Annotated in this window: 44 protein-coding genes (2 of these 44 cut by a window edge); 30 read left to right on the top strand and 14 right to left on the bottom strand. The window is 47.3% G+C overall.

Annotated elements, in window-relative coordinates:
* Window positions 1–1,305, top strand: the 3' portion of a protein-coding gene (lpdA, locus tag AC4BAP_RS15535; protein WP_490583596.1) for a dihydrolipoyl dehydrogenase. The gene continues 96 nt to the left of window position 1, outside the view; the window shows 1,305 of its 1,401 coding nt (coding positions 97–1,401); its start codon lies off the left edge, out of view; its stop codon occupies window positions 1,303–1,305.
* A 218-nt stretch (window positions 1,306–1,523) separates the two neighbouring features.
* Window positions 1,524–2,333: a pentapeptide repeat-containing protein gene (locus tag AC4BAP_RS15530; protein WP_490583586.1), complete on the top strand. Its 810-nt coding sequence runs from the start codon at window positions 1,524–1,526 to the stop codon at window positions 2,331–2,333.
* A 49-nt stretch (window positions 2,334–2,382) separates the two neighbouring features.
* Here the strand turns inward: AC4BAP_RS15530 and AC4BAP_RS15525 are convergent, their stop codons facing one another.
* Window positions 2,383–2,958 (bottom strand): hypothetical protein, encoded by a 576-nt coding sequence (locus AC4BAP_RS15525; RefSeq protein ID WP_490583585.1) that lies wholly within the window; start codon window positions 2,956–2,958, stop codon window positions 2,383–2,385.
* Window positions 2,959–3,255: 297 nt separating this feature from the next.
* Here AC4BAP_RS15525 and AC4BAP_RS15520 point away from each other — a divergent pair, with 297 nt between their 5' ends.
* The 4 genes from AC4BAP_RS15520 (at window position 3,256) to AC4BAP_RS15505 (ending at window position 7,883) form a co-directional block, all read left to right on the top strand.
* Complete coding sequence (locus tag AC4BAP_RS15520; protein WP_490583584.1) at window positions 3,256–3,975, top strand: ABC transporter ATP-binding protein; 720 nt, start codon at window positions 3,256–3,258, stop codon at window positions 3,973–3,975.
* A gap of 103 nt (window positions 3,976–4,078) precedes the next feature.
* Window positions 4,079–5,323, top strand: coding sequence for an ABC transporter permease (locus tag AC4BAP_RS15515; RefSeq protein WP_490583583.1), 1,245 nt, complete (start codon window positions 4,079–4,081; stop codon window positions 5,321–5,323).
* Window positions 5,324–5,500: 177 nt separating this feature from the next.
* Window positions 5,501–6,748 (top strand): ABC transporter permease, encoded by a 1,248-nt coding sequence (locus AC4BAP_RS15510; protein ID WP_490583582.1) that lies wholly within the window; start codon window positions 5,501–5,503, stop codon window positions 6,746–6,748.
* Window positions 6,749–6,788: 40 nt separating this feature from the next.
* Window positions 6,789–7,883: an efflux RND transporter periplasmic adaptor subunit gene (locus AC4BAP_RS15505; RefSeq protein ID WP_490583581.1), complete on the top strand. Its 1,095-nt coding sequence runs from the start codon at window positions 6,789–6,791 to the stop codon at window positions 7,881–7,883.
* A gap of 56 nt (window positions 7,884–7,939) precedes the next feature.
* Here the strand turns inward: AC4BAP_RS15505 and AC4BAP_RS15500 are convergent, their stop codons facing one another.
* On the bottom strand, window positions 7,940–8,545 hold the full coding sequence (locus AC4BAP_RS15500; protein ID WP_490583580.1) for a membrane-associated protein: 606 nt from the start codon (window positions 8,543–8,545) through the stop codon (window positions 7,940–7,942).
* Between the two features lie 346 nt (window positions 8,546–8,891).
* Between AC4BAP_RS15500 and AC4BAP_RS15495 the strand changes: the two genes are divergently transcribed.
* On the top strand, window positions 8,892–9,368 hold the full coding sequence (locus AC4BAP_RS15495; RefSeq protein ID WP_490583579.1) for a CHRD domain-containing protein: 477 nt from the start codon (window positions 8,892–8,894) through the stop codon (window positions 9,366–9,368).
* Window positions 9,369–9,479: 111 nt separating this feature from the next.
* Window positions 9,480–9,962: a GNAT family N-acetyltransferase gene (locus AC4BAP_RS15490; protein ID WP_490583578.1), complete on the top strand. Its 483-nt coding sequence runs from the start codon at window positions 9,480–9,482 to the stop codon at window positions 9,960–9,962.
* A 7-nt stretch (window positions 9,963–9,969) separates the two neighbouring features.
* On the opposite strand, the gene AC4BAP_RS15485 is transcribed toward AC4BAP_RS15490, so the two are convergent.
* Complete coding sequence (locus AC4BAP_RS15485; protein ID WP_490583577.1) at window positions 9,970–10,530, bottom strand: DUF4864 domain-containing protein; 561 nt, start codon at window positions 10,528–10,530, stop codon at window positions 9,970–9,972.
* A 144-nt stretch (window positions 10,531–10,674) separates the two neighbouring features.
* Between AC4BAP_RS15485 and AC4BAP_RS15480 the strand changes: the two genes are divergently transcribed.
* From AC4BAP_RS15480 to AC4BAP_RS15460, 5 genes are all read left to right on the top strand, one after another.
* Window positions 10,675–11,466, top strand: coding sequence for a phosphatase PAP2 family protein (locus tag AC4BAP_RS15480; protein ID WP_490583576.1), 792 nt, complete (start codon window positions 10,675–10,677; stop codon window positions 11,464–11,466).
* Window positions 11,467–11,504: 38 nt separating this feature from the next.
* The gene (locus AC4BAP_RS15475) at window positions 11,505–12,767 is read left to right on the top strand and encodes a zinc dependent phospholipase C family protein (protein WP_490583575.1); all 1,263 of its coding nucleotides are present in this window, start codon (window positions 11,505–11,507) and stop codon (window positions 12,765–12,767) included.
* Window positions 12,768–13,005: 238 nt separating this feature from the next.
* Window positions 13,006–13,494: a hypothetical protein gene (locus tag AC4BAP_RS15470; protein WP_490583574.1), complete on the top strand. Its 489-nt coding sequence runs from the start codon at window positions 13,006–13,008 to the stop codon at window positions 13,492–13,494.
* Between the two features lie 148 nt (window positions 13,495–13,642).
* Window positions 13,643–14,728: a DUF3616 domain-containing protein gene (locus tag AC4BAP_RS15465; RefSeq protein ID WP_490583573.1), complete on the top strand. Its 1,086-nt coding sequence runs from the start codon at window positions 13,643–13,645 to the stop codon at window positions 14,726–14,728.
* Between the two features lie 79 nt (window positions 14,729–14,807).
* Complete coding sequence (locus tag AC4BAP_RS15460; protein WP_490583572.1) at window positions 14,808–15,257, top strand: hypothetical protein; 450 nt, start codon at window positions 14,808–14,810, stop codon at window positions 15,255–15,257.
* 235 nt (window positions 15,258–15,492) lie between these two features.
* Here AC4BAP_RS15460 and AC4BAP_RS15455 read toward each other — a convergent pair whose 3' ends face one another.
* From AC4BAP_RS15455 to AC4BAP_RS15435, 5 genes are all read right to left on the bottom strand, one after another.
* The gene (locus AC4BAP_RS15455; protein WP_490583571.1) at window positions 15,493–15,711 is read right to left on the bottom strand and encodes a hypothetical protein; all 219 of its coding nucleotides are present in this window, start codon (window positions 15,709–15,711) and stop codon (window positions 15,493–15,495) included.
* 59 nt (window positions 15,712–15,770) lie between these two features.
* Entirely contained in the window at window positions 15,771–17,132 is a 1,362-nt protein-coding gene (locus tag AC4BAP_RS15450; protein ID WP_490583570.1) for a lysophospholipid acyltransferase family protein, read from the bottom strand.
* Between the two features lie 5 nt (window positions 17,133–17,137).
* Window positions 17,138–18,058, bottom strand: a complete 921-nt coding sequence (locus tag AC4BAP_RS15445; protein WP_490583569.1) for a M28 family peptidase — start codon at window positions 18,056–18,058, stop codon at window positions 17,138–17,140.
* A 157-nt stretch (window positions 18,059–18,215) separates the two neighbouring features.
* On the bottom strand, window positions 18,216–18,617 hold the full coding sequence (locus AC4BAP_RS15440) for a hypothetical protein (protein WP_490583568.1): 402 nt from the start codon (window positions 18,615–18,617) through the stop codon (window positions 18,216–18,218).
* A gap of 225 nt (window positions 18,618–18,842) precedes the next feature.
* The gene (locus tag AC4BAP_RS15435; protein WP_490583567.1) at window positions 18,843–19,079 is read right to left on the bottom strand and encodes a hypothetical protein; all 237 of its coding nucleotides are present in this window, start codon (window positions 19,077–19,079) and stop codon (window positions 18,843–18,845) included.
* A gap of 279 nt (window positions 19,080–19,358) precedes the next feature.
* Here AC4BAP_RS15435 and carB point away from each other — a divergent pair, with 279 nt between their 5' ends.
* The 5 genes from carB (at window position 19,359) to AC4BAP_RS15410 (ending at window position 27,913) form a co-directional block, all read left to right on the top strand.
* The gene (carB, locus tag AC4BAP_RS15430; protein WP_490583566.1) at window positions 19,359–22,172 is read left to right on the top strand and encodes a carbamoyl-phosphate synthase large subunit; all 2,814 of its coding nucleotides are present in this window, start codon (window positions 19,359–19,361) and stop codon (window positions 22,170–22,172) included.
* A 202-nt stretch (window positions 22,173–22,374) separates the two neighbouring features.
* Window positions 22,375–23,295, top strand: a complete 921-nt coding sequence (locus AC4BAP_RS15425) for a hypothetical protein (protein ID WP_490583565.1) — start codon at window positions 22,375–22,377, stop codon at window positions 23,293–23,295.
* A gap of 763 nt (window positions 23,296–24,058) precedes the next feature.
* Window positions 24,059–24,349 (top strand): DUF4834 family protein, encoded by a 291-nt coding sequence (locus tag AC4BAP_RS15420; RefSeq protein ID WP_490583564.1) that lies wholly within the window; start codon window positions 24,059–24,061, stop codon window positions 24,347–24,349.
* A gap of 42 nt (window positions 24,350–24,391) precedes the next feature.
* A complete protein-coding gene (locus tag AC4BAP_RS15415) occupies window positions 24,392–26,836 on the top strand; it encodes a YfhO family protein (RefSeq protein ID WP_490583563.1) in 2,445 nt (814 codons plus the stop codon).
* Between the two features lie 177 nt (window positions 26,837–27,013).
* Window positions 27,014–27,913, top strand: coding sequence for a 1-aminocyclopropane-1-carboxylate deaminase/D-cysteine desulfhydrase (locus AC4BAP_RS15410; protein WP_490583562.1), 900 nt, complete (start codon window positions 27,014–27,016; stop codon window positions 27,911–27,913).
* On the opposite strand, the gene AC4BAP_RS15405 is transcribed toward AC4BAP_RS15410, so the two are convergent.
* Window positions 27,885–28,988, bottom strand: a complete 1,104-nt coding sequence (locus AC4BAP_RS15405; protein ID WP_490583561.1) for a hypothetical protein — start codon at window positions 28,986–28,988, stop codon at window positions 27,885–27,887. The genes AC4BAP_RS15410 and AC4BAP_RS15405 overlap by 29 nt on opposite strands.
* Window positions 28,989–29,165: 177 nt before the next feature.
* Here AC4BAP_RS15405 and AC4BAP_RS15400 point away from each other — a divergent pair, with 177 nt between their 5' ends.
* Window positions 29,166–29,801 carry a DUF4230 domain-containing protein gene (locus tag AC4BAP_RS15400; protein ID WP_490583560.1) on the top strand — a complete coding sequence of 212 codons (636 nt, stop codon included), beginning with the start codon at window positions 29,166–29,168 and terminating at the stop codon, window positions 29,799–29,801.
* 322 nt (window positions 29,802–30,123) lie between these two features.
* Here AC4BAP_RS15400 and AC4BAP_RS15395 read toward each other — a convergent pair whose 3' ends face one another.
* On the bottom strand, window positions 30,124–30,606 hold the full coding sequence (locus AC4BAP_RS15395) for a regulatory protein RecX (protein ID WP_490583559.1): 483 nt from the start codon (window positions 30,604–30,606) through the stop codon (window positions 30,124–30,126).
* A gap of 136 nt (window positions 30,607–30,742) precedes the next feature.
* On the opposite strand from AC4BAP_RS15395, the gene AC4BAP_RS15390 reads away from it, so the two are divergent.
* The 3 genes from AC4BAP_RS15390 to AC4BAP_RS15380 all read left to right on the top strand — a co-directional run bounded on the left by AC4BAP_RS15390 (window position 30,743) and on the right by AC4BAP_RS15380 (window position 34,850).
* Entirely contained in the window at window positions 30,743–31,621 is an 879-nt protein-coding gene (locus AC4BAP_RS15390; protein WP_490583558.1) for a DMT family transporter, read from the top strand.
* Window positions 31,622–31,843: 222 nt separating this feature from the next.
* Complete coding sequence (locus AC4BAP_RS15385; protein WP_490583557.1) at window positions 31,844–34,444, top strand: DUF5686 and carboxypeptidase regulatory-like domain-containing protein; 2,601 nt, start codon at window positions 31,844–31,846, stop codon at window positions 34,442–34,444.
* Between the two features lie 94 nt (window positions 34,445–34,538).
* Window positions 34,539–34,850: a hypothetical protein gene (locus AC4BAP_RS15380; protein ID WP_490583556.1), complete on the top strand. Its 312-nt coding sequence runs from the start codon at window positions 34,539–34,541 to the stop codon at window positions 34,848–34,850.
* A gap of 73 nt (window positions 34,851–34,923) precedes the next feature.
* Here AC4BAP_RS15380 and AC4BAP_RS15375 read toward each other — a convergent pair whose 3' ends face one another.
* The gene (locus AC4BAP_RS15375) at window positions 34,924–35,874 is read right to left on the bottom strand and encodes an EamA family transporter (RefSeq protein ID WP_490583555.1); all 951 of its coding nucleotides are present in this window, start codon (window positions 35,872–35,874) and stop codon (window positions 34,924–34,926) included.
* 173 nt (window positions 35,875–36,047) lie between these two features.
* Between AC4BAP_RS15375 and AC4BAP_RS15370 the strand changes: the two genes are divergently transcribed.
* Window positions 36,048–38,507: a bifunctional UDP-N-acetylmuramoyl-tripeptide:D-alanyl-D-alanine ligase/alanine racemase gene (locus AC4BAP_RS15370; RefSeq protein WP_490583554.1), complete on the top strand. Its 2,460-nt coding sequence runs from the start codon at window positions 36,048–36,050 to the stop codon at window positions 38,505–38,507.
* A gap of 7 nt (window positions 38,508–38,514) precedes the next feature.
* Here the strand turns inward: AC4BAP_RS15370 and AC4BAP_RS15365 are convergent, their stop codons facing one another.
* Genes AC4BAP_RS15365 through AC4BAP_RS15355 form a run of 3 tightly spaced genes read right to left on the bottom strand, consistent with a single transcriptional unit; the run spans window position 38,515 to window position 41,653 of the window.
* A complete protein-coding gene (locus tag AC4BAP_RS15365; RefSeq protein WP_490583553.1) occupies window positions 38,515–39,882 on the bottom strand; it encodes a class I SAM-dependent methyltransferase in 1,368 nt (455 codons plus the stop codon).
* A 3-nt stretch (window positions 39,883–39,885) separates the two neighbouring features.
* Window positions 39,886–40,029, bottom strand: coding sequence for a hypothetical protein (locus tag AC4BAP_RS15360; protein ID WP_490583552.1), 144 nt, complete (start codon window positions 40,027–40,029; stop codon window positions 39,886–39,888).
* A gap of 10 nt (window positions 40,030–40,039) precedes the next feature.
* The gene (locus tag AC4BAP_RS15355; RefSeq protein ID WP_490583551.1) at window positions 40,040–41,653 is read right to left on the bottom strand and encodes a hypothetical protein; all 1,614 of its coding nucleotides are present in this window, start codon (window positions 41,651–41,653) and stop codon (window positions 40,040–40,042) included.
* Window positions 41,654–41,934: 281 nt separating this feature from the next.
* Between AC4BAP_RS15355 and AC4BAP_RS15350 the strand changes: the two genes are divergently transcribed.
* From AC4BAP_RS15350 to AC4BAP_RS15320, 7 genes are all read left to right on the top strand, one after another.
* Complete coding sequence (locus tag AC4BAP_RS15350; protein WP_490583550.1) at window positions 41,935–42,186, top strand: FeoA family protein; 252 nt, start codon at window positions 41,935–41,937, stop codon at window positions 42,184–42,186.
* A gap of 9 nt (window positions 42,187–42,195) precedes the next feature.
* On the top strand, window positions 42,196–44,349 hold the full coding sequence (gene feoB, locus AC4BAP_RS15345) for a ferrous iron transport protein B (RefSeq protein ID WP_490583549.1): 2,154 nt from the start codon (window positions 42,196–42,198) through the stop codon (window positions 44,347–44,349).
* A gap of 1,164 nt (window positions 44,350–45,513) precedes the next feature.
* Window positions 45,514–48,720: a SusC/RagA family TonB-linked outer membrane protein gene (locus AC4BAP_RS15340; protein ID WP_490583548.1), complete on the top strand. Its 3,207-nt coding sequence runs from the start codon at window positions 45,514–45,516 to the stop codon at window positions 48,718–48,720.
* 28 nt (window positions 48,721–48,748) lie between these two features.
* A complete protein-coding gene (locus AC4BAP_RS15335; protein WP_490583547.1) occupies window positions 48,749–50,272 on the top strand; it encodes a SusD/RagB family nutrient-binding outer membrane lipoprotein in 1,524 nt (507 codons plus the stop codon).
* 741 nt (window positions 50,273–51,013) lie between these two features.
* Window positions 51,014–54,235 carry a SusC/RagA family TonB-linked outer membrane protein gene (locus tag AC4BAP_RS15330; protein ID WP_490583546.1) on the top strand — a complete coding sequence of 1,074 codons (3,222 nt, stop codon included), beginning with the start codon at window positions 51,014–51,016 and terminating at the stop codon, window positions 54,233–54,235.
* Window positions 54,236–54,256: 21 nt separating this feature from the next.
* Window positions 54,257–55,720: a SusD/RagB family nutrient-binding outer membrane lipoprotein gene (locus AC4BAP_RS15325; RefSeq protein WP_490583545.1), complete on the top strand. Its 1,464-nt coding sequence runs from the start codon at window positions 54,257–54,259 to the stop codon at window positions 55,718–55,720.
* Window positions 55,721–55,958: 238 nt separating this feature from the next.
* Window positions 55,959–57,671: the 5' portion of a TonB-dependent receptor gene (locus tag AC4BAP_RS15320; RefSeq protein ID WP_490583544.1), read on the top strand. The gene runs 645 nt beyond the window's last position; the window shows 1,713 of its 2,358 coding nt (coding positions 1–1,713); the start codon lies at window positions 55,959–55,961; its stop codon lies beyond the right edge, outside the window.

Below are 57,671 nucleotides of genomic sequence, written 5' to 3'. Positions count from 1 at the left end.
TATAACGTGCTGGGAGGTACTTGCCTTAACGTGGGCTGTATCCCGTCCAAAGCTTTGCTCGATTCATCAGAGCATTACCACAATGCGGCCCATGCTTTTTCGGAGCACGGCATTGAGCTGGACAACCTGAAGGTGAACCTGGAGCAGATGATCAAGCGCAAGGCTGGTGTGGTAAAAGCCAACAACGACGGCATAACGTACCTGATGAAGAAGAACAAGATCGACACGTACTATGGTCTTGGCTCTTTTGTAAACAAAAACACGATCAAGATCACAGACGCAGAGGGCAAAGAGCAGCAGATCGAGACAAAGAACACGATCATCGCCACTGGTTCTAAGCCAGCGACACTTCCGTTCCTGCCAATCGATAAGAAGCGCATCATTACATCTACAGAGGCTTTAGAACTGAAAGAGGTGCCAAAGAACATGATCATCATTGGTGGTGGCGTGATCGGCTTGGAGCTTGGTTCTGTGTATGCGCGTCTGGGTGCTAAAGTGCAGGTGATCGAGTACATGGACTCCATTATCCCGACGATGGACCGTGCACTGGGTAAAGAACTGATGCGTGTGCTTAAGAAAACCTTGGGCTTTGAGTTCTTTATGAGCCACAAAGTGACTGGTGCCACTACAAAAGGCAAAACCGTGAAGGTAACTGCTGAGAACCCGAAAGGCGAGGAGGTTACGTTTGAGGGCGATTACGTGCTGGTATCTGTTGGCCGTAAGCCGTACACAGAAGGCCTTAGCCTGGAAAACGCCGGTGTGCAGATGGGTGAGCGCGGTATGATTGCCGTTAACGATCACCTGGAGACTAACGTGCCGGGCATCTATGCCATCGGGGACGTAGTGCGTGGTGCCATGCTGGCGCACAAAGCAGAGGAAGAAGGCGTGATGGTGGCAGAGCAGCTGGTTGGCCAGAAGCCGCACATCAACTATAACCTGATCCCGGGGGTAGTGTATACCTGGCCTGAAGTGGCTGGTGTAGGCTTTACCGAAGAGCAGCTGAAAGAGCAGGGCCGTGCTTACAAATCCGGTTCGTTCCCATTCAAAGCATCTGGCCGTGCGAAAGCATCAGGCGATACAGATGGTTTTGTGAAGGTATTAGCGGATAAGGAAACTGACGAGATCCTGGGCATGCACATGATCGGCCCGCGTATTGCTGACCTGATTGCTGAGGCAGTAACAGCCATGGAGTTCCGTGCTTCTGCTGAGGATGTGGCCCGTATGAGCCATGCACACCCAACGTTTGCGGAAGCGATGAAGGAAGCGTGCTTAGCTGCCACAGACAACCGAGCGATACACATCTAAGTAAAGTATAAAGTATAAAAGCATGAAAGCGCCGCTCTTAAAAGAGTGGCGCTTTTTTATTATTCAAGGCATAAAAACAGTTCCCGCTTTTATTTTTGCACTGTTTACAGGAGTAAAATTCTACATGCACTAAAAATATTCTGCAAGTTGGTGCAACCTTCACAATAATCGCTTCATCTTTTATTCGAAATCTAAAACAACTGACAACAACATAAAATATGAAGAGAGTCATGATGAAAAAGTTACAAGTGCTGGTGGTGTTGATGATGTTGCCGCTATTCACATGGGCACAATCCAGGGTAAACGCATCGGATATAATTGCCAAAATAAACCGTGGCGAGGCTGTGGCTTATAAAAATGCCGACATCGTAGGCAACCTTGACCTGACCAAGCTGCAGAACATGAAGCTGAAGGATAGAAAAGGCAACGACAAGTATAGCACCAAAGAGTATATCAGCACAGTTACCGCACCTATTAGCTTTGTTAACTGCACTTTTAAAGGCGATGTGCTGGCTTACTTCAACCCTGATAACGGGGTTAACATTGTAAACTCGAGCAATGAGGTGTACAACACTAATTTCGAGAAGGATATGCGCTTCGAGAATTGCACGTTTGAGGAAAAAAGTGCCTTTAAATACTCTGAATTTGACGGAAATGTGTCGTTTGCAGGTAGCCGTTTCTCAGAAGAGGCGCTGTTTAAGTATAGCAAATTCAGAGGTGCAACGGATTTTAGCGAGGCGCGCTTTAAAGAGGATGCAAACTTCAAGTATGTTACGTTTCCGGCCAAGGTAACATTTGCCGGAGCAACCTTCGGGGGGGAGGCAAACTTCAAATATGCCAAATTTGAGGAAGGCGTAAATTTCCAGAAGGCTAATTTTGATGGCACAGCCAACTTCAAGTATGCCAAAATAAGCGACAGCTTCAATATCAGGGGGGCAAACTTCAGAGGTGGCGACGACTTTAAGTATACCAAACTGAACAACAGGCAGGTATCGCTTACGACGCTGCTGGAAATGAACCGCCAGTAATAAATATCATAGCTTGAGAGGCGCCGCAAATATAAACTGTGGCGCCTTTTTACTTTTCGGAGTGTTGTTGCAGCAGCTTTAGGAACTTGCCAATGCCCTCCTGCTCATTCAACCACTTCACTGGCGAAAGCCCTAACCACTCTTTCCGTACCCGGTTAACAGTGCTGAGCTCAGAGATGGGTAGTTGCAGTTGGGTAGCCACAATAACTGTGGCAATTGCTGTTTTTAAAGCAGCGGCTTTTACACGAGTGGTATGGCTGGTATACCGGGCGGGGTGCAGGTGAACGTGCCGGCTCTCTACCACGCCCCAGCGCAACACCCAATCGGTTTTGTCGGATAGGGTGATGCAACGGTAGTCTGAACCGCCTTCGTCTAAAAATTGTCTAAAAGAAACGGGGTTTATTAATTTCTGCTTCTGGAGGTAGGTTATGGTTTCCGTAGCGATCTCCTCAGCGCTAAGCGGGCCAAAGTATAAATCAAGCTGTGAGGTGCCCAGGGTCCGCAGGTCTGCCTGCAGTTGTCTGCTACTTATACTTTTGTTTTCTCTGATATAGGCAAGTATAAATCCCAGGTGGTGTTTTAGTGGGTGGAAAAGTATGGGAGCTGGTAGTACGGATGAAAACATAGATCAGTGTTGAACAAGCCCTGGAAGAATAAAGAGAAACACTTTTCAAAAAAAGCAGCACCCAGGCAACTTTAGCTACTATACGTGCATCTATTTTTTTAGAGTTGCCCACCTGGCTGTTATACTTCTGGTTAAAGGGAAGCAGCTTATTAAACACTCTGGTTGATAGACTAAATAACAATGGTGGTAGATACTTTTATGAGGTAAGTATAAATAAGCATGTAAATAGCTGCTATAAAGTGCTTTGGAAAGCATGCTTCCGTAAATTAGAGTAAGCTACCGAACAGGAAATGCCTGATGATACAGTTACAGAATATTCATAAATACTATTCGGTTGGGCAAAACCAGCTACATGTGCTTAAAGGCATAGACATGCAGGTGCATGAAGGTGAGTTTGTTTCGATCATGGGCTCGTCGGGGTCGGGTAAGTCCACCCTCCTGAACATACTGGGCATACTAGATGATTACGACAAAGGCGATTATACTTTGGCCGGCACCCCTATCAGAAACCTTTCGGCTGCCAAGGCGGCTTACTATCGCAACAAGTTCCTGGGCTTTGTCTTCCAGTCGTTTAACCTGCTCTCTTTTAAAAATGCCATCGAAAACGTGGCACTGCCGCTTTACTACCAGAAGGTTGGCCGCAAAGACCGGAACAAACTGGCCCTTGAGTATCTGGACATGGTGGGGCTGAAAGACTGGGCGGATCACTCCCCTAACGAACTGTCGGGTGGACAGAAGCAGCGGGTGGCCATTGCCCGCGCCCTTATTACACAGCCCAAACTTATACTTGCCGACGAGCCAACCGGCGCCCTCGACACCCAGACCTCTTACGAAGTAATGGATATTTTTAAAGAGGTAAACAGAAAAGGCATGACGGTGGTGATCGTGACGCACGAAAACGATATCGCAGACCAGACGCATCGCATCATCAGGTTAAAAGACGGCTTGATTATAAATGATGACCATGGCATGTTGGAAACCGAGGAAGTGGAAAGCAATAAATTGACGAGTGGGTAAGAATTAATGGCTTAATTGTTAAACTGTTATTCATGCGATCACTGATTACTTAAAACTTTTTCCTATTCACTCACCCACTCATTCGCTCATTCAAAAATAGAATATGTTCGACTTAGACAAATGGCAGGAAATATTGGCAACGATGCAGAAGAACAAGCTGCGTACATTTCTGACTGCCTTTGGCGTGTTCTGGGGCATATTTATGCTGGTGTTGCTGCTTGGCGCGGGCAAAGGTCTGGAGAATGGAGTAGTAAACCGTTTTGGCTATGGTGCCAAGAACAGTATCTACATCTGGAGTGGGAAAACGGCCCTGGCGCACCAGGGTATGAGCCCGGGACGAGAGATTAAGCTTACCAACCAGGATCTGCAAGCCATTGACCGCGAAGTGGCGGACCTGAATATGATGGCGCCTCGTAATCGCGTGTTCGGAGAGTATACCATCAACTATAAAAAGCAAAACGGATCTTTCCAGGTTTTTGGTGCCGAACCTGAATTTCTGGTAATGAACGGCGAGATTGCCGCACGAGGCAGACTGCTGAACGCGTATGACGAGGCCGAAAAGCGGAAAGTGGTTGTGTTAGGTGAACAGGCCGCGACAGTGCTTTTCGGAGAGCAGAACCCGATTGGGGAGTACGTGAATATCCGAGGCATTCATTTTAAAGTGGTAGGTACTTTTAATGTTGGCGGCAATAACGGCGCACGTCGCGAAGAACGGGCCTATATTCCTTTTTCTACCATACAGAGCGCATTTAACCAGCCAAACCAGGTGCAGATGATGATCCTGACGGCAGAGGATGGCGTGCCTGCCGAGGACATGGAAAAGCGCCTTAAAGCCATACTTGCCCAACGTCACAAATTCTCTGAGAACGACGACATGGCTTTGGGTATAGAGAACACGGAGGCAGAATTTAAAAAAGTGACCGGCCTGTTTAACGGCATCCGCATATTTGTCTGGATTGTAGGCATCGGCACTCTGATAGCAGGTATTGTGGGCGTGAGCAACATCATGCTCATCATAGTTAAGGAAAGAACCCGTGAGATTGGAGTGAGAAAAGCATTGGGTGCCACGCCGTTCTCCATTGTCAGCCTTATACTTCAGGAGTCGGTGGTGATAACGGCGCTGTCTGGATACATGGGCCTGCTGGCAGGAACTGGGTTACTGGCTTTTCTGGAGTACATGATGGTATCTTCTGGGGCTGATCTACCATTTTTTGCCAACCCTGAGGTTGACCCAGGTGTAGCTATTTCGGCAACGGTAGTGCTGGTAGTATCAGGTGCCTTGGCCGGCTTGGTGCCTGCCTTAAAGGCTGCCCGCATTAAACCGATTGAGGCACTTAGAGCAGACTAAAGTACAATGAGTGAATGAGTGGATGAGTGGGTGAGTGAATGTGTAATTTGGCGGAGGTGTAAATGCCATAAAGATCAGTATATGATTGCCATAGCACCCATACAACAGTTTAACAATTTAACAATTAAGCCATTCAACACTTACTCAATCACTCATTCAAACATTCAAAATTAAACCATGATAGACATCGATAAATGGACCGAGATCTATAACACCGTAAAGAAGCACAAGCTGCGTACGGCGCTTACTGCTTTCGGGGTGTTCTGGGGCATATTTATGCTGGTGGTATTGTTGGGTGCCGGCAAAGGGCTGGAGAATGGGGTGGTGCAGGAATTTAATGTGGCCAAGAATGCAGTGTTTATCTGGACCCAGCGTACCAGTGTGCCTTATATGGGCTTAAAAGCAGGCCGGTTTGTGCAGCTTACAAATGATGATGTGGCAGCTATCAGAACGAATGTACCCGAAGTGGCTGTAATTGCACCCAATAACCAGTTACGCGGCGATTTCTCGGTGAGCCATGCCAACAAGAGCGCAGCCTTTACCGTGCGCGGCGAAACACCCGAAATGCTGCAGGTAAGGCCTACAAAAGTGATTTCTGGAAGGTTTATTAATCAGAAAGACATTGCGGAGCGCAGAAAAGTGGCGGTGGTGGGGCCCAGAACCCTTGAGCTGCTATTTAAAGATACAGACCCGATCGGGAAGTATATTGACATTAAGGGAAGCCACTTTTTAGTGGTGGGTACCTTTGAGCCCATTGGCAAAGGCGAAGACATTGTAGAGGACGCCAAGATCATTTACCTGCCCAACACAAGCCTGCAACAAACTTTTAACCAACCCAACCAGGTAAACTCGCTGGCCATGGTGCCGGAGCCAGGTGTGCCTGCCGCAGTTATCGAGGAGAAAGTAAAAGCCCTGCTGATGAAGCGCCATCAGGTTGCCCCAACAGATGTAAAGGCCTTTGGCTCTGCCAACGTAGAGAAGGAATTTCAGGATGTGCAGGGGCTGTTTGCAGGTATTGCCGGCTTTAGCTGGCTGGTAAGTATAGGCACCATCTTCGCGGGTATTATCGGGGTAGGCAATATCATGCTGATTGTGGTAAAGGAGAGAACAAAGGAGATAGGTATACGGAAAGCACTTGGCGCTACGCCCTGGTCTATCATCAGCCTGATCATCCAGGAGTCTATCGTGATAACGGGAGTGGCCGGCTATACGGGTTTGCTGGCAGGCACAGGCATTATTGCCACCATAGAGTATTTTATGCGCAAGTATGATGTACAGGCAGGATTTTTTGGCATACCTGAGATTGACCTGGGCATAGCTTTGGCGGCTACCATACTTTTAGTGTTGGCAGGTGCGTTGGCAGGCCTTATACCTGCAGCCAAAGCCGCACGGGTAAATCCGGTGGTAGCCCTGAAAAACGAATAATAAAATTGAATAATAAGAAATTATATAAAGCTGATCTTCTATGAAAAAGGTTTTTTTAGGTTTGCTAGTCATAGTGTTCCTTGGCCTGTCGGTGTGGCTGGGTTACTACTTTTACAACAAGTCTAACACAGATCCGGTTGTTTACGAAACAGAGGCCCCTTTTGAGGCTGATATTGTGAAAAAGACCGTTGCCACCGGCTCCATTGTGCCGCGCAAAGAGGTACAGGTAAAGTCGCAGGTATCGGGTATTGTGGAAGAACTGCACGTGGAGGCTGGCCAGGTAGTGAAGAAGGGGCAACTGCTGGCAAAGATCCGGATTGTGCCCAACATGGTTAGCGTAAACAATGCCGAAACACAACTGCAAACCGCAAAATTGAATTTTGATGACGCCAAACGAGAATTGGCCCGTTACGAGCAGCTTTACGAGCAAAAAGTGATTCCGGAGCAGGAGTATCAGCGGTACAGAACGGATTACAAGCTAAAGAGGGAGGCGCTGCAGGCAGCCGAGAGTAACCTACAGCTGGTACGCGAAGGTGCATCGCGCAAAAGCGGCCAGGCGTCTAACCTGGTGTACTCTACCATTGATGGCATGCTGCTGGATGTTCCTGTAAAAGTGGGTACTTCCATTATAGAGCGCAACAATTTTAACGAGGGTACCACCATCGCCACGGTGGCAGATATGCGCAGCCTGGTGTTTGAAGGTAAAATAGATGAGTCGGAAGTTGGCAAGCTGAAGGAAGACATGGACCTGCTCCTGACGATAGGGGCAATAGAAGGCCGTGTGTTTGATGCCAAGCTGGAATACATTGCGCCAAAGGGTGTGCTGGAAGAAGGCTCCATCAAGTTCCCGATACGCGCCAGGGTAATGCTCGATGACAAAGACTTTATACGGGCAGGATACAGCGCCAACGCAGACATCGTGCTGGACAAGCGCGAGAATGTGCTGGCCATAAAAGAGAGCCTGTTGAAGTTTGAGAAGAACCAGCCCTACGTAGAAGTGGAAACTGCGCCGCAGGTATTTGAGAAAAGAGTTGTTAAAACCGGGCTTTCTGACGGTATAAACATTGAGGTTGTGTCCGGGCTTAGCAAAAAGGAAAAGGTAAAAGTGCCGAATACCAATATCGCCAGTATTTAAGCTGATTTAGTTATAAGCACAAGTATAAAAGCGGGTTTGCAGCCCGCTTTTATACTTTACGGCTGGTTAAAGAGCCACTTAAGTATAAAATGAGAAGGAAGAAACACCACTAAAGGGTAAAAGGCCATCAGCAACCAGAAGTATAAATGGCGTGAGATTCTGCGCTGTGGTTTGCTGCCGGGGCCAAAGACCCAGTTTATATTTTCGTCAGGGTCGGTATATAAATACACGATTGGCAGCACAGTCCAGGCAAGTATGGTTTGGAAGTATACTGCCCTGGTATCGTAGCCCCATTCCAGCAGCAGCCAGATCACAATGGCAGGCAGCGCCACATGAAACAAAGACAAACCTCTTAGAAAAAGGCTTTTGCTACTGTCGAACATGTAAAAGCTTAGGCCAAATAGCGGCTTACCTAGTATAAGACTGCCAAAATAATCCACGTTCCAGAATATCTCTAGCGCCAGAACACCCACGGCCACCATACTTACAAGCAGGCGGCTGTCGGTCCAGAGGGCAATACCAACCGCAAAAAGGGCAATGTCTGAAAACCACAGAAAGTTGGCAGGCTTATACTTTACCCAATATACCGGCACCAGCACCAGCACAAACAAAGTATAAGCAAGCTTTAGCCATAACGGCACCATCTCATCCATAATGGGCATTCAGGTTACAAAACTATAAAACGGCAGCGCAACAGTTAAAGAGCCTGTTTAGAGTTTATTAAAATTTACTCTGCCAGCCCTTGCTGCGTGTTTTCACCGGCAAGTATAATAGCCAATGTCTTTTAATTGTTGGTGAAAAACACCAACAATGGCGAGGCCATACTTCTTAACTAAAACTCTAAACAGCTTCAAAATATACATGTATACACACGGTAAAAGTATAGGCTTATAAGTCATACGTTGCGACTTACGGAATTTAACGCCGGCAGATCAACAAAACCTAAGTAAAAGAGTAAGTACTAGTATTGTAATTAATTGATTATTAATAAATTAAATGTGATTTGGTATGAAGGGGATGATTATGGATTTCAGAAAAATGCTGGCTTATAGCCTTATGCTGCTAAGTTGCCTGGCTTTTGCCTGCGACGACGATGACGATGATGACAATGTGTTGCAGTTCAATAATATACAGTTGAGAGGCGCTAATGAAGTGCCTGCAGTTACAACCAGCGGCTCAGGAACTTTTAATGGCACATACAACCGCGATACAAATATTTTAAACTACACAGTAACCTGGAACTTTGGCAACCCAAGCAGTAGCCTGACGGGGATGCACTTTCACGGGCCGGCTTTGGCAACAGCAAATGCGCCTGTTGTAATTGACATTACACCTCCGACTGCCAACCGTGGTTCGCAGGGCACAGTTTCGGGCACTACCAGGGCTTTAACGGAAGCAGAGGAAAGCGAATTGCTTAGCGGCAGGTGGTACATTAATGTGCACAGCACAACAAACCCAAGCGGCGAGCTGAGAGGCCAGCTGTAGCGGTTTTTTCAGGTATGGCTGAATAATGCCTGCATAACACAAAAGTGGTGCAGGCATTTTTTGTATGAGTGTCATGCTTCATGTAATTTTGCGGCATCGCATTCATACACCATGGCACAGCACTACAACACTCCATCCGCTATACAGATCGTAGACTTTAACCTGTTTTACGCAAAGGCCTTCTACGACCTTAACCATGAGTGGATATCCAAATACTTTGTGATGGAGGATGCGGATAACAAATCGCTGTCTGATCCGCAGGGCTACATACTAAATAAGGGCGGCCACATACTTATAGCCTTGTTCAACGGGGAGCCGGTTGGCACCTGCGCCCTCATCAACGACGGCGACGGCGTATTTGAATTGGCTAAAATGGCCGTGGCTCCTAAAATGCAGGGCATGAAGATCGGTAAAATGCTGGGTGAGGCCGCCCTGGACAGGGCAAAGCGTGTAGGTGCCCACAAAGTATACCTGGTCAGCAACCGCAGACTAGAAACCGCGCTTAACCTTTACAAGCGCCTTGGTTTCGTAGAGGTGCCTATGCCGCCCAGTATCTATGAGCGTGCCAATATAAAAATGGAGCTTGACATTTAAGCCTTCTTTAAATCAGGCTGGTTTGTCTGCTCTGATCCATGCGTGCAATGCCTTCGGTCATCCAACAGCCTTTGTAACTGCCCTTGCGTTGCTTGGCAAGTATAAAAAGGTATGCCTCTTCTGTACCATCGCTGCCCTTAACCAGCACCAGCTGGTAAGCCTTGTCATCGGTTATAACGATCTGCCCCGTTTTGTAACTTTTAAAGTTTAATATTGTACGATAGGCAGGGTCCCGGACAATCAATCTAAAATGCTTTAAGGGGCCAAGGTGCATTCGGTTCTTAGGCGACGAGAAATTGAACACAGTGATAATGCCGCTGTCCTGGTGGTCATTCTCCTGGAGGGCGCGCATTTGTATGCGTACAACCTGGCGTGGCGTAAGTGCCTTATCTGGCCTCATATAAGTCCATTTAGAGGTTGAGGTGATAGCCTCGGTGGCGTAAGTATAGGAGGTGTATTGTTGTTGATCCGGGGAAGGCATGGCAGGAAACTGCCACCAGAATAAAATCAGCAAGGCGATTCCTGTTACAAGCATTATCTTATCAAACACATGATCTATCCCCTTCATACTATTTATGTACTTTATTTAGAGAGGTATAGTTGTGGTACAGGCTGATTTTAAGCGTATAACCGATGCATTTTAAAGCCAGTAGCGCTGCCAGGTAAACAAAGTGCCGAAGCGCCGTATAGGTGTTATAAATCAGGCTTTCAGATGAAAAACCTCTTATCCCATAAAGTAAGGAAGGCGAAGCGATGGCTCCTGGATCACAGGCTGGTGAAGGCGTTTCAGGCGAAATACCCTGGCACAGCCTCATTTATCGGGAAGCGATTTCATACTAAAAGCTTTGTTGGCTTGCCCCTTACGCTTGTAGTGGCAGTGGCTTTTGTAAACATTAGCCTGTTGTCGGAGCTCACCGAGAGTGTAATGGACGCTGACTGGATCGTGGTGGCTGACAAGGAGTTTACGGACTTACTTTACAACATCCGGTTGCCGTGGCTAAGCCAGGTATTGTATGTTATTACGCAGTTGGGCGAGCGTGAAGCGGTCTTTATTATCGGGGCAGTGGTAACAGGCATATTCTTGTACCGAAGGCGTTTTATAGCCATACTTGCTTTTTGGCTGGTAATGGGAGGCGTGGGACTCTCGGTGCGCTATGGTAAAACCTTTATCAGCCGTGCCCGACCTGCCGATGTGGCCTACTACGAGGTGGTGCATTATTCCTTTCCGAGCGGGCACGCCACCACGGCTTTTGCGCTTTATGGTCTGCTGGCCTATTTCCTTTACAGGCATTTAAACAAGAGCAAGTACCAGAAGCTTTGCCTTTGGGGTGCGGTTATACTTATCGTGCTGGTCGGTTTTAGCCGGATCTACCTGGGCGTGCACTACCTCTCCGATGTTTTGGCGGGTTTTTTACTGGGTCTGCTCTGGACCCTGGTTGGTGTAAGCCTGGTGGAGGTAATGATGTACCGTAAAAGTAAACTTCCGTTCAACAATCATACGTAAAACATACTTTTTGATCTGTAATGCGTATTCCTTATGTTATGAAACCTGAAAAATGGCTCTTTAGCCTAACCCTTATACTTTTAGCCCTGGTGCTAACACCTTTTAGTTCGTTTGCCTACAGTGTGCTTACCCACCAGGCCATAGTTGATGCCGCCTGGGAGAAAAACCTGAAACCGGTACTGTTAAAGCATTACCCCGACGCCACAGAAGAGCAACTCCGTAAGGCGCACGCGCATGCCTACGGCGGCTCCATTATTCAGGACATGGGCTATTTCCCGTTTGGCAATCCTTTCTTCACAGACCTGGTACATTATGTACGGACCGGCGATTTTGTGGAGAACCTGATCACCTCTTCTAAAACGCTGGATGAACTGGCCTTTTCTCTGGGGGCACTGGCGCACTACAACGCCGATATCTATGGGCACCCTATCGGTACAAACCGTGCCGTGCCAATTGTGTACCCAAAAGTTAAAGCAAAGTATGGCAACACCGTAACCTACGCCGACGACCCAGTTTCACATATCAAGACGGAGTTTGGGTTTGATGTACTACAGGTGGCCCGCGGCAACTATGCACCGGAAAACTACAGAGATTTTATCGGGTTTGAAGTGGCCCCGGAAGTTTTAGAGAGGGCTTTTCTGGAAACTTATGGTATAGAACTGAAAGATGTTTTTGTGAGTCTGCCGTTAGCCATCGGAACATACAGGTATACCATCCGGGGCCTGATACCGGAGTTAACCAAGGCAGCCTGGCATGCCAAGAAAGATGAGATAATGGCAGCTAACCCGGATGCCACACATCGCAAATTTGTTTACCGCATGCGTATGGCCCGCTACCACGAGCAGTGGGGCAACTGCTACGACAGGCCCAACCTTTTTACACGCTTCACGGCAAGTATAATCAGGGTATTGCCTAAGATAGGGCCTTTAAAACCGTTAGCTTTGGTGCCGCCACCGCCAGAGGCAGAAAAATACTTTATGGAAAGCTTTAATAAAACGGTTGATGCCTACAGCGTAAAACTGAAGCAACTGGAGAGCAACCCAAAGCCAAACCTGCGCAACCTGCAACTCGATACCGGCAAGCCCATTGCAATAGGCGACTACAAACTGGCCGATGAAACATACGAAAAGCTTTTGCTCAAGAATTCGGACAAGGATTTTAAGCACATGAGCACGGACCTAAGGGAAAATGTAATGGCTTTTTATAAAAATGAGGCCAAGGCAAGGGAAAAAGCAGAGGACCCAAAACAGTGGGAGAAGATATCGGAGGCGCTTGTTAAGCTAAAAGCCCTGCAACTCTGATTGCCTCAATATTGCACTAAATAAAGTGGCAGCAGTGCGCTTTAAATCATATAAGTTAGGTTGGTTATACTTTAACCTACTAAACAATTATGTTGCTGTGTGTCTTTTTTAAGCATTGAAAACGTAACCTTCCGATAAAATTTCGCGATAGAATATATCTAGAGCCTTTTAAGCTTTTACCGCTGGAAAGGCTTTTTATTGGATAAAATAAAGATTTAACTTTAATTATTTATAGGTCATGGAAAACAAACAGAATAACCCTAGCAATAAAACATCAACTTCGTCTCAGAGCAGCATGCAGAGCTCATCAAGCAGCAACCCATCTGCAAGCGCCTCACAAAATAAAGAATCAGGTAATTTTGGTAGCTCAAGCAGTTCCTCTATATCAGGTTCTTCTCAGTCTTCGCAGTTTAACCAGTCAAACAAAAGCACTGGAAATACTGGTTCGGCACAGGGCCGCAGCAGCCAGCAGGCTACAACCGGACAGGGTGGAATGAAGGATATTCAGGACAAGCTTCAGCAATTTGGCAACACAGCCATGCAGAAGGTAAATAGCCTGTCAACTACTCAGAAAGTTATTGGCGGTTCTTTGTTGGCACTAGGAGCAGGCTGGCTGGCAATGGGATCCAAAAATAAGGCACAGCTTAAAAACAAAGTGAGCTCACTAGCCTCTAAAAACAAGACCAAGAAAAATAAAGGCGGTTCGCCAAATATCAGCCCAAGATAGAACCGTAACAGCATATAGAGCGCAGGCGCCAGGCAATAATGTCTGGCGCCTGTTTTTTTGTAAAGTATAGTAGCAGCGTTTATGCCTAAAGCAGCTATACTGCACGCAGATATCCACGTAATAGTATACTTCAGTAAAATGATCAGGCATGGCAAAAAAAGTTATACTTCATTTTAACCCTGAGCTTAGTGTTTTACACGACAAGCACGTGCGCGACGGGCTATCGGCTGCCCTGCGCACCGAAGGCGACCTGTGGTTGTGCTGCGATGAGAGAACCACCATTGAGCGGTTAACCTTGCAGAAAGACGGCTCTTTTGCCAACCATACTTCTTTTGAACTAGCCAAATACCTGGACCTGCCTGCCAAAGACAAAAGCGAAATAGACATTGAAGGCATTGGTACTGCCAACGGCTACCTCTGGATCATTGGCTCTCACAGCCTGAAACGAAAGAAGCCGAAGCGCCATCAAAGTATAAAAAAGCAGATGCAGCGCCTGGCAAAAGTAGCCACTGACCCGAACCGGTATGTGCTGGCACGTATCCCGATCATCAAAAACGAGGAAACAGGGCACTACGAGTTGCACAAAGAGGCAGAGGACCCTGAACAGCCGGGGCACAAACTCAGGGCCGCGCAACTACACGGCGATACAACAAGCAGCTTGTTAACGGAAGCGCTGCAGGAAGATGAGCACATAGGACCTTTCCTGAGTATACCTGGCAAAGACAATGGCTTTGATATTGAGGGCTTGGCCACGTATGGTAAGCGTATTTACCTGGGTTTGCGTGGACCTGTGCTTCGGGGCTGGGCCATAGTGCTGGAACTCGAACTTGAAGAGGACAAGGAAGGCCGACTTCATCTGAAAAAACTGGCTGGCGAGCACCGGTATAAAAAGCATTTCCTGAACCTGCGCGGCAAAGGCATCCGGGAGCTGCGTGTTTTCGGGGATGATCTCTACATTCTGGCCGGCCCCACCATGGACCTGGACGGGGTAATCGTTATCTACAGGTGGCCAGGGGCATTGGTAGGCAGATCGGAGCACATGGTGCACCACAACGAGCTGGAGCGCTTACACGAAGTGCCCTACGGCACCGGCGAGAATTCCGGTAAAGACAAAGCCGAGGGCCTGGCCGTTTTTGATGAAAAACATGTGCTGGTGGTATATGACAGCCCCTCTGATGAAAGAAAGATAGGCAAAGACAGCGTGGAGGCACTCATCATGAAGGTGGTAGATTAAGCAGGATGGCATGAAGTATAACCTTTGCATGGTGCATCAGTTAAAGTATAAGCCGATTTTAAACCATAAAGTATAAGCTATGAACAACGTATTAAAAGCCATGGCAGGTGGCCTTGCAGGCGCTGTGGCGCTTACCCTGGTGCACGAAACCATGCGCAGATTTGTGCCCAATGCCCCCCGGATGGATGTGCTGGGGATGCGCTCCATTGAAAAACTAATGACAAAAGCCGATGCAGAGCCCCCGCAGGATAAAGATGAGCTGCATACCTGGGCACTGGCCGGTGATATGGTGTCCAACTCGCTTTATTATAGCCTGGCGGGTACTGGTAGCAATGCCTGGTGGCGTGGCGCCGCACTGGGAGCTGCGGCCGGGTTGGGTGCGGTATACTTGCCCGGGCCGTTAGGTTTGGGAGAGGCACCAAGTAACAGAACCACACAAACGCAGCTGATGACGGTGGGCTATTACCTTTTAGGAGGTCTGGTGGCCGCAGCTTTGGGCTACGCCCTCAGCGAGGACGAAGAAGGTTAACTAACTCAAGTTGCAGTATATGATAAACCAGGCAGGTGTAAACAAACCCCTGCACCCCTCTCAAGAGGGGAATTACATGCACGAACAAAATTCCCCTCCTCTGGACTAGCCAAAACGAACATTTTAAGCTAACGAACGCAGCTCTTTAGGGCTGGGTTAATCGCAACTTGAGTTAACCGAAAAAAAGCGGGGCCGGCTAAAACTTAGCCGGCCCCGCTTTTTTTTTATAGCTGCATTACATGGTTGGCACTGTCGTTTCCTGCGTTGCAGCAGTGTCTAGTGGGCTGATATTCTCATTGGTCGTGTCGCCCTCCGATTCTTCGTTCATGCGGCCATCCACTTCATTTTCTGTAGTTTCCACGTCTACGCCTGTGGTGGTGTCGGTATCGCAGCCAGTTAGTGTTGTGGCAGCCAGCAGAGTGCCGGCAAGTATAAATGCATATGTTCTTTTCATTGTTTCGAATATTGGTCTGCTTATTTTACGAAGCACAGGGTTAAATAGATAAACTGCTTTCAGGAGGCTGGCTCCTGGCGTTGCTGCAGGTAGTCTTGCCTTGCCTGTTCGAGCTCTGTTAGTATGGCGGTGCGCTGTGCCCGCAAGTTATCTACCACGTGCTGGCGCTTGAAGAACAGGCGAAGCAGCAGCCAGTGCTCTTGCGTGCGCACCAGCTTGTTCCAGTAGGCCAGCGTAAAAAAGCCGCTCAAGGGCAGGCTGAAAGCATACAACATCAGCCATGGCAAACCAACATCGAACCAGTATGCTACCAGCCATATCTCCAAGGCATAGAAAACAGGGAAACTAAAGATGCCGGTGGTCAGCATGATAGGGGCATACCACTCTTCTTCCTTTGTTACAGCCCGGGCAACTTTAGAAGGTATAATGTAGGGCAGGTAGTTGTGCACCAACCCGTATACGTACACCGGAAATCCCACCACCATAAACAATAGCCCCATCATGCTCCTCCGGACGATATCCTGGTGCCCCATACCCAATATGGCATCGCGAAGCTGTAGTCTTTTCAGCTGCAGCATGTAGTTGCTGATGTTGTGCTTTAAGGTGGCTACGCGTGCAGGCGCTGTCTGGCTAAAGTAGTTTATACTTTTTACAATGGCACGACTAAGTATAAAGCTGTGCTCATGTGGCGGCGCGTTGCTGGGTGCCGCTGCCGCAATTTTTTCTTTATAAAGTAACTCTACCTGCCGTGCCAGTTCATCCTCTTCGTCGGTTGGGGTATGGATGATGAGTTTCTCCAGGCTGTGCCTGATATCTTCGGTTAAAGCCAGCACGGTGCCCTGCGGGTCTTGCTCAAATGCCTGGCTATACTTGTCAACTGAGATCGGCTCACCAAAATTTACGAAAACCTCGCTGCGGAATCGGGTAGGAGCTGAGTAGTTTAGTCCCACGGGCAGAATTTTAAGGCCAAGCAGGCTCTGGTTCTCTGCCTCTACGCCCAACGCTATGCGTGCAGTGCCGGTTTTTATCTTACGCAGGCGGCGCTGGTTAAAACTGTTGCCTTCCGGAAATATAAGTATGGTTTTCCCTTGCCTTAGTGCCTTGAAGCTGGCTGCAAAAGCTTCCTCGTTGCTTACTGGCTGCTCTGGACTGTCTTCGCGGCGATTTATCGGGATAAGGTGCATCTGGCGCAACATCCAATTCTGGAACTTGCCCCCAAACACAGTGCTTTTGGCAATAAAGTATACCGGCTGCTTCAGCAACGAGGCCGCCACAATGGGGTCCATGAAGGTATTAGGGTGATTGGATACGACCAGCAACGGCCCTTTGTCCGGGATCAGGTGGCGGTTGCGGGCCTCAAGTTTCCTGAAGAATACCCACAGGCCAGCCTGGTAAATAAGTTTAAGTATAGTGTAAAGCATTTAAGTCAGGACCTGAAGGAAAGTATGGTTTTATAAACTCCGTTTACCACGTCAGCCATCCGCGCAAAATCCAGGGTATGAACTGTGTCGGTGGGCTGATGGTAGTTTTTGTTTCTGTAGAAAGAGGTATCGGTGATCATCAGGGCACTGAACCCGAAATGCCAGTAATTAAGGTGATCAGAGAAATCTACGCCGGGTATAGCGGCAGGCGCCTTAAGCGATTTTACCGGCAGGTTGGCAGCGCGGTTAAAATCACGCAGGAAACTGCGGCCGAACCTGCCGTTGCCAAAGCGTTGCACTACGGCAATGTAATTTCCTTTGGTGCCGTAAAAAGCTTTCATAGGGGCTATTGGGTATTGCTGCGTACCTTTTTCATCTTTAAAGTAACCGATCATCTCCAGCGACACCATGCCTATTACCTCCGCTTTTTGTTTGGCCAGACTTTCGGCATGTACATAGCTGCCCATGTGTGTGGTGCGGAAGTATGGCGGCTCTTCTAAAGTATAAGCTACAAACTCTATCAGGAAGGGCAAAGTATGGTTTTGCAGGAGCCTTGCCAGTTCCAGCAATCCTGCCACGCCGCTGGCATTGTCGTCGGCGCCTGGCTGGTTGCCACATACATCGTAGTGGGCACCTATCACAAGCCGTGGTGCATTTGCGGGGCCGGCTGTAAAAATAATATTGCGGAATGTGTCCCCGTCCACAACGTATGCCTGTTCGCGGGTATGGCCGTTTAACCTGGAAAACTCAGCCTTAATGTAGTCGGCGGCCTGGTTTAGTTCTGTTAAATTCTGGTGGTTTCTGGCTTTTGCCGTACCGGTAAGCCGCGTTACGTGCTGCTGCAACAGCAGGGTATCGGAAGGGCTTGCCCAAAGCAAGTGCAAGGGCAATAGCAGGCAGGCAACCAACATGTAAGGTTTTATCATGTACAACGTGTTCAAACAGTACCCTAATATACCGTTTTCGTTGCAATTGTACTTGTATTCGGTGAGAACTTACCCGGAAGTAAGAAGTAAGAGTAGGAAATCAGGTAATAGAACTGAAAAGACGTTTGCCAGAAACTGGTTCGCCGATGATCTGAACTTAGGCCTCTACAGAAACCAGCCAGTCGTAGGCAGAGGTCAGGTCTTCAAACTCCTGTATCTCGAAGGGAACAGGGAAACGCTTGCTATGAGCCAGGCGGGTGAAGTCTATGACAGCATCTTCATCAAAGGAATTAAGTATGGCAAAGCGTTTTAATGGTAACTGAGAGAATAACTCTAAAAACTCGTTTGTTGTCCAATCAACATCTTCGGGTGCCAAAGCAGGTAGCAACCGCCTGTCGGCAATGGCATAGCGCACATTATAAAGCCTTACGTAAGAGTTAAACCTTAACAAGGCTTCGCGGTACTGCTGGCTGGTGCATTTGCCATACCACTGCGAAACCAATACATTAGGTCCCTCATAAAGCTCAACGTGCAGATATTCTGAGTCGAAACATATCATCTGGAGCAGATTTATAGTTTGATTTTTACATATAGTAATGATACTAATTAATATCTTAAAATCAAATTTTTAACATAAAAAATCATAATAATAACATTGTTGTTTTAACGCATTTCTCCTGTGTTATGGAAATGTGTTGGTAGGGGAGTGATGCAATTTAGGGGGGTGTTAAAAAAAGCCTTTCACGGCCTGTACTGAGCGTGAAAGGCTTTTAACCAGAGTATGCTACTTTGTACGCAGATTATTTGCGTTGCTGCCGTCCAACTTTCGTGTGTCTTCTTCGTTTTTCGCAGCAACATTTCCGGCTTCTTCTTTGCCTTCGTACTCGTCGTCCATTATGTCCACGGACTTAATTTCTGTCTCGTCTTTCTTGACACCTTCCAATGGCTCAGGGTTCTCGTCTGGCAGGCGCTTGCTTTCATCAGCGTTTGTGATGATATCGTCTTCTTTCGGATCTTTCATTTTTTTATCTAATAGGTCTGTAAGTATAGTTTACGTACGGTGTAGTAATTGTTTGTGCCCGGATGCTGCAATAAAGCACTCTGTAGAACCGTGATCGGGTAATAGCCTAAGTATAAAGTGCGCACCCTGCTATGTTCTGAGGGGTTTTAAGAATAAACAAGCATCTGTTAGCAGGTCAGGTATAGCCATACAGGAGGGGGCAAAACAGATAAAGCACATTTTTCTTTTGTACCCCCCAACATTTTACACTAACTTTGGGCAATTTATACATACCACACCATGCCTAAAGACACCTCCATTAAATCTGTACTGATCATTGGCTCCGGGCCTATCATTATTGGTCAGGCTTGTGAATTCGATTACTCCGGCTCCCAGGCTGCCCGTTCGCTCCGCGAAGAGGGGATAGAGGTTATACTTATCAACTCCAACCCGGCTACTATCATGACCGACCCGGTTACGGCAGACCATGTTTACCTGAAGCCACTGGAGAAAAAGTATATAATAGAGATCTTAGAAAAGCATAAGATAGATGCCGTGCTGCCTACTATGGGTGGGCAAACCGCTCTTAACCTGGCAATTGACTGCGATAAAGCGGGCATTTGGCAAAAGTATGGCGTAAAAATCATCGGGGTGGATATCAAAGCCATCGAGACTACCGAAGACCGTGAGGAGTTCCGACTGAAAATGCTGGAGCTTGGCGTTAACGTTTGTAAAGGCGAGACGGCCACTTCGTTTCTGGAAGGTAAAGAAATTGCGCAGGAGATCGGTTTCCCGCTGGTAATCCGCCCTTCGTTTACGCTGGGCGGCTACGGCGGCGGCTTCGTAAACACACCTGAGGAGTTCGACGCTGCCCTTACCCGTGGCCTGCACGCAAGCCCGGTACACGAGGTGCTTATCGAGCAAAGTATACTTGGCTGGAAAGAGTATGAGCTGGAGCTGCTGCGCGACAACATCGGCAACGTGATCATCATCTGTTCTATCGAGAACTTCGATCCAATGGGCGTGCATACCGGCGACTCTATCACAGTGGCCCCGGCCATGACATTGCCAGACACGGTGTACCAGCAGATGCGCGACCTGGCCATCAAGATGATGAACGGCATCGGGCAGTTTGCGGGCGGCTGTAACGTGCAGTTCTCTGTAAACCCTGATGATGACACCATCATTGCCATCGAAATTAACCCACGCGTGTCGCGTTCATCGGCCCTGGCTTCTAAAGCCACGGGTTACCCAATCGCGAAAATTGCGGCCAAACTGGCCATTGGCTATAACCTGGATGAGCTGAAAAACGCCATCACCAAAACAACCTCGGCATACTTTGAGCCAGCCCTGGACTACGTGATCGTGAAGATCCCTCGCTGGAACTTCGACAAATTCCCGGGTGTGAACCGCACGCTGGGCCTGCAGATGAAGTCGGTGGGTGAGGTGATGGGCATTGGCCGTACCTTCCAGGAGGCGTTGCAGAAGGCTTGCCAGAGCTTAGAGATAAAGCGCAACGGCCTGGGTGCTGACGGAAAAGAGAAAACCGACTACAACTACCTGATCGACAGTCTGAAAAATCCAAGCTGGAACAGGCTGTTCAGTATAAAAGATGCCATGCGCATCGGTATCCCTACCAGCACCATCCAAAACCTGACCAAGATCGACCCATGGTTCCTGGCGCAGATCGAGGAACTGGATATGCTGGAGAAGGAAATTGAAAAGTATAACCTTTCTACGCTGCCTGCAGAGTTGCTCAAAGAGGCGAAAGTTAAAGGCTACGCCGACAGGCAAATTGCCCATTTGCTGCGTTGCAAAGAGAGTGAAGTATTTAACGTGCGCCAGGAGCTGGGCCTCAGACGTGTCTACAAAATGGTGGATACCTGTGCTGCCGAGTTCGAGGCCAAAACGCCATACTTCTACAGCACATTTGAGGGCGAGAACGAAAGCGTTGTTACGGATAAGAAAAAAGTAGTGGTGCTTGGTTCTGGTCCGAACCGAATCGGTCAGGGCATTGAGTTCGACTACAGCTGCGTGCATGGTGTGCTGGCTGCCAAAGAGTGCGGCTACGAAACCATCATGATCAACTGTAACCCTGAAACGGTAAGTACAGACTTCGATATTTCGGACAAGCTATACTTTGAGCCGGTGTTCTGGGAGCATATCTACGAGATCATTTTGCATGAGAAGCCAGAAGGCGTAATTGTGCAGCTGGGCGGACAAACTGCCCTGAAGCTGGCCGAGAAACTGGATCGCTACGGTATTAAAGTAATGGGTACCAGCTACCAGGCCCTTGACCTTGCTGAGGATCGTGGTTCTTTCTCTTCGCTGCTGCGTGATCTGGGTATACCTTACCCGCCATTTGCGGTTATCGAGACTGCTGAGGAAGCAATTGAGCTTAGCAAAGAACTGAAGTTCCCGCTGTTGGTGCGTCCTAGCTACGTACTGGGTGGCCAGAACATGAAGATCGTGATCAACGACAAGGAACTGGAGGCCCACGTAATTGACCTGCTGAAAGATCATCCGGGTAACAAAGTGCTGCTTGACCACTTCCTTGACAATGCCATTGAAGCAGAGGCCGATGCGATCTGCGACGGTGAGGATGTGTACATCTGCGGTATCATGGAGCACATCGAGCCGGCAGGTATTCATTCCGGCGACTCATACGCAGTACTTCCTCCGTTTGACCTGAGCGAAAACGTGATGAAGCAGATCGAGGAGCACACCAAAAAGATTGCCGTTGCCCTGAACACTGTTGGTGTAATAAACATACAGTTTGCGATCAAAGATGAGGTAGTATACATTATCGAGGCTAACCCACGTGCATCGCGTACGTTCCCGTTCATTGCCAAGGCATACCGTGAGCCATATATCAATTATGCTACCAAAATCATGCTGGGGCACGCTAAGGTGAAAGACTTCAAGTTTAACCCGCACAGAGAGGGATACGCCATAAAAGTGCCGGTATTCTCATACAACAAGTTCCCGGAAGTGAACAAGGAGCTCGGTCCGGAGATGAAGTCAACAGGCGAGGCGATATACTTTATCGATGACTTGTACGATGACTATTTTACCAAAGTATACTCCGAGCGGAATTTATACCTGAGTAAGTAACCCTTTCCTACCCCCGCCTAAAAACAGCAGAGGGTAAATATAAAGTATAGTTAAGTCCTCCCTTAAAACAGGGGAGGGCTTTTCTTTTTTTGAATTTGACCGTAATGTTGATTCGGAGCCAAACATGGCCGGATAATTGATGTGCAAACAGCGCCGGGAAGGCAAGTAAACCGTAGAGAAAGTTTTTGTTAAGTTTTTAGTTATGAAAGGAAGTATACTTTGGAAGGGCAAGTCAGTATGTGCTTTTTTGCTTCTGATAGTTCTGGCGGCTGGCTGTACTGCCCCGCGTGCAGTAATTAACTCTGGTAAGGTAACGGCCCCGGGCAAGTTTAAAGCAGGTATCAACTTTGGCGGCAACATTGCCACCGAGCCGATCGGGCAACTGGACGATATTGCAAAGGCCACTGTGGACGCCATTGCCAAGAAAGACTCCGTGTTCTACGATAAAGAGATTGAAACTGCAACTAAGGCGCTGCTGGCTTACGCGCTTGATCCCGTAGGCCCCACATTTGACTTTTACCTGCGTTACGGCCTGGCTCCCCGTGTAGATGTTGGCTATAAGTATGCATCCGGGGTGCATGTGTTCGATACGCAGTACCAGTTTTTAGGCCCTGTGGGCACTCCTGAGAACCCGGGAGTTGGCGAGTGGTATGGTAGCATTGGCTTGCAGTATGCCGGGCAAAGTTCAGAGTGGGTAGACAAACTGTTCCTGGATAAACTACAGCCTGTATTAATGTTTACTGCCAAGCGTAAAGACATATCCGTGCCATTGATCTTTAGCAAGTCTTTTGGTCCTGAGGAAGAAAAGGGAAGTATAGCTTTTGGCGCAGTGTACAACCACACTTTTATCAAGTATGGCTTTGAACCGGGCAAGCTCTTTAAAAAAGTGGGAGGCGAAGTGGATAGGGTAAATCCACTGATGGAGACTAACAGCTTCGGCTCTTACGGCCTGTTTGCCAATGCCAGAATAGGCTTTAAGTATGTTTACCTGGTGCCTGCCATCACTATCTATTACCAGGACTATGGTACTTACAATCTGCTGAACAATATCAGCCACAGCTTCTCCGGGCTAACCTTCATCCCATCGCTTGGCTTGCAGGCCAGCTTCGGCAAGGGAAGGTAATACCTCACCCCGGCCCTAATAACACGGGATTTGCTACTCTGTCTGGCGCCAGCATCCAGCTGGTGCCGCTTGGTGGGTGCGAGTCTCCAGACTGGTTTTGTGGGTTTTCTGCATACGATTGACACACCCCTGCGCCCCTCTCAAGAGGGGAATTACCTCCCCTAGCCCCTCCTAAAAACAGGAGGGGGAGTTTCTGCAGACGATTACACACCCCTGCCCCCTCTCGAGAGGGGAATTTCCACAATGCCGGGTCAAACCACCCCTTAATCCCCTCCTTGTCCAAGGCGGGGAACTTCTGCCATTACTAATTTATACTTGCTAGCCAGTCGCGACAGGCGCCTACGAAGAAGTGTCCATCCCAGTCCTTGGACTGAGCGCCTCGAGAGGTTCCGGTGACGAGCTTCAGCGAGGCATTGCGACGTCAGGAGCTAAGGAAGCGAAAGCAGCGCGATGGCCAAGGGCGAGGCCACGCGGCCTTGAGCGCACCAAAGCAAACTATAAAACAATAAGTTAATAAGACCGAGAAATACAGCCAGATAGATAGAAAAGCAAGAATTCAGATTTTGAATTACTATTTAAAGCTGGAAGTATAATCCTACTCCACAAACAACTCCGGAACTAACCCACACTCCTAAGCATTAAACAACTATACTTCTTATCTTTGCAATACTACGCCAAAACGTCATACACAAAACGTTGGCAAGAGAATTGTATAATGGAATAAGTACTGTTTCGGCAGTAAATCCTTTAAGCAAGCATTAGCATGATCAAATTCATATTCGTTACCCTACTTATTATCTTTTTCATCCGGATGGTGGCCCCTGTGTTGTTCAGGTTCCTGATCGGTATGTTCTTGAAGAAGAGCCTTCGCAACGGCACGTTCTTTTACTCCAACATGAAGCAGCAGCAACAGGCTTACCAGGATTTTCACAAAAACAACAGCCAGAACAACGGCAAAACCAAAGGAGGCGTTAAAATAGACTACATACCAGACCAGAAAGACCGCAAGGATTTCGATGGCGGTGAGTATGTGGATTATGAAGAAGTAAAATAAATCTAGTATCTTTCAACTCCTGTTTTTAGGATTTTGAAAGATATGACAACACCCTTCAACTTCAAGCGTGATGTGCTCCCACACATTATTGCTGTAGCAGTTTTTTTACTTCTGACGGCAGTTTACTTTGCGCCGGTTCTGTTCGAAGACAAAGGCCTTTCGCAACACGACATCCTGCAGTTTAAAGGCGGAGCCAAAGAGATACAGGACTACCGTGAACGAACCGGCGAAGAGGCCCTCTGGACAAACTCCATGTTCAGTGGCATGCCTTCTTACCTTATCAACACCCGCTATCCCGGCGACTGGTCTGGTGTAATCCATAGTATACTTACCTTCGACATGCCTGCGCTGGCGGGTAATATCTTCATTACGCTGCTTTGCGCTTATATCCTATTTGTAGCCATGGGCATGAGCTCGTGGTTGTCTATCATAGGGGCTGTCGCCTTTGCGTTTACCTCCTACAACATCATTATTCTGGAGGCGGGGCATAACACCAAATCGCTTACCATTGCTTACATACCGATGGTGCTGGCTGGCATTATTGTGGCGCTGCGCCGCAACCTGTGGCTGGGTGCCGCACTGTTTGCGCTAGGCCTTACGCTGAACCTGCATTTTAACCATTTGCAGATGACCTATTACATGCTGCTTTTGATCATCGTGTTTGGTGTTGTGGAGGTTGGGTTTACAGTAAAGAACGGCACCATAGCAGAGCTGCTTAAACGCGGTGCTGTGCTGGCCATTGCAGCCATACTTGCAGTGGGCGTAAACTTCGGCAGGCTTTATACTACCGCCGAATACAGCAAGCATAGCATCAGGGGCAAATCGGAGCTTACGCAGCCAAACAGCGGCGAGAATGTGGGCAGCGGTCTGGACCGTGAGTATGCATTTAACTGGAGCTACGGCGTTAGCGAAACCATTACGCTGCTGATACCTGACTTCTACGGAGGCAGCAGCAGCGCCTCTTTAGATACCGACTCCGAGACATACAACGCTTTACTTAAATTGGGTGCGCCGCCGGTGCAGGCCGAGCAGATCGTGAAGCAAGGCCTGCCAATGTACTGGGGCCCTCAGCCCATGACCAGCGGCCCGGTTTATGTGGGTGCCATTGTGGTATTTTTGTTTGTGCTGGGGCTTTTCATAGTGGATCGCCGTTGGACGAGCTGGCTGGTGGCAGGTACCATACTTTCCATTGTGCTGGCCTGGGGTAAAAACTTCGAGGCGTTCAACTACTTCATGTTCGACTACTTCCCGCTATACAACAAGTTCAGGGCGGTGTCGTCGGCGTTGGTTATTGCCCAGATCACGATACCGTTTTTGGCTATGCTGGCATTGTGGAGACTGTTCAAAGATTATGGTCAGATCAAAGACCTTGACAGAAAACTACTGATTTCAGGAGGTATAACCGGAGGCATTTGCTTACTGGTTTGGCTTTTTGCCGGCACGGCTAGCTTCACATCCCCAGTAGACCAGCAACTGATGCAGGCGCAGTTCCCGATCGATGCCATCCGTGCTGACCGCGAAGGGATGATGCGTTCTGATGCCCTGCGTTCTCTTGTATTTATACTTCTAGCGGCGGGCTTGCTATACTTTTTTGTAAAGAACAAAATATCGGCTACTGTAGCTATGGCTGGTGTGGGCTTGCTTATACTTGCTGACCTGTGGATGGTGGACAAGCGTTACCTGAACAACGATGATTTCCAAAGACAAGTGGTGGCAAACTACTTCCAGCCAACGCAGGCCGACCAGATGATTCTGCAGGACAAGGACCTGAGCTACCGTGTGATCTACTTGCCAAATCCGTTTAACGATGCCCGCACCTCATACTTCCATAAATCGATTGGCGGGTACCATGGAGCCAAGCTGCGTCGCTACCAGGATGTAATAGACCGCCATATCTCTCAGAATAACCTGGAAGTATACCGCATGCTGAATACCCGTTATGCTATTACCGGCGACCAACAACAACCTGTACAGCGAGTGCCGGGAGCCTTGGGTAATGCCTGGTTTGTGGAGAAGGTGAAGCCGGTGCAAACCCCTGATGCAGAACTGGAGGCCATTGGTGATTTTGATGCCTCTAAAACAGCGGTGGTTGACGTAACGAAATTCCCGGTACAAAAGCAGAACTATACTGCTGATAATGCCAATATTGAACTGGTAGAGTATAACCCGAACTACCTGAAGTATGAATACCAGGCAGCGCAGGAGGGTATGGTTGTTTTCTCAGAAGTATACTATGCAGATGGCTGGCAAGCTTTCCTGGATGACGAACCAGTGGACCACATCCGTGCCAACTACATTCTGCGTGCCATGCAGGTGCCGGCCGGTAAACATACTATCGAGTTTAAGTTTGCGCCTAAATCATACTTTATGGGCAATACCATCTCTATGGTTTCGTCTATTTTACTGATTCTGGTAGTGCTGGGTGCTATTGCCTACGGTGTTAAGAAAAAGCAGCGGGAGGAGATAGTTGATAAAGTTAAAAGTTAAGAGTTTGAAGTTTAAAGTATAAATGGAGGCCTCAGTTAACGCTGGGGCTTCTTTTTTGTACTCTAGGTACACTGTCATTTCGACCAACGGGAGAAATCTGAAACATAATGCAGGCCAGAACTCTACGATGTTTAGGACCACAACTCAGCATCAGGAATAAGTGCGTACCTTTACACTATGGAAGCCCCACTGCAAAAGCTAAAAGACCCGCTGCTGGAAGCACATGAAGTTACGCTCTGGATAAAGCGTGAGGACCTGCTGCATCCACACATCTCGGGTAATAAGTGGCGCAAGCTAAAGTATAACCTGCAGGCCGCTAGAGAGCAGCAGAAAAGCACACTTCTAACTTTTGGCGGTGCCTATTCTAATCACATAGCCGCCACGGCAGCGGCTGGCAAAGCGTATGGCTTCAAAACCATCGGCATCATCAGGGGAGAAGAGCACCTGCCCCTAAATCCAACCTTAAGCTTTGCAACATCCTGTGACATGGAGCTGCACTACATCTCCCGTGAAAAGTATAGGCACAAACAAGACAAAGTTTTTCTTGAGGAACTAGCAACACGATTCGACAACCCCTATATCATTCCGGAAGGTGGCACCAATAACCTGGCTGTAAAAGGCTGTACCGAGATTGTTCAGGAAATAAACATAAACTACGACTATATCTGCTGTGCTTCTGGTACAGGAGGAACCATAGCAGGCATCATTGCCGGACTGGCAGGAGAGAAGCAGGTGTTGGGCTTTCCGGCCCTAAAGGGAGGCGAGTTTCTGCAGCAGGAGATAGAAGAACTCGTGTACAATTACTCTGGGCAAAAGTATAGCAACTGGCAGCTTGTTACAGATTATCATTTCGGAGGCTATGCCAAAGTAAAGCCGGAGCTGGTGGCGTTTATTCAGCAATTCCAGGAGCAGCACCAGATTCCGCTGGAGCCCATCTACACTGGTAAAATGATGTATGGCCTGTACGATTTGATCAAGCGAGGTTACTTTGAAAAAGGCAGCACCATCGTAGCCGTGCACACTGGCGGACTACAGGGTAATGCGGGTTTCAGGGAGCGGCTGGGACTGCAGCTTTAGACGCAGTTTTATACTTTGCCCGCCATTTTTCCAGCTGCCAGCTAAGGCCAATGCTGCCGAACATGAACACAAAGGACACGACACTCATCAAAAAGCGCCCCATCCAGTCTTCGCTTGTTACGGTGGTAATAAAACACTGCTGCAGTAACAGGGAAGCCACAAACACAGTTAGCGGCACTGGCATTCTTTTGGTATCGGCCATGGCTTTTACAGTAAAGAAGTACAGTGGGTATAATACTCCGCCAATAACAAGATTGTGTAGGGTTGAGAAAAAAGGCTTTACATTTCCCCAGAAAAGAAAGAACCTCCAAGCCGACATGCGGAAGAAGTATGACGTGTTGTCACGCACAAAAAGAAACATCTTGGTAAGCGGCGATACCTCTGCCGGAGGCACAATAATTGGCTTATCTGGGTATACAAGTAAATCTCTGTACAAATAAATTACCTCTCCCTTTTCATAAGTCTCTACTATAGTAAAGCCGGTTAGCAAATACTGATCTACAACAACAACAGCTGCTACCGGAACCGCTACCACAAACATAAGCAAAGTTATTTTAGCTTTTTTGCTAGGTGCAGCTTGATAGGCTATTGCCATCTGGTAGCCCAGGTATGCCACAACAGCAATAAAGCCGTTTGGCCGGATTAAAGCTACCAGTATAACAAAAGGAAGAGCCCACACAGACTGCATTACATTCCTAGCTCTTACCAGCAAATAGAAAGAGATCAACATTAAGCTGATATAAAGCGACTCTGTAAGTATGAAAGCATGGAAAAACTGCAGGTCGTACCATACAATAAGTATAAAAGTAGCCACTATGGGAGCTATTGCATTGCCGGCTAGCTTTCGTGTAGCTTTATAGAAAAGTATGGTTGCAAAGCCTGACAAAAGCGTCTGAAAAAAGACGACTCCGCTGAGACCTAAGCCTAATTTGAACAGTAGAGCCAGGAAAACGGGGTACCCTGCATACTTCAAATAGTAGTTATCAGCAAGTGTGTTATTCTCAAGTATGTTGGCAGCATAGTTTAGAAAATGCTTCGTGTCATCAGTCGTCCTGACACCATGTATCCAATACATAACTAGGTGCAGCGTTACCCAAAGCACTATAAAGGCTATCTGGATTTTTTTTTCGCAGGAGGGGGTAATTGTTAGCCAGCGTGGGTTCAAGTGCAACTTATTGGTACTTAACAGAGTTGTAAAAGCGTAAAATTACAAGATTATCGCTCATAAAAAAGTATTAGATAAGCAGCTGCCATGCCCCTACTCCGACTCGTAATTAAACTTATACCCTGGATCATCGTCTTGGTAGCCGGGTTCCTATTCTGGCGTTTTGCTAAAGGCTTTTTTGGAGACGATGCCTCCGACAAAGAGCCTAAAGTGGTTGTTAATTATAACACAGTTTTAACCTCGGTAGAGGACCTGGGCAAGATGGAACTGGTGCGCTACAATTTTAAGGATGTGGTGGAGTATGAGAAGAACGTGTCCCGCTTTGTACCCAATTCTAAAGTGGTGCTTATAGTTAGCGGGGAGGCCGTGGGCTGCGTGGACTTTACCAAAATAACAGCCGCAGATATTGTGTTTGAAGGCGATTCGCTGGTGCAGATCGGGGTGCCCGAGCCAGAGATCTGCTATTACAAAGTAGACCACAGCAAGTCTAAAGTATTTAGTAAGGAAAACACCTATTTCCAGGATGCTGCATTGGTAGAGGAAAGCTACAAATATGCCGAGCAGAATGTAAAGAAAGCTGCCCTTAACTCTGGTATACTTCGCCAGACGCAGGAAAACGCCGAAAAAGTGCTAAAGCCGATGCTCGAAGAAATTACCGGCCGCCGCGTGGTTTTGGTGCAGCAACGCAGGATTGAGAATCCAAAACTGCCACCTAAGCGGTGATGTCGTTATTGGTTATTAGTTGTTGGTTATTCGTTATTAGGGTGTCCATGCCGCAAGTTTAGCGTAAGCGTAAATGTGGCTAAAAATGGTGGCAGTTTTCAACTGCTTTGCTTTGAAAAAGCAAGAATGCAAAGGCCGAGGCCATACTTTATACTTTGGCCATACAGAACCCATCCTTAGCCCCTCCGAGGAGGGGAATCCATAGAAGCTGACGTCATGCATCGCCACGAGTTGCTCGGATGCTAAGCGGCAGCAAAAAAAGATGCAAAGTATTGCGTCTCTACATTGAGAATCCTTTTTACCTCTCCAACTCCTAAACTCTCTAACTCTCCAGTCCCTTAATCGCCTCCTGCACCAGGTCGCCTTCATAGCCCTTGCTCATTAAAAAGTAGGTCAGCTTTTGGCGGCGCGCAAACGGGTTCTTTTCTTTTTCGGTGGCGTTCTTTTTCTCCAGCAGTTGCAGCAGGTTTTGCTCGTATGCTTCGGGGTCAATTTCTTTCATGCCCTGTTTAATGCAGTAGTCTGATATGCCTTTGCTTTTCAGGCCCTGCATAATTTTTCGGCGGCCCCATTTTTTCAGGCCATACTTGCCGCGCACATAGCTTTGGGCATAGCGTTCCTCGTCAATCAGTTTTTCCTGGCTCAGGCGCACAATCAGCTCTTCTACATCGTCGGGTTCCAGGCCATAAGTATAAAGCTTGTCGCGCACCTCTTGCTGGGTGCGGTCCTGGTAGGCACAGTAGGCTGCCGCCTTTACCAAAGCCTCTTTGGGAGTGTAAGTTTTCTGTTTTTTCTGGCGCTCCAAAATAGTATGATTGGTTACTCAAATATAAACAAGTTGCCGCAAAGCAGAGTTCTGAATCTATACTTTATACTTCTGCTAAAAAAGCTTCTTTAGCAACATATAAACCCAGACCTTTGTAGTGAAAACAATGTAGGGTATGTTATCAAAAGGAGTACAGCACATGCTGCTGTCTACGTTCTTCTTTTCGCTGATGAACGTGTGCGTGAAGGAGGTGTCGCATATACCGGCAGTGGAGATCATACTTTTCCGCTCCGGCATTTCGCTGGTGATGAGCTGGGCCATGCTGAAGCGCCAAAACGTGAGCGTGCTGGGCACCCACCACGGACTTTTGATAGCGCGTGGCGTGGCCGGGGCTGCGGCGCTTATACTTTTCTTCATCACGCTACAGCATATACCACTGGCCACTGCGGTTACCATACAATACCTGTCGCCTATCTTCACTACCATACTCGGCATTTTTATAGTAAAAGAGAAAGTGAAGCCGTGGCAGTGGCTGTTTTTCCTGATCTCGTTTTCCGGTATTCTGGTAATTGAGGGGGTGGATGTGCGCATTTCGCCTTTCTACCTGGGCCTGGGGGTGGCAAGTGCCCTGTTTGCCGGAATCGCCTATAACATGATCCGGAGGCTGAACACCAGGGAGCACCCGCTGGTGATCGTGTTCTATTTTCCGTTGGTGGCGCTGCCCATTACCGGTTTATACTCCGCTTTTAACTGGGTGCAACCTGAAGGCTGGGACTGGCCCATACTTATATTTGTGGGAGTGCTTACCCAGCTAGCGCAATATTACATGACCATGGCCTACCAGTCTGAGGAGCTTTCTAAAGTGGCTACCCTTAACTACATTGGTATCATCTACGCGCTGTTCCTGGGCTACATCTTCTTTGGCGAAACATTTAGCGTATGGTCGTATGCTGGTATGGCGCTGGTGTTGGTGGGAGTTATCCTGAATGTAGGCTACAAGAACAGGCTGGCCAAAAAACAGGCTCCGAAGGAGTCAAACTCAAGCCAACCATAAATTCACTGCCTTGGCTAATAAAATATAATCATAAGTAAGGGCGTTTAGCGTTAGAAGTATAAATTGCATTATCAGTACGAAAGGGTGTGGCTTTTTGAAGTTATACCAACAATCAGAAGGTTAATCTTTACGTCTTTTCGTATTGTAGTTCAGGGTGGTGGCGTTTCTGTTACAAGGCAGTTGCAGCAACCCTGAATAATCCGGATCCTAAAAGCTAAGTGCATGCGCCCTTATTACCTGTTGTTACTACCGCTTTTTACTTTACTGCCAGATGTAGCCTGGGCCGGCATCCTTAAAGGCCGCGTTACCGACGAAAACGGACAGGGCCTGCCTTTTGCCAGCATCTACATAAACGAAACCGCCAGCGGAACCGCCACCAACGACCAGGGTTTGTACCAATTGCAGCTGGAGCCCGGCACTTATACCATTGAATTTAAGTATGTAGGCTACCGCGCCCGCAATGAAAAGGTAATTATAACCGATGGCACTAAAGAGTTGAACGTGCAGCTGATGCCGGAAGTCCTGAACCTAAAGGAGGTAATTGTGCAAGCTACCGACGAAGACCCGGCTTATGCCATTATGCGCAATGCTATCCGGTTACGAAAGTATCACCAGAACGAGGTAAACGCATGGCAGGCACAGGTATACATGAAAGGCGTTTACCGCCTGGACAAAGTGCCGCCAAAAGTGCTGGGCATAAAGGTGGTGGATGTGGATACCGGTATAGTATACTTGTCGGAGTCGGTTTCCGTTCTCAACTTCAAAAAGCCGAACAAGATACACGAACGGATGATCTCGAGTAAAGTGAGTGGCCAGAAAAAAGGCTTCAGCTTTAACCAGGCATCCGAAATGAACATCAGTTTTTACGATAACCTGCTGAAGGTACAGGGTCTGAGTGAGCGTGGTTTTGTGTCGCCGATGGCCAACAATGCCTTGTTTTTCTACCGCTACGAATACCTGGGCACTTTTGAGGAGAACGGGCGCACTATCAACAAAATAAAGGTTATCCCACGCCGCAAAAACGACCCGGTATTTTCGGGCAACATTTACATCGTAGACGGCAGCTGGCGCATTCACAGCACCGACCTGCGGCTTACCAAAGATGCCGGGATTGAGTTTGTGGACTGGATTCGGGTGCGGCAGGTATATGCGCCTGTGGCGGCACATGTATGGCTTCCGGTATCGCAGCGCTTTAGCTTTGAGGCAGCTGGTTTGGGCTTTAAAGGTGGCGGCTATGCCATGGGGGTATACTCGAAGTATAAAGTGCAGCCAGCCTACAGCAAGCCGCCTGTGGTAGAGGAAATCGATCCGGAAACCGAAAAAGAGGCGTTGGCCCAGGCAAAATCTCCACGCAAGGCTAAGTTTAAAATAGTTAAACCGAAGGAGATAGAACCAGAGCAGCAGCAACCGGTTGTCGATGAAAAGCTGCTGTCTAAAAAAGAGGTGCTGGCCATTGATAAAGAGGCCAACAAACGCGACTCGGCCTACTGGGCCTCGGTAAGACCGGTACCCTTGACACAGGAAGAAGTGCGCGATTATACCAAAAAAGACAGCATGGAGGTGATCAAAAACTCGCAGGCATACAAAGACTCTATCGACCACATCCGCAACAAGCCCTCCATAGGCAACTTTTTTATGAGAGGCTATACTTATTACAACACCTATGAGCGCAAACGCTATAGTTTTGACCCGGTTCTGGGGCTTACAGGCGGCTCAAGTATACTGCAGTACAATACCGTGGAGGGTGTGGTGGCAGATGTGCGTATGGCCTACATTAAAAGCTTTGAAGACCGCCGTGCCTATGCCATAGAGCCAACCGTTAGGTATGGGTTTGCCAACGGAAAACTGAACGGTAAGCTACGCTTAAGCTACAGCTACGACCCTTTTAAAAACAGCAACATACAGGTAGAGGGCGGCCGCTATGTATACCAGATCAACAACCTGAACCCGATCTCGCCCTTCGTGAACACGATTTATACTTTGGTGCGGGAGAAAAATTACATGAAGCTTTACCAGCGTGATTTTGCGCAGGTTTCGTGGCGAACAGAGCTGTTGAACGGGCTTAACCTTAGCACAAATGTAAACTATGCCCAGCGTATACCTTTGCAAAACAGCACCGATTTCAGTTTCAGGGACAGCAACGGTGAAAATGGAAGCAGGTTTACCCCGAATGTGCCCGTGAACGATGAGTTGGCTGATGCTTCCTTCTCAACCCATGAGGCGCTTACGCTGAGTGCCGCCCTTAGTTTTAAACCGGGTATGAAGTATATCAGTCACCCCGACGACAAGATCAACATCGGCTCTAAGTACCCCCGGTTTACCCTGAGTTACCGTGGAAGTATAAAAGCCCTGGGAGGCGATGTAAAGTATAACCTGGCAAATCTTACCATCAGCGATAATGTGAGCTTTGGCTTGTTTGGTGCCAGTGAGTATAGTTTAACTACAGGCACTTTCTGGGGTAAGGAGGATATGCGCCTGATGGATTACAAGCATTTTAATGGCAACCGTACCATATTTGCCGGCGCATACAACGGCTTCCAGCTGCTGGACTACTACCGTTACAGCACCAACAACAAGTACCTGGAGGGCCACTTCGAGCATCACTTTAATGGCTTCCTGTTCAACAAAGTGCCGCTGTTTCGTAAGCTGAAGTGGCAGGAGGTGGTTAGCCTGAACTACCTCAACACCAAAGAGTCGAGAAACTACCTGGAGTTGGGCCTGGGCATAGAGCATATCTTTAAAATTGTGCGGGTAGATTTCGTTACTTCTTTTCAGGAGGGCAATAAAGCCAGAACCGGATTTCTGATAGGGATAGGCTTTTAGGGCAGGTGTCGCCGCAGAGCTTATAAGGGTTTAAAGTATAACTAATTAGTGTCGTGGCCGTTAAAAATAAGCAGATAAGCAATCAAAAACGGACATGAAAACAATACCGAATATATTTAAAACAGGGGTTGCCGTGGCATTTGCAGCGGTTGTTGGCTTTGGCTGTAACTACGACAGGCCAGCCTCAAACCCCACCGACGATACCAGTACTTCAGAGGCCATTGTAAAGAAAAGCAAAAGTGCCGCTAACCTGAACAACCCTCGTCCGGCACCTATCGGCGATACTTCTGTTACCGCAGAGCAGGCCAACCGCTTTGGTGAGATGCGTCCAAACCAGGACTCAGCGGCAAGGGCTATGCATAAGCTGGATGAGATGAAAAGAAAACAGAAACAGCAAAATCAGTAAAAACTAAAGTATAAAAAAAGCCCTGGCAGTTAGTCAATTGCCGGGGCTTTTTTATGTGCCAGTCTTGATGTGATTACTTGCCAACAGCCGTTGTGCCCACAGGTGGTATTACCAGGCCATCGCCGCTTTTCTTTCGGCCTTTCAGGTTGATATTATAGATAATTACCGAGATAAAAATGGTGATATAGGCCAGAACTTTTAGCGTGGTGGTTTCTTCGCCGAAGTATAAAAAGGCCATTATAAAGTTCAGGATTGGGTTGATGTACATCAGGATGCCAATGGTGCCTGAGGTAAGTTCCTTCAAGGCAAAAAGGTTCAGGAAAAGTGGCAGCACCGTAAAGACCGCGCTTAGCAAGGCTACATTAAAGTAGAAATCATAGCCTAACTCCATCGTGGCGCCCTCACTGAAGAAAGTATAAAACGGGCCTATAAAGGCAAACGAAAGCAGCAGCTGCAAGGTAAGCAGCACGATCTTGTCGTAATCTTTTAGAATGCGCTGCGTGATGAGGTAAAAAGCGTAGCTAAGGGCAATAAACAAACTAAACAGCAGGCTGGTGATTTCCCCGGAACCAACCAAAGCACAACTTACCGCACTCAGGGCAATGGCTACCCACTGGTTCAGTCGCAGTTCCTCCTTCAAAAGTATAAATCCGAGTACAGCCGTAATAATAGGGCAAAGCAGGTAAGAGAAAGAGCCTGTTTGTATGTTGATGTGGTTGATCACATAGATAAACGACAGCCAGTTGACCGTAAGCAAGGCCCCACCCAGAAAAGTATAAAGTATGAATTTGCGCTTTTCAGTGGGCAGGCTGCTTTTTACAAGTGCATAAGTGTTCTTTACCTGTTTCTGCCTGAACAAAGCGCATATCAGCAGCAGCAGCGCCACAGACAGCACCACCCTGAAGTATAAGATCTGTCCGGAGGGGTAGGCTGCCAGGGCTTTTAGCGGGAAAGGAATAAAGCCCCAGATGATAAATGCGCTCAGGCCGGCAGCGTAATATGGTTTTTTGTTAACGGTATCCAACGCAGTAAAAAAGTAAATTGCGCAAAGGTACAGATTGTTGATAGTTAAACAGCGACTGTTAACTTAAAATCCCGGCAGCCCCGGAGCCCTTTAACTTTCTAACTCTTTAACCTTATACCTTTTTAACTTCTAACGCAGCCTCCTATCTTTGGTAAAAGTATAAAACGGATATCATGCTTACATTCGACCAGCTTGCAACAGTAGTACAGGGCAAGGTTGTGCAGTTAGTACAGCCTACAGCGCTTGTGCACCTGCTCACCGATAGCAGAAAACTTTCTCAGCCGGCTGGTACGCTGTTTTTCGCCATCAAGGGCAAGTATAACGACGGACACCGCTACTTACAGCAGTTGTATGGGCAGGGTGTGCGCCAGTTTGTGGTAGAGCAGGGCGATGCTGATACATTAAAAACACAACTGCCAGAGGCAAATATTTTGCTGGTGCGCAACGGCTTGGAGGCTCTGCAAAAACTGGCAGCCTGGCACCGCGAGCAGTTCTCTATACCTTTGGTAGGCATAACCGGCAGCAATGGCAAAACCATTGTAAAAGAGTGGCTGGCGCAACTATTAAGTCCCGATGAACTGGTAGTGAAAAGCCCGAGAAGCTATAACTCGCAGCTGGGCGTGCCACTGAGTGTCTGGCAACTGGAGCCTAACCATACTTTTGGCATTTTTGAGGCAGGTATTTCCCAACCCGGTGAGATGCACAAGTTGCAGCAGATCATCAAACCTACCTTCGGAATTTTTACAAACATCGGCAGCGCGCATAACGAGGGTTTTGACTCGTTGCAGCAAAAGGTTGAGGAAAAAATAACGCTTTTCTCGGAAGTGGAGCTGTTGTTTTATTGCTCCGATTACCCGGAAATTGAGCAAGCGGTTCAGGCGCATGGCATCAGGGCTTTTACCTGGAGCCACAAGCATAAAAACGCTGATGTTTACATTAAAGCCACTACCACCGCCGGGCATAAAACCATTGTAGTTTATACTTATAAGGGGCAAAAGCAACGCCTGGCAATTCCGTTTACCGACGAGGCCTCTGTGGAGAACGCGTTGCACTGCCTGGCTTTTTTATTGTACCGCAACCTGCCACTGGCCGAGATACAGGACCGACTAGACAAGCTGCACCCGGTGGCCATGCGCCTGGAGATGAAGGAAGCCATAAACGGATGCTACCTCATAGACGATACTTATAACAACGACCTTGGCGGTCTGGCCATTGCCCTTGACCTGTTGGCAAGCCAGCCACAACGCGGAAAACGTACCGTTATACTTTCTGATTTGCTGGAGTCTGGGCTGGAGGAGGAGAAGCTGTATAGCAAAGTTGCGGAACTGGTGCAGGCACGCGGAGTGGGATGTCTGATTGCCATCGGTCCGGTTATCAGCAAGTATAAACACCTGTTTCAGCTGCCTGTCGAGTTTTATGCTTCTACCCCGGAGTTTCTGCAGCAGTTCTCGCCGGGCCGGTTCAAAAACGAGGTGATCCTGGTTAAAGGCGCACGCGTGTTCGAGTTTGAGAAGATCGTGCATGCGTTTCAGCAGAAAGTGCACGGCACCGTGCTGGAGGTTAACCTGGATGCCCTGGTGCATAACCTGAACTACTACCGCTCTAAACTTAAGCCCGAAACCAAGCTGATGGTAATGGTAAAAGCCTTTGCCTACGGCAGCGGCAGTTTTGAGGTAGCCAATCTGCTGCAGTTTCATAGGGTAGATTACCTGGCCGTGGCCTATGCCGATGAGGGCGTGATGCTGCGTGAAAATGGCATTACGTTGCCTGTTATGGTCATGAACCCATCGCCGGATAGTTTTGCAAAGATAAAACAGTATAACCTGGAGCCGGAAATATACTCTCTGGAGCTGCTCACTGCTTTTCTGGAATCAACAGAGAAAGAAGAAAGCTACAAGATACACCTGAAGCTGGATACGGGCATGCACCGTCTGGGCTTCGTGGAAGAAGATTTTGACGCGCTATTTGCCCAATTGCGCCATTACCCGAACGTGCAGGTGGTAAGTGCCTTCAGTCACCTGGCCGGAGCCGATGAGGCCTTGCATAACGATTTTTCGCAGCTACAGATCGCCACCTTCCGAAGTATGGCTGCTGAAGTAGAAGAGCGTCTAGGGTACACGATCATCAAACACATCCTGAACTCGGCAGGCATCGTGCGCTTTCCGGAGCACCAGTTGGATATGGTCAGGCTTGGCATTGGCTTGTATGGTGTGGAGGCCACAGGTTCGGAGCAGGAGGCGCTCAGGCCAGTAAGTATACTTAAAACCACCATTTCGCAGGTGAAGCATGTAAAGCAGGGCGACACCGTGGGCTATAGTCGCAAAGGCATTGCTTCCACCGATAAAACCACGGCTACCATCGCCATTGGCTACGCCGACGGCTACGACAGGGGCTTTAGCAACGGAGTGGGCGAGGTAATCATAAAAGGTACAAGATGTCCAATCATCGGCAATGTATGCATGGATATGTGTATGATAGACGTAACCGGCGTTGATGTGAAAGCCGGCGATGAGGTCATACTTTTTGGGCCGCAACTAACGCTGGTAGAGCTGGCGCAGCGCATCAACACTATTCCTTATGAGCTTCTGACGAATGTAAGCACTCGGGTAAAGCGGGTGTTTTTTGCGGAGTAGGTTTGAATTAGCGCTTCTGCATTAAGTATAAAGTTCTTTCGGAGTCTTTTAATTGATGTTTCTGAATAATATGAAAATGGTTTCCGAAGGTATCTGCAAAATCTTCCTCTGTATAAGCATTGAAAACATCCTCCCGGCCCTGCAGCATGCGTTGTACCTGCGAGTCTTCCTTAGGAACAAACTCTATAATTAAATGCTGACACTTAGAGGCCAGTAAACGGGCAACCATAGCAAACGGTATGTTATTGGCAATTGCCAGGTGGTGCACCACTGCTAAGGCCAGGATCGTGTCTGGCTGAATACGCTCTAGTAAGGAGGCTCTCTCTTGGTTACGCCATCCAATGGCAGGGCTTGGGTTTACAATATCCGATACAAGTGGAAGTATAGTTCTGTTACCCTTCGTTTTAAGGTATAGCAGTTCAATCGCCTCAAAGTCAAAATCTGTTGCTATAACCTGCGAGGCATACTTTGCTGCAATCTCACTGAACTTGCCTGTGTTGGCACCAATATCCCATACTTTTGAAGCGTTTATACTTGACAAAAACATCTCAACCAACTCCTCCTTGTGCTGCATGCTGCTGTCGGTGTAGTTGTTGCTCTCTGTGTAGTAGTTGGCCCAGTTAGTTTGCTTTGGTTTCCAAGCCAGCTTGCTTATAGTGACCCTAAGATTAGTTACCAGATGAAGCACATTTTGGCTGGAGCTGTTATTAACGGATGCTGTGCTGGCTTGCTTGTGACTTAACTTCTGTTGTGTTTTGGCGTGCAGATGCACATGTAGCAACAAGCCCACAGAAAAGTATGATTTTGCTGGTAGCAGCTTGCTGGCTAATGGCAACGGAACACCATCCAAGTGGTTTTGCAACAGCCTGATCAGTTCCGGAGATTGGTAAGCTGCCAAAGCAAGAGGCGCTAAAAAATGCTGACAGAACTGCCTGTAAGCTTTCCATGGCTGCCCTTCAGTATGCTTTTCAAAAGATAGGGTATCCATAAAAACAGGCCTTCCATTGTGATAAGTAACATTATACCCACTTGCATCCTTCAACGACATCCCATGCTTAAGCGCCTCCAGTTGTATGTCAAGTGTCAGTAAAGCGGCCTCTTTCAGCTGGCTAAAGCACCACTCAAACGGATAGGAGATTAATGGGATCTCAGCAGGGTATAAAGTATAAACTGGCTGTCCATTGGCTTCCGTTTCAATTTCCTGGTGAGAGACCAACCATCCCTTGTCTGCCAGTGATTTATACAAACCGCTGTCTATCAAAAGCCGGTATTGCTCGTTATAGCCTTGGCTCACGCTTCTGTAAAGGTGGCCATCTTCGCCACGGTATACATAACCGGCCGGATCCCGGAAAGAGCTGTTTGCCGGACTTATCATATATTACCTTTTGCGAAAGAGTTTGGCGAAGAACAGCTTAATGCGTGTCCAGAACAGCTTGATGCCATACAGTGCACCTAGCAAGCCGGCTATCAAAAGCTGGAAAAGCATACTACCGGAACCTGGGTCAATATAGAGTAAGATCATTTATGGGAGGTTATTTTATAGTATCGGTAACATCATAATAGTTAAACCGCTGTTCATAAGCAGAGTAAAACATCTTATCAGGTAACAGGGTGTAGTTGGCACCAAAATAATGATTAAAAACAAACCTGAAGGTGTTAACCGGAGAAATTTCCGGGTATAGACCACGGTGCGCCTCTGAATCCGGGAAATACATTGCGTTTAATATCGACATCCTCTGCGAGTAACCTGCCGCATCCATGTCATCATAGCTAGGCTTTGTCCAGGGACCATGGTCTCCCTGCAAAATAATAACTGATTGCCTGCCTTTGCGCTTTTGTATCGCATCTATCGTTTTAAGCAACTCCTTATTCCCGTAAATTACCTGGTTTGTATACCCTTTGGTAAAATAATCTGTATAGGCCTGTTTATCTGTAAACTTGTGGGTTAAAACCAAAGAAAACGGAGCATTTGGCGTGACTGGTGCACCGGAAGAGTCGAATACGAAAGGAGGGTGTGCAAGCAAAACATGTATAAAGGCCATGACCGGTTTTTTACTTTCAATCTGCAAAGTGCGCGGCTCAGTCAATCCCATCTTCACTTTCTCGCGGTGCTGTTCGTACATATACGATTGAATAAAACCCAGCTTGCCAGAAGTTATGGACTTAACTGTAAAATCATTGTTAAATAAATAAGGCACCACGGAGTTAGCGTAAACAGCGTTGTCCAGCTCTGTGAAGCTAAAGTCAGGCGATAGTGTCAAGTCTGTATTAACTATCCTGGTAAAGTCGTACCCTGAGTTATTATTGACAGTTTTGTATCCTAATCTTTTAAAGTTATTAACTACACTATTGTGTTTTAGTATAGAATGCAGCATACTAACTGTATGTTCTGAAGGCGGAGCCAACTCCTGAAGGTAATTCATACTGAGCGAGGAGGTAATAGAAAGCAGCGATTGGGAATAATTAGAATGACTCTTCTTCGCTACATAAAACCCCCGTTTCTCCAGCTCACTGATAAATGCAGAATTGTCGAAACCAAGCCGATCCCGGAGTATGTCTTCACGGCCGTAGCCATCAAGTATAAAATAGTAAACATCAGGTGGTGCCACAGCGCTTATATCAGTGGCTTGCTTATACTTTTCAATAAAATTCGCTTGGTCAGGGTGTGTGCTGTTTTCAGACTGTTGATAAGAAGCCAGAAGCGTTATGGTCGGCATTAAAAACAAAAGTAGCGAGCCAACTCCTGCCATTTTGCCAAACTTTGCTGCCGAGCTGCGGGAGACACTTTTAAGAACCCAACTCACTAGAATGAAGGTGAGTATACAGGCAGCCATAATGTAGCGGTGCTTGTGCAATTCGTATTCGAATAGCAATACCTGGTCTGTAGCCGCGTATAGCTGGCCATAGGTAAGCGCCATCAGCATCAGGATTGCTGCCAGAATGCCAGATTTGTGTTTGTCTTTAAATATCTTGTAAAATAATGCCCAGGTAACTGAAGTTAGTATAAACACTATCAAAAGAGGGAGCCACACAGTAGCCACATTGGTAAGCCCAATGTTTTGGCTAAAAACGTACAGAACCGGAAACATGGCCACCAGGTAGGGATACACAGGAAGACGGGTTAACTGTGCAAGCTTTTTGACCATATTGACGCTTTATCTGGATTTACAATAGAAAAGGATTTTACAAAGATAAGCAATAGTGTAATCTGTGATGTAGTCGTTGTGGCAATACCATCTAAATTAGATTAACACGCAATCTCTAATCTCCAAAACTCCAATCTGCCTGATTTTCTCATCTCCCCATCTTTAAATTTCCTAATCTACACATTTCCAAAGCCTCAAATTACCAAAACTTTTGCTTTAATCTTGAACACCTTGTAACTTGCGATTGTTTATACACAGTCTAAATAAAAACTGCTAGCGTGGTGCGAAATAAGGTAGAAGAGATGGAGGGACGTAAAAGTGTGCGAGACCTCAATATAGGTGAGAGCGGGGTGATCTGTTGCCTCCAGGATCCTGAGATGGGATTAAAGCTGCTTGAGATGGGGTGTATACCTGGCACTACAGTAAAATTGAACAGCCGCGCTCCCTTCGGTGATCCCGTTACCATTATTGTAAACGACTACACGCTGTCGCTGAGATTAGACGAAGCCGAGACTATTTTGCTTAAGCAGTAATCTAAGTACATGACTGTTATCACTCAGCCTGAAATTGTTAAAACCGAAAAAACTGCCTTAAGCCATGCCAAGGTAAGGGTTGCACTGGTTGGAAATCCTAACTCTGGTAAAACATCCTTGTTTAATCAGCTAACCGGATTGAACCAGAAAGTGGGCAATTTTCCGGGTGTTACAGTTGATAAAAAGACAGGTTACAGCCAGCTTACGCCAAGCCTGCGCGCTGAGATCATCGACTTGCCGGGCACTTACAGCCTGTACCCCAAGTCGCTGGATGAGCGTGTTATAATCGACCTGCTCTACGACCCAGCTTCCAAGCATTACCCTGATCTTGTTATTGTTACCGCAGACGCTTCTAACCTGAAGCGCAACCTGCTGCTATTCACGCAACTGGCCGACCTTAAAATACCGGCAGTATTGGCGTTGAACATGGTGGATGTGGCAGAGCAGGAAGGGGTAAAGATAGATATTGACGCATTGCAGCGTGAGCTCGGTGTTCCGGTTATACCCATGAATGCCCGCAAAGGCGTTGGTGTGGCGGCCCTTAAAATTGTAATGACCCAGCAGCTGGAGGCTACCAGGGTGTCATTTTTCGATATCCCGGAGGAGCTTAAGCCGCTGCTTGAAAGTATAAAGGCAAGGTTCTCCCTGTCTAACGATTACCTGGCGCTCCATTACGCACATCAATATAAGAACCTCCGTTTCCTTTCTGAGGCTGACGTGGCCTGGCTTGAGAAAACGCTGGCCGAATCCGGATTTAACTCTGTAGCATTACAGGCCAGTGAAACCATAGAGCGTTATACACGCATAAATGAGCTTTTGCTTGATGTTGTGCGGGTAGAGAAGGCCACCAAAGACGAGAAGTTCAGCAACCGACTTGACCAGGTTTTAACGCATAAGGTATTTGGTTACCTGATCTTCTTAGTTATCCTGTTTATGATATTCCAGGCGATTTTTGCCTGGGCAAGCTACCCCATGGACCTGATAGATGAAGGCATTGCCGGGCTAAACGGGTTAATACAAAGTAATTTCGATGGGCCATTGATTGACCTGCTAACGGAAGGTGTGATTGCGGGATTGGGAGGCGTGCTGGTCTTTGTGCCACAGATCGCTATCCTGTTTGCTTTTATTGCCATACTGGAGGAAACCGGCTACATGGCCCGCGTTACCTTTATGATGGACAAGATCATGCGCAAGTTTGGTCTTAATGGCAAAAGTGTGGTGCCGCTTATTTCCGGGGTTGCCTGCGCCGTGCCGGCAGTTATGTCGGCCAGAACGATCGAAAACTGGAAAGACCGCATGATAACCATCTTTGTAACGCCATTGATGAGTTGTTCTGCGCGTATTCCGGTGTACACAGTGCTTATTGCGTTGGTTGTACCCGAAACATATTACCTGGGCTTCCTGAACCTGCAAGGCCTTGTGCTGATGGGTTTATACTTGCTGGGCTTTCTGGCTGCCATTTTCTCGGCCTTGTTGCTAAAGGTTATACTTAAAGCCAGAGAGCGTAGCTACTTTATCATGGAGTTTCCGGTGTATAAAATGCCCCGCTGGAAAAACGTTGGCCTTACTATTGTAGAAAAGTCGAAGACGTTTGTGCTGGAAGCCGGTAAAGTAATTGTGGCTATCTCGATCATACTTTGGGTGCTTGCTTCTTACGGGCCGGGTAACAACTTTGAGGTGGCAGAGCAGAAAGCGAGGGCAGAAGCAATACAGGCTAACCTGAACGATACGCAAACCGAAAATCTTGTAGCTTCGCACCAACTGGAGTCATCTTATGCCGGCATTATTGGCCGCACCATGGAGCCTGTTATCAGCCCGCTAGGGTATGACTGGAAGATCGGGATAGCTTTGCTTACATCCTTTGCGGCGCGTGAGGTTTTTGTGGGCACTATGTCTACGATCTATAGTATAGGCGAAGAAGAAAACGTGTCTACTATAAAGGATAAGCTCAAAGCCGAGAAAGACAGTAACGGGGATCCGTTCTTCACACCTGCCCGGGCATTCTCGCTTATGGTGTTCTACCTTTTTGCCATGCAGTGTGTAAGTACGCTGGCCATTGTACGCCGCGAAACCAAAAGCTGGATGTGGCCATTGGCACAGCTGCTTTACATGAGTGGTTTAGCCTATGTTATGGCCTTTATTGTTTATACTATCTTCAGCTAGACTGTTTTTTCCCGATTCATCTTTTTGGCATCCAATCAGATAAGCATCAAGAATGCTTTAAGCCACATATTATAATCTGTGCCAGGCTAAATGTATAGTTATGCACAGTAATGTTTTGCTTTATAATTATAAACAATATTTAAATATTTATAATTAATCTAAATATAAGTGTAACCGCCTGAGCGGCTGATAATTATGATTTGGTTGGCTTTGGTCAATAAATAAGTCATAGGCATATTGATGGCAAAAAAATGCCCGAAATTTGTAAACCAAATAAAAAATGCCTAAACTTGATGTATATCTCACTTTAAACATACATCAACATGGAAAGACTTGCTTTGTCTCTCAATTCGAATCAGCTTTGTAGTACAAGCTCCTCTTTATCTTCTTTTTTTCCTTAAATCTTTAATCTCAGGCACAGAAACAAACGCAATATGGTTTGGGCCATACTTTAGTCGTTTTGTCTTTAGCCTGCCTTTTAGCTGTGGAAGTGCTTCAGGTTTTGAGGCATAGGGGCTGTTTTGTGTTATCCTTCAGCGCTGGCCTTACCTAAGTGTTTTAAAAATACAATTCTACAGTTTTAAAAGGATTTGCACCACACTGATAATACTGCCAATTATTCGCAGTGTTTACATCAGTCAACCTCAAGGTGCAAATGATCTAATGATTGCCGCTTCTGTTTGTGGGTAAGTATAGATTTTATCCAGGTCTAAAGTTTTAATGCCGATACATGTTTGAACAATGATGTTTAACTGTTTACTTTGCGCCTGGGTTTGAAAGAAGTACAGGCAATTCCAGATGAAATAGTTGATTTTAAATAAAGCTTAATAATAAACGATAAAGGCACTGTATGAAGAACAACTACTAAAAGCTAACCAAAAACACGCCCCCTTCCGCTAACGCTGGTGATCTCACGGCCAGCAGGAAGATACACACTACCTGACCACATTGAAAACAAAGATTGGTTTGCCGCTTGGTTAAACCAACTTAAAAAGAACTGCCTTGTACCCTTGCCTGAGCAAGTTATGTGGCAGTTAGAGCGCCCCCGGTGTTAAGCACCCGCAAGGTGATTTAACATTTTGCTTCTGGTAACAATGCAGGTTTTTAACCTGGCCGGAAGAGAGAATTACTTTTTAATCAATTAACCTTAAACCAAACAGAATAATGAAAAAGATAGTACTTCTATGTCTATTCTTGCTTTCTGCTCTAGTGCCTGAAACAATGGCTCAGAGTAGGGCTATCACCGGTAAGGTGACAGATGCTACCTCAGGCCAGGCCTTGCCTGGGGTTACGGTATTAGTAAAAGGTACAACAGTAGGTACTGCCACATCAGCAGATGGTACTTACTCGCTAAATGCGCCAGAAGGTAGTAATACGCTGGTATTCAGCTTTATTGGTTACCAAACCATTGAGCGCGCTATCGGCTCTAATAATACAATAAACGTAAGCCTGCCGCTAAACACACAGCAACTAAGCGAAGTTGTGGTAACGGCTCTTGGTATCCAGCGTGAAGAGAAATCTATCGGTTATGCTGCTCAGAAAGTTGGCGGCGACGAGCTAAGCCAGGTACGTGAAACCAACGTGGTTAACTCACTTTCTGGTAGAGTTGCCGGTGTGCAGGTTGGTACAAACTCTGGCGCTATGGGTGGTTCTGCAAAAGTTACCATGCGTGGTGTTAGCTCTATCAACGGCGATAACAACGCCCTTTTCGTAGTGGACGGTGTTCCGATCTCAAACTCAAACACTAACTCTGTTGATCAGCAGCGTGGTGGCGGTGGTTACGACTACGGTAGCCCGATCCAGGATATCAACCCGAACGATGTTGCTGAAGTAACTGTACTGAAAGGTGCGGCTGCTACTGCGCTTTATGGTTCGCGTGGTGCCAATGGTGTGATCATGATCACTACTAAAAAAGGCTCTAAGAAAGATGGTATCGGTGTAAATTATACTTTAGGTTACACTATGGATAAAGTATATAAGCTGCCTAACTACCAGAATACATATGGTGGTGGTTTCGGCTTTACTAAACTTTACAAGAATGAGAACCCAGAAGCCTTCCCTGAAGGAAGAGACGGTGCCTACAACGACAACGACGGCAAAGGCAGCTATGACCTTGTTCCGGACTACAACGTGGACGAATCTTGGGGACCTAAGTATGAAGGACAACTGTACCGCCCTTACTGGAGCTGGGACAAAGACAGCGGCAACCCTAACTTCGGTGCGTTAGCCAAGTGGGAAGCGCAGCCAGACAACATTAGAAACTTCTTCGAGACTGGTAAAACACTTACAAACACGATCGCTTTTGATGGTGCAAACGAAAAAGGATCTTTCCGTTTGTCATACTCAAACCTTGATCAGAACTTCATTCTGCCAAACTCTAAGCTTAACCGTCATAACTTAGGCTTTAACGGTGCTTTAAACCTGAATGAGAAACTTACAGTTTCTGCAAGCGCAAACTATGTAACACACGAGGCGGTTGGTCGTCCGGGTACTGGTTACGACGGAAACAACCTGATGCTGCAGTTTACGCAGTGGGGGCAGCGCCAGCTGGACATCGACCGTGCTAAAAACTACATGCTACCTGATGGTACGCAGCTTACATGGAACCGTACTGCCTGGGATAACCCTAAGCCAAAGTATACGGACAATCCATACTGGATCCGTTACATGAGCTACCAGAACGACGGTAGAAACAGAATCTTCGGTAACGTTTCTGCTAACTACAAGCTTACTGACAACATCACAATCGATGTAAGAAGCTCTACGGATACTTACTCTGAGACGCAGGAAGAGCGCATCGCGATCGGTTCGCAGTCTATCCCGTCTTACAGCCTGTACAAGATCAACTTTATGGAGAACAACTTGCAAGGTGTAGTTAACTATAACAAAGACCTTAGCGAGACTTTCTCTTTGAACGCCTATGTAGGTGCCAATAGAATGAAGCAGAACCGTGCGACTATGTTTGGTACAACTGTAGATGGTCTTAGCTCTGCAGTATACAACCTGAGCGCGTCAGTTGGTAACCCACGCGTTTCTGAAGGTAAATCTGAAAAGCAGATCAACTCAGTGTTTGGTAGTGCGTCATTGGGTTACAAGGATGTTCTTTTCTTAGACATTGCTGCCCGTAACGACTGGTCTTCTACACTTCCTGCTGGTGAGAACTCATACTTCTACCCATCTGTGTCTGCCTCTTATGTATTCACAGACCTGATCGGTGCTTCTTGGCTGAACATGGCTAAAGTACGTGCTGCGGTAGCGAAAGTAGGTAACGATACAGATCCTTACAACACATTGCTTTCTTACAGCCTGAACCAGCCATTTGGTAACTACTCTAGAGTATCAGTGCCAAACACACTGCCAAACAACGAGCTTAAGCCAGAGATCACTACAGAGTACGAAGTAGGTGCCGAGTTCAGATTGTTTGATGACAGATTAGGTACAAACTTCTCTTATTACAACAGACAGACTGAGAACCAGATCCTTGCTATCAGCCGTTCTGCTGCCACTGGTCATACTTTCAAGTATGTGAACGCTGGTCTTGTAGAGAACAAAGGTGTTGAATTGAACGTGTATGGCACGCCAATCAGAACAAACGACTTCTCTTGGGATGTGAACGTGAACTGGGCTAAGAACGACAACAAGATCGTGAAGCTGACAGATGAGCAGAAGACAATCGTACTTGTAAACGCTCCTTTTGCAGTACGTCTTGAAGCACGTGAAGGTGAGTCATTTGGTTCTATCGTAGGTTATGACTATGTATATGACGACAAAGGCAATAAAGTTGTTGGTTCTAACGGTTACTACCTGAGATCAAGTGAGCAGAAAGTAATTGGTTCTGTATTGCCTGACTTCACTGGTGGTGTTACGAACACATTCCGTTACAAAGGCGTTACGCTTTCTGCCCTTGTAGACTTCCAGAAAGGTGGCGACTTCTTCTCTACTACACAGATGTGGGGTAAATACTCAGGTATCCTTGCAGAGACTGCAGAAGGCGACATCAGAGAGAACGGTATGGTTACACCAGGTGTATTGGCTGATGGCAGCGAGAACAAGAAAGTTGTTTCTGCTGGTAACTACTTCTTCTACAACGCTGGTTACAGAATCGCTGCTGCTGATATCGTAGATGCAAGCTATATCTACCTGCGTGAGATGTCTCTTGGTTACTCTCTGCCAAGCACTTTAGTAAGCAAGACACCTTTCAGCAATGTGAAGCTTTCGTTTGTGGGTAGAAACCTTTGGTTGATCAGCTCTAACTCTGAGCACATCGACCCATCAAACATCACAAACTCTATCACTAACATTCAAGGTTTAGAGGGTGGTGCACTTCCATCAGTTCGTTCTTATGGTTTCACGCTATCACTAGGTCTATAATCTTACTTGTTTAATAAGAATTATCAATATGAAATTATATAAGAAAATATTGCTAGGTGCAGCATTTGTTTCACTCACGGCTTCTTGTACAGAAGGTTTTGAGGAGATGAACGTTAACCCGAACCAGCCGGGAACGGCTACTTCGGCACAACTACTGACAACTGCACAATATAACTTTGCCGGAAATATCGGTGACGCCTGGAATAACGGCCGTATGGGCATGTACTATTCTCAGTACTGGGCATCTACATACTATGCAGACGAAAGCCGTTACCAGATCCGTGAGGGTTCTAACAACACGATGTGGAATGAGTTCTACGCAAATGTGTTGAGAGAACTGGTAGAGGCACAGAAAATCGAGATGGAGGCGCAGGTAGTTGGTTTCGAGAATAGAATTGCTATTGCCGAGATCATGAAGGTATTAACTTACCATTACCTGTCTGATATCTACGGTGGCCCGATCCCTTATGAGCAGGCTATCAATGATGAGATCGCAACTCCTGTTTACAACACAGGCCCTGAAGTATACAAAGGCCTGTTGAGCACGCTGGAGGCGCAGATCGCCAAGCTTGATCCATCTAAGCCAGGCTTTGCCAAAGGCGATGTGATCTATGGCGGCAATGTGATGATGTGGAAGAAGTTTGCGAACTCACTTCGTATGAGAATCGCGCTTCGCATGATCGATGTAAACCAGGCGGATGCAGTGACTGCTATCAAGAAGTCACTTGATCCTGCAAATGGTGGCATCATTTCCAGCAACGCTGAAAGCGCGATGTTCCGTTGGTTGTCTAGCCCTCCGAACAACAACCCGCTTAACGAAGCTTACAAGACACGTGTTGACTTTGCAGTTTCTGAGCCATTTGTTGATTACCTGAAGAAGTATAACGACCCAAGACTGGCAGTTTATGCTGACCCATTGAACAACAAAGGCGTGGCTATACTTGATGCTGCAGGTAACAAGCAGTATGTAGGTGAGGTTTACGGCCTTGATGGTAGCAGCGGTACATCTAACGGTGATACTAAGATCGTAAGCTTACCAAGCAGCTATATGATCGGTGCTACGGCTCCAACTATAATCCTGGATTACTCAGAAGTTGAGTTCATGCTGGCTGAGATCGCTGCCAGAAACCTTTCTGTAGGTTTGTCAGGTACAGCAGCTGAGCACTATGCAAAAGGTATCAAGGCGTCATTTGACTTTACTGGCCTGAGCAATGATCAGTATACAGCTTACCTTGCGCGTGTGCCTTATGTAGCTACAAACCTTGAGACTGCGCTAGACGCGATCGGTTCTCAGAAGTGGATCGCTATGTATGGCCAGGGTATCCAGGGCTGGTTAGAAAGACTGAGACTGGATTTCGAAGACCCTTATACAGATGAGGAGATCTTTGCACTTCCTGCAGACGGCTCACTTGACCCAGAGGTAGAAACAGTACCTTTCAGAATGTCTTACCCAGTTATCGAGGGTTCTCTGAACACTGAGAACTACAAGAAAGCGGTTGCCGTGTTCGGCAAGAACAGCAAAGGCGTAAAAGCCTGGTGGGATGTTAAATAGTAACTTAAGTTGCTATTGATAAAAAAGTAATAAAGTAGATAGATAGATAAGAATACTAGGTAGTAGTCTTCTTCATTGAGCAAAAGCCATCGGATTCCGATGGCTTTTCTTTTTTATAGGTGGTTTGAAATTTTCAGGGAATGGATGATTGGAAGGCCTACTAAGTTTAAACACAAAATGCCCTATTCTGAAAGATTAAAACAACATTAAACTCAGATTAAAAAAAGATTAAAAATAGCTTGTGATTGTGCCTTATTTTTCCAATATTCGTTCTGTCTCAACTTAAACAAGCTAATACTATGAATTACATCTCTACAAAAGCGACCAGCACCTGACAAAGGTGATACAAGCCTGATCCAGACAGGCTATTTTTTTGCGTTTAGCTGCTCCATACTCTTTCCTTCCTAATCTACTTCCCTGTTACAGGTTTCTTCTAGACAGCCAGGTAACACACATTATCAGTTAATTTTTCTGCTTTCCGGTGACCCGCATACCATCAAAAGTATCGTGGTTCTAAAACTGGTTACTATTTATCAGGTTTGTGCGTGTTTATATGTAAAACGCGCATTAGATTGTGTGCCTTGTGTTGCGATATGCCGACAACCTGGTTGTTTTTGGTAGTTTCCAGTTTTTTTATTGTGTAATAGTTATAAAAGTGCAGTATAGTATGGTTCAGGCACATGCAAGACCATGCATATTGTACTTATAAGTGCATTACTAAACCTTAAAACAATAAACACAATGAAGAAAACCTTACTCTTATGCTTCATCCTGGTATCTGCCTTGCTGCAACAAGCAATGGCCCAGGTGAGGACAGTTACTGGTAAAGTAACTGATGCAACAACAGATCAGCCATTGCCTGGTGTGGCTGTTCTGGTTAAAGGTACATCTGCAGGTACCGCCACCGGAGCCGACGGCAGTTATTCCTTAAATGTGCCCGAAGGTGGCAGCACACTCGTATTCAAGTTTATCGGTTATCAAACGTTAGAGCGATCGATCGGGAACGCCTCTAATATAAACATAGCGCTACCGCTGGATACAAGACAACTGGATGAAGTTGTAGTAACTGCGCTTGGCTATCAGCGTGAGAAGGAAACACTGCCCTATGCGGTTGGTGCCGTTAACAGCGAAAATCTTACCTATGCCAAATCCAACGACGTAAGTACTGCGCTTGTTGGTAAGGTAGCCGGTATACAGGTACAAGGTTCGCCAAGCTCCAACTTCGATAACGGCAGCATCGTGATCAGGGGTGCAAATAGCCTAAACACAAGTCAGCCTCCGATCTATGTTGTAGATGGTACCATTACCGATCAGAACTCGGTGATTATGGATAACGTGGAGAGCATTTCTGTGCTGAAGGGTGCGGCAGCAACTGCCCTTTACGGCCAGCGCGCAACCAACGGTGTGGTTATGATCACAAGTAAAAAAGGCACGCGCGGCACACCAACAGTGGAGTTAAACCTTTCCGCTGCTTTTGAAAACCCATCGGTAATGATGCCTTATCAAAATGAGTATGCGGGTGGTTATTCCTCTAATGCCAGAACTCCTGGCTCTACTTACGACAGTGAAGGCTACTACATTTTCAAGTATAAACCAGGGGTACACCCGGAAAGCTGGGCCTCGTTCAATGGCCAGCGCATACTGGATTATGGTGCGGATGAGAGCTGGGGACCAAAAATTAACGGGCAGCTTTACAGACCTTACTGGTCGTGGTACCCTGGAGCTGATTTTGGAAAACTGGTGCCGCTTACAGCACAGCCAGACAACGTGAAAAGCTTCTACCAAACAGGGGCAAACTATAACAACAGCATTGCGTTCAGCGGTGGCGCCGACAACTTTATGTACCGCCTCACTTATGCCAACCAGAACCGTACGCTTATTATCCCGAATGCGGAGCGTAACCAGCATCAGGTTGGCCTGAACACTTCACTGGACATCACTAAAAAGCTAACAGCCTCCGCCGACCTGTCTTTTACCTCTAACAGGCAGGATGGCCGCCCACAGGAGGGCTACCGCCTGGATGGTCTGAACGTGACGCAGAACTTTAACCAGTGGTTCCAGCGCCAGCTTGACTTCGAAAGACTGAAGAGCTATAGAAACCCGGACGGCACATTGCAGTCATGGAACATCGGCGACCCGAATGGTACCGGTAACCCTGATCTGTACCTGGCCCCTCAGTACTGGGATTCTCCATACTTTGTGGTGAATGAGAACTATGGTACCTCAAACTCAAACCGAATTGTTGGTAACCTGGGCCTGAACTATAAGATCAACGAGCACTTTAGCTGGCAGTCTTATGCCCGTATGAGCCAGAGAAACTCTGAGGGTGATTTCAGGATCGCTTCAGGTGGTTTGAATACAGATGGTTACTCCATTTATCAGTTAAGTGACCGTGAGATGAACTATGAGACGAACGTACTGTACAAGCGCTCGTTCGGTGACATCACGGTTGATGCCATGGTTGGTGGCAACCTTCGCAAGAACTACTACAATGAGCTGGAAGAGGAAACACAGGGTGGTCTGAGCTTCCCTAACACATTCGATATCAAGTATTCCATTGCGCGTCCGCTTGTAACGCGTGGCTATAGCAAAAAAGAGGTTCGCAGTGTATATGGCAGGGCTTCCTTCGGTTATAAAAGCTTCCTGTTCCTGGATTTAACCAGCAGAAACGACTGGTCTTCTGTACTGCCGGTTAAGAACAACAGGTTCTTGTACCCATCTATTGGTGGTAGCTTTGTGTTTACAGAGGTTATCAACAACGAGGCCTTCAAAAACATACTTACCAGCGGTAAACTTAGAGCATCCTGGGCACAGGTTGGTGCAGACTTGAACCCATACTCTGTGTTTACAGCTATCGACAGCGAGCCTCCTTACGGTACTACACCGTCAGCACAGATCGGTGACGAATTCAGATCTGGTAATATTATGCCTGCCCTAACCACCTCGAAAGAGATTGGTACCGACCTGCGCTTCTTCAACGCTATTGGCATAGAATTTACTTACTATCAGGACGACAACAAAGACCAGATCCTGAGCCTTAACATTGACCCATCCACAGGCTTTAGCCAGTACCAGATAAACGCCGGTAAAATTCAGCGTAGAGGTATTGAGGCAAGTATAAACGCTACGCCATTCAGAGGTGACTTTACCTGGGATGTTACCCTGAACTTTGGCAGAAACCGCTCTAAGATCGTTGAACTGGCGGACGGACTCACAAACTACCTGGCATCTACACAGCGTAACGATACCCGTTTGGAGCACCGTGTAGGTAAAGAGTGGGGTATGCTGGTAGGCCGTATGTGGCAGCGCGACGAGCAGGGCCGTGTAATCGTTGGCTCTAATGGTATCCCGCTTTACGATATCAATAAAGAGAGAGGTACTATCCAGCCAGACTTCACAGGAGGTTTATTCAACAATTTCAGCTACAAAGGCATTAGCCTTGCTTTCTCCATCGACTTCCAGCAAGGCGGTCTGTTCCACTCGCTTACTAAAATGTATGGCTACGGAGCTGGCTTGCATAAAAACACAGTTGGCGTAAACGACCAGGGCCACGATTGGAGAGACTTCCCGTCTAATGGCGGTGGTATCCTGATACCTGGCGTATATGCGGCGGGCACTAAGATCAACGGTGAGGACGTAGGCGGCAAGCCAAACGCAACCTACATTCCGGCCAGAACATACTTCTATACTTCGTTGCAGCGCGACAATATAAACTCTAACGTGATCGATGCTTCTTACCTGAAGCTGCGTGAGGTTCGCTTAGGATATGAGCTTCCGAAATCTGTGCTGGGCAGCATGATCAAGAGTGCGAACCTTGGCCTGATGGTTAGCAATGCATGGCTGATCAGTGCACCGGGCAAAGAGTTCGGTATCGACCCATCTGAGCTTGAGAACACCTGGTACGAGGGCGGCCAGCTGCCATCAACCAGAACTATGGGGGTAAACCTTAGAGTAAGACTGTAACCATCAAAAAGATTTAATCCCATGAAAAATAAATTCTTATTCTTCTTTGCGCTGGTTTTTGCCTTAGTGGCATGCGACCCTAGCGACTTTGACGACACCAACGTGGACCCTAGAAGGGTAACGGAGGCACCAACGCGCACCTTGCTTACCTTTGCGCTGCAGCAATTGCCCTTTACCACCTGGAACACTCCCATACGCAACGTAGGCGGTTACTCCACGGTGCACATGAATTTCTATGCACAGTATCTGTCTGAGGGGCCATACCCGGCTGCATCGCTTTACAATACCAGAAACCTGTCCTGGACAGTATGGTACACAGGTCCGCTTTACAACCTGCAAACCATCGTCAACCTGAACAATGAAGACAGTAAACTGGCCGACATTGGCAACGGTTCTAAAAACAACCAGATTGCAGTGGCCCGTATCCTGAAGGCATATTATTTCTGGTTCCTGACGGATATTTATGGTGATATCCCATACTCTGAGGCCCTGAAAGGCAATGAGGTGCTTCAGCCAAAGTTTGATAAGCAGCAGGACATTTATACTGATCTGTTTAAAGAGCTGACCGAGGCACAGGCCATGATCAATATGGGGGAGCCTGGTGTAACCGGAGATATTCTGTTAGGTGGCGACATGGCTGCTTGGAAGCGTTTTGCCAACACAACCCGCCTGATGATGTCGTTGCGCCTGATGAAGGTAAACCCGGCTAAAGCACAGACGGAGATGACCGCAGCTATCAATGCTGGTGTTGTGGAGAGCAACGCACAGAACATTACCTACAAGTTTATCGGAAGCGACCCGAACAACTGGAACCCGTGGTACGAGAACTATTCCAACGACAACCGTAACGACTATGCCATAAGCGACAAATTGGGTAACTACATGAATACCACGAATGACCCGAGAGTAAAAATTTATGGCGAAGTGCTGAATGGTGAGGTAAAACCACTGCCATACGGTAGTTCTGCGGCTAAAAACATACCGGGCATTTACAGCCGTATAGGTGCCGCACTTCAGGCGGCTGATGCCGTTGCGCCGATCTATACTTATGCGCAGGTATTATTTGCTAAAGCCGAGGCGGTGAACAGAGGCTTTACCGTGCCGGGTGCCACAACTGCGGCAGACCTGTACTATGAAGGTATAAAGGCGTCGTGGCAATTCTGGAATGTGTACGATGCAAATAAATACGCAACATTTATTGCCCAGCCAGAGATTGCCTATACCCCTGCCACCGGACTGGAGAAGATCATCACGCAGAAATGGGTGCACCTATACCAGAATGGCTTTGAGGCCTGGACGGATTGGAGGAGAACAGGTTTCCCTGCGCTTACGCCTGCCCCGGACGCCGTAGACTCAAGAGGCATTCCACGCAGAATGGGCTATCCATCAAATGCCAGAGCGCTTAATCAAACAAACTATGACGAGGTGATCAAGCGCCAGGGTGCAGACCACAACTATACCCGTGTTTGGTGGGATGTACAGTAATAGTTATAAAATGTGAATGATAAGGTAGATAATAAGAATACTAGGTAGTAGTCTTCTTCAATGGGCAAGAACCACCGGTCTCCGGTGGTTTTTTCTTTTTTTATAGATACCAGGTAGTTTTATGTAAGTAGCTGTATATGAGTTTGATTGTGCTGGATATGTATGGTGTGGTTTTGTCTTGGGTTGAAGTTTAGACATTAAATCAATATATTCAGTTTTATATATAAAGTATAACCGCATGCTACAAAAAGTATTCACCGGCATACTTCTGTTGTTATTACTAATTCAGAGTGTGGCGGCGCAACAAGCAGAAAACAAACAGTTTAAGCTAACCGGTATCATAATGGATGCCGCAGGGGAGCGCCTTAGTGATGCCTATGTTTTTATCTCGCCAGGAGAGCAGGGGGTGGTTACCAACAAGCAGGGCAGGTTTAGTATAAAACTAGAGAAGGGTACCTATGAACTGGTGTGTCAGTACATCGGCATGGCACCGCTGAAAGAGACAATTATACTTGACGGGAATAAGGAGGTTGTATTAATACTCGGGCAGCAGAATGTAAGCCTGAAGCAGGTCGAGATCACCACCAATTCCATCGTGGACCTGAACTCGGTGCGCATGGGCAGCAGCCACATGGACCAGAAACTACTAACACGCATGCCGAAGTTAATGGGGGAACCGGATGTGATGAAGGCGGTGTCGGCATTGCCCGGTGTGGTAAATGCGGGTGAGGGCACAAGCGGCTTTTTTGTGCGTGGCGGCAGCGCCGACCAGAACCTGGTACTGATGGACGGTGCACCGTTGTTTAATGCGAGTCACTTATTCGGGTTTTTCTCAGTGTATAACCCGGATGTGCTTAAAAGCTTTGAGCTGCACCGCAGCGGTGTGTCGGCAACTTACGGAGGGCGAATCTCGGCTATACTTGATGTAAAGATGCGGGATGGCAACTCCGAAAAAATGAAGTATGAGGCGGGCATCACACCGATTACAGCCAAGCTGAGCATGGACGGCCCTTTGTCTGAGAAGGCCACTGTGCTGCTGGCTTTCAGGGGGGCTTACCCGGATTACCTGCTCAAAATGTTTCCGGGGAATAACGTCAAAAACAGTTCGGGTTTCTTTTACGATGGCAACCTGAAGCTAAAGTATAAACTGAACGAAAAAAACAATGTCAGCTTTTCGGCCTACCACAGTGCCGACGGGTTTAAGTTTCCGTATGACACCACTTACCACTGGAATAATACATTAGGCTCCCTGCGCTGGAACCACTTGTTTTCCGATACATTTACCGGCTCGGCCACGCTCGTGAAAAGCGTTTACACGAATACCGTGGCGGGACTTGCCACCGGCGAAGAGTTTGAGTTGAATTCCGGAATTGACCTGTCGCAACTAAAAGTGCATTTCGGGTACTTTGGCAAAAAGAATCACCTGATAGATTTTGGCGGGGAGGTATCTTACTACGCCATCCAGCCCGGCGACCTGGTGCCTTCCGGTACCTCTAACCTAAACAGGCGCACCTTACCAGATGACAACGGCTTTGAAAGCGCTGTTTACCTGAACGATGAGATAAAGCTGAATGACAGGATATCCTTTGCTCTGGGGGTGCGCTATGCCCGTTTCGCTAAGATCGGCCCATCGGATGTTTACCTCTACGCTGAAGGCAGGCCAAGGGACGATAGAAGTATAGTGGACACACTACATGTTGGAGCAGGTGAGGTTGTGCAGACATACCAGGGGCTGGAGCCCCGTGCCTCCTTTAAACTCTCTTTAAGCAAGAATGCCTCCGTAAAAGCAGGTTTCAGCAGGACCAGGCAGTTTATCCAGCTCATCTCCAACACGGCTGCCATTACACCGGTGGATGTCTGGAAACTGTCGAATAGATATATTAAACCGCAGGTGGCAGACCAGGTATCGGTGGGTTACTTTTACCTGCAGCCAGACAACAGGTATGAGTTT

Source organism: Pontibacter sp. GD7 (assembly GCF_058216375.1).
The sequence above is the reverse complement of the archived record's forward strand: the minus strand, read 5'-3'. Positions and strand labels throughout refer to the sequence as shown.

What these genes read in the sequence shown, in the direction of transcription:
- AC4BAP_RS15455 (WP_490583571.1), bottom strand. Translation starts at nt 15,711, where the DNA reads ATGAAAAGAACATATGCATTTATACTTGCCGGCACTCTGCTGGCTGCC.
- AC4BAP_RS15445 (WP_490583569.1), bottom strand. Translation starts at nt 18,058, where the DNA reads ATGATAAAACCTTACATGTTGGTTGCCTGCCTGCTATTGCCCTTGCAC.
- AC4BAP_RS15340 (WP_490583548.1), top strand. Translation starts at nt 45,514, where the DNA reads ATGAAAAAGATAGTACTTCTATGTCTATTCTTGCTTTCTGCTCTAGTG.
- AC4BAP_RS15405 (WP_490583561.1), bottom strand. Translation starts at nt 28,988, where the DNA reads ATGTATTGGATACATGGTGTCAGGACGACTGATGACACGAAGCATTTT.
- AC4BAP_RS15530 (WP_490583586.1), top strand. Translation starts at nt 1,524, where the DNA reads ATGAAGAGAGTCATGATGAAAAAGTTACAAGTGCTGGTGGTGTTGATG.
- AC4BAP_RS15480 (WP_490583576.1), top strand. Translation starts at nt 10,675, where the DNA reads ATGAAAAACCTCTTATCCCATAAAGTAAGGAAGGCGAAGCGATGGCTC.
- AC4BAP_RS15475 (WP_490583575.1), top strand. Translation starts at nt 11,505, where the DNA reads ATGAAACCTGAAAAATGGCTCTTTAGCCTAACCCTTATACTTTTAGCC.
- AC4BAP_RS15490 (WP_490583578.1), top strand. Translation starts at nt 9,480, where the DNA reads ATGGCACAGCACTACAACACTCCATCCGCTATACAGATCGTAGACTTT.
- AC4BAP_RS15400 (WP_490583560.1), top strand. Translation starts at nt 29,166, where the DNA reads ATGCCCCTACTCCGACTCGTAATTAAACTTATACCCTGGATCATCGTC.
- AC4BAP_RS15380 (WP_490583556.1), top strand. Translation starts at nt 34,539, where the DNA reads ATGAAAACAATACCGAATATATTTAAAACAGGGGTTGCCGTGGCATTT.
- AC4BAP_RS15425 (WP_490583565.1), top strand. Translation starts at nt 22,375, where the DNA reads ATGAAAGGAAGTATACTTTGGAAGGGCAAGTCAGTATGTGCTTTTTTG.
- AC4BAP_RS15450 (WP_490583570.1), bottom strand. Translation starts at nt 17,132, where the DNA reads ATGCTTTACACTATACTTAAACTTATTTACCAGGCTGGCCTGTGGGTA.
- AC4BAP_RS15515 (WP_490583583.1), top strand. Translation starts at nt 4,079, where the DNA reads ATGTTCGACTTAGACAAATGGCAGGAAATATTGGCAACGATGCAGAAG.
- AC4BAP_RS15420 (WP_490583564.1), top strand. Translation starts at nt 24,059, where the DNA reads ATGATCAAATTCATATTCGTTACCCTACTTATTATCTTTTTCATCCGG.
- AC4BAP_RS15325 (WP_490583545.1), top strand. Translation starts at nt 54,257, where the DNA reads ATGAAAAATAAATTCTTATTCTTCTTTGCGCTGGTTTTTGCCTTAGTG.
- AC4BAP_RS15465 (WP_490583573.1), top strand. Translation starts at nt 13,643, where the DNA reads ATGGCAAAAAAAGTTATACTTCATTTTAACCCTGAGCTTAGTGTTTTA.
- AC4BAP_RS15460 (WP_490583572.1), top strand. Translation starts at nt 14,808, where the DNA reads ATGAACAACGTATTAAAAGCCATGGCAGGTGGCCTTGCAGGCGCTGTG.
- AC4BAP_RS15410 (WP_490583562.1), top strand. Translation starts at nt 27,014, where the DNA reads ATGGAAGCCCCACTGCAAAAGCTAAAAGACCCGCTGCTGGAAGCACAT.
- AC4BAP_RS15485 (WP_490583577.1), bottom strand. Translation starts at nt 10,530, where the DNA reads ATGAAGGGGATAGATCATGTGTTTGATAAGATAATGCTTGTAACAGGA.
- AC4BAP_RS15415 (WP_490583563.1), top strand. Translation starts at nt 24,392, where the DNA reads ATGACAACACCCTTCAACTTCAAGCGTGATGTGCTCCCACACATTATT.
- AC4BAP_RS15360 (WP_490583552.1), bottom strand. Translation starts at nt 40,029, where the DNA reads ATGATCTTACTCTATATTGACCCAGGTTCCGGTAGTATGCTTTTCCAG.
- AC4BAP_RS15330 (WP_490583546.1), top strand. Translation starts at nt 51,014, where the DNA reads ATGAAGAAAACCTTACTCTTATGCTTCATCCTGGTATCTGCCTTGCTG.
- AC4BAP_RS15525 (WP_490583585.1), bottom strand. Translation starts at nt 2,958, where the DNA reads ATGTTTTCATCCGTACTACCAGCTCCCATACTTTTCCACCCACTAAAA.
- AC4BAP_RS15335 (WP_490583547.1), top strand. Translation starts at nt 48,749, where the DNA reads ATGAAATTATATAAGAAAATATTGCTAGGTGCAGCATTTGTTTCACTC.
- AC4BAP_RS15365 (WP_490583553.1), bottom strand. Translation starts at nt 39,882, where the DNA reads ATGATAAGTCCGGCAAACAGCTCTTTCCGGGATCCGGCCGGTTATGTA.
- AC4BAP_RS15495 (WP_490583579.1), top strand. Translation starts at nt 8,892, where the DNA reads ATGAAGGGGATGATTATGGATTTCAGAAAAATGCTGGCTTATAGCCTT.
- AC4BAP_RS15435 (WP_490583567.1), bottom strand. Translation starts at nt 19,079, where the DNA reads ATGAAAGATCCGAAAGAAGACGATATCATCACAAACGCTGATGAAAGC.
- AC4BAP_RS15500 (WP_490583580.1), bottom strand. Translation starts at nt 8,545, where the DNA reads ATGCCCATTATGGATGAGATGGTGCCGTTATGGCTAAAGCTTGCTTAT.
- AC4BAP_RS15440 (WP_490583568.1), bottom strand. Translation starts at nt 18,617, where the DNA reads ATGATATGTTTCGACTCAGAATATCTGCACGTTGAGCTTTATGAGGGA.
- AC4BAP_RS15510 (WP_490583582.1), top strand. Translation starts at nt 5,501, where the DNA reads ATGATAGACATCGATAAATGGACCGAGATCTATAACACCGTAAAGAAG.
- AC4BAP_RS15470 (WP_490583574.1), top strand. Translation starts at nt 13,006, where the DNA reads ATGGAAAACAAACAGAATAACCCTAGCAATAAAACATCAACTTCGTCT.
- feoB (WP_490583549.1), top strand. Translation starts at nt 42,196, where the DNA reads ATGACTGTTATCACTCAGCCTGAAATTGTTAAAACCGAAAAAACTGCC.
- AC4BAP_RS15355 (WP_490583551.1), bottom strand. Translation starts at nt 41,653, where the DNA reads ATGGTCAAAAAGCTTGCACAGTTAACCCGTCTTCCTGTGTATCCCTAC.
- AC4BAP_RS15520 (WP_490583584.1), top strand. Translation starts at nt 3,256, where the DNA reads ATGATACAGTTACAGAATATTCATAAATACTATTCGGTTGGGCAAAAC.
- AC4BAP_RS15385 (WP_490583557.1), top strand. Translation starts at nt 31,844, where the DNA reads ATGCGCCCTTATTACCTGTTGTTACTACCGCTTTTTACTTTACTGCCA.
- AC4BAP_RS15505 (WP_490583581.1), top strand. Translation starts at nt 6,789, where the DNA reads ATGAAAAAGGTTTTTTTAGGTTTGCTAGTCATAGTGTTCCTTGGCCTG.
- AC4BAP_RS15390 (WP_490583558.1), top strand. Translation starts at nt 30,743, where the DNA reads ATGTTATCAAAAGGAGTACAGCACATGCTGCTGTCTACGTTCTTCTTT.
- AC4BAP_RS15370 (WP_490583554.1), top strand. Translation starts at nt 36,048, where the DNA reads ATGCTTACATTCGACCAGCTTGCAACAGTAGTACAGGGCAAGGTTGTG.
- carB (WP_490583566.1), top strand. Translation starts at nt 19,359, where the DNA reads ATGCCTAAAGACACCTCCATTAAATCTGTACTGATCATTGGCTCCGGG.